The 56,600-nt window shown below is 47.3% G+C and carries 59 protein-coding genes and 1 riboswitch (2 of these 60 cut by a window edge); of the genes, 1 reads left to right on the top strand and 58 read right to left on the bottom strand.

Annotated elements, in window-relative coordinates; all coding sequences use genetic code 11:
- The 13 genes from J1C86_RS02630 to J1C86_RS02570 form a co-directional block, all read right to left on the bottom strand.
- A protein-coding gene (locus J1C86_RS02630; protein WP_125407368.1) for an ethanolamine ammonia-lyase subunit EutB crosses the window boundary here: on the bottom strand, positions 1–1,199 show its 5' portion. It extends 172 nt beyond the left edge of the window; the window shows 1,199 of its 1,371 coding nt (coding positions 1–1,199); it begins with the start codon at positions 1,197–1,199; its stop codon lies beyond the left edge, outside the window.
- A 31-nt stretch (positions 1,200–1,230) separates the two neighbouring features.
- Complete coding sequence (gene eutA / locus J1C86_RS02625) at positions 1,231–2,664, bottom strand: ethanolamine ammonia-lyase reactivating factor EutA (RefSeq protein ID WP_125407370.1); 1,434 nt, start codon at positions 2,662–2,664, stop codon at positions 1,231–1,233.
- A 112-nt stretch (positions 2,665–2,776) separates the two neighbouring features.
- Positions 2,777–4,213, bottom strand: coding sequence for a sensor histidine kinase (locus tag J1C86_RS02620; protein ID WP_125407373.1), 1,437 nt, complete (start codon positions 4,211–4,213; stop codon positions 2,777–2,779).
- A complete protein-coding gene (locus J1C86_RS02615) occupies positions 4,213–4,788 on the bottom strand; it encodes an ANTAR domain-containing response regulator (protein ID WP_002902510.1) in 576 nt (191 codons plus the stop codon). The genes J1C86_RS02620 and J1C86_RS02615 overlap by 1 nt, the downstream gene beginning before the upstream one ends.
- A gap of 24 nt (positions 4,789–4,812) precedes the next feature.
- Positions 4,813–5,157: a BMC domain-containing protein gene (locus J1C86_RS02610; protein WP_002898216.1), complete on the bottom strand. Its 345-nt coding sequence runs from the start codon at positions 5,155–5,157 to the stop codon at positions 4,813–4,815.
- A gap of 96 nt (positions 5,158–5,253) precedes the next feature.
- Positions 5,254–6,396, bottom strand: a complete 1,143-nt coding sequence (locus J1C86_RS02605) for a 1-propanol dehydrogenase PduQ (protein ID WP_125407376.1) — start codon at positions 6,394–6,396, stop codon at positions 5,254–5,256.
- Between the two features lie 310 nt (positions 6,397–6,706).
- A riboswitch (adenosylcobalamin (AdoCbl) riboswitch) is annotated at positions 6,707–6,855 on the top strand.
- 259 nt (positions 6,856–7,114) lie between these two features.
- On the bottom strand, positions 7,115–7,714 hold the full coding sequence (locus J1C86_RS02600; protein WP_125407378.1) for a cob(I)yrinic acid a,c-diamide adenosyltransferase: 600 nt from the start codon (positions 7,712–7,714) through the stop codon (positions 7,115–7,117).
- 12 nt (positions 7,715–7,726) lie between these two features.
- Positions 7,727–8,794, bottom strand: a complete 1,068-nt coding sequence (gene cobT / locus J1C86_RS02595; protein ID WP_185755786.1) for a nicotinate-nucleotide--dimethylbenzimidazole phosphoribosyltransferase — start codon at positions 8,792–8,794, stop codon at positions 7,727–7,729.
- A 1-nt stretch (position 8,795) separates the two neighbouring features.
- Positions 8,796–9,662: a kinase gene (locus J1C86_RS02590; protein WP_125407385.1), complete on the bottom strand. Its 867-nt coding sequence runs from the start codon at positions 9,660–9,662 to the stop codon at positions 8,796–8,798.
- Positions 9,655–10,749, bottom strand: coding sequence for a threonine-phosphate decarboxylase CobD (gene cobD / locus J1C86_RS02585; protein ID WP_125408812.1), 1,095 nt, complete (start codon positions 10,747–10,749; stop codon positions 9,655–9,657). Before cobD ends, J1C86_RS02590 begins: the two co-directional genes overlap by 8 nt.
- A 63-nt stretch (positions 10,750–10,812) precedes the next feature.
- Positions 10,813–11,247, bottom strand: a complete 435-nt coding sequence (locus tag J1C86_RS02580) for a EutP/PduV family microcompartment system protein (protein WP_080558718.1) — start codon at positions 11,245–11,247, stop codon at positions 10,813–10,815.
- Positions 11,248–11,286: 39 nt separating this feature from the next.
- On the bottom strand, positions 11,287–12,603 hold the full coding sequence (locus J1C86_RS02575; RefSeq protein ID WP_125407390.1) for a haloacid dehalogenase-like hydrolase: 1,317 nt from the start codon (positions 12,601–12,603) through the stop codon (positions 11,287–11,289).
- 306 nt (positions 12,604–12,909) lie between these two features.
- Complete coding sequence (locus tag J1C86_RS02570; RefSeq protein ID WP_185755787.1) at positions 12,910–13,566, bottom strand: lantibiotic ABC transporter permease; 657 nt, start codon at positions 13,564–13,566, stop codon at positions 12,910–12,912.
- Between the two features lie 183 nt (positions 13,567–13,749).
- Here J1C86_RS02570 and queG point away from each other — a divergent pair, with 183 nt between their 5' ends.
- Positions 13,750–14,892, top strand: a complete 1,143-nt coding sequence (queG, locus tag J1C86_RS02565) for a tRNA epoxyqueuosine(34) reductase QueG (RefSeq protein ID WP_185757493.1) — start codon at positions 13,750–13,752, stop codon at positions 14,890–14,892.
- Positions 14,893–14,924: 32 nt separating this feature from the next.
- Here the strand turns inward: queG and J1C86_RS02560 are convergent, their stop codons facing one another.
- The 45 genes from J1C86_RS02560 to J1C86_RS02340 form a co-directional block, all read right to left on the bottom strand.
- A complete protein-coding gene (locus J1C86_RS02560; RefSeq protein WP_002915845.1) occupies positions 14,925–15,500 on the bottom strand; it encodes a flavin reductase family protein in 576 nt (191 codons plus the stop codon).
- Between the two features lie 40 nt (positions 15,501–15,540).
- On the bottom strand, positions 15,541–16,263 hold the full coding sequence (locus J1C86_RS02555; RefSeq protein ID WP_125407400.1) for an ABC transporter ATP-binding protein: 723 nt from the start codon (positions 16,261–16,263) through the stop codon (positions 15,541–15,543).
- Positions 16,250–17,041 (bottom strand): ABC transporter ATP-binding protein, encoded by a 792-nt coding sequence (locus tag J1C86_RS02550; protein WP_125407403.1) that lies wholly within the window; start codon positions 17,039–17,041, stop codon positions 16,250–16,252. Before J1C86_RS02550 ends, J1C86_RS02555 begins: the two co-directional genes overlap by 14 nt.
- Positions 17,029–17,835, bottom strand: a complete 807-nt coding sequence (locus J1C86_RS02545) for an ABC transporter permease (protein WP_111676348.1) — start codon at positions 17,833–17,835, stop codon at positions 17,029–17,031. Before J1C86_RS02545 ends, J1C86_RS02550 begins: the two co-directional genes overlap by 13 nt.
- On the bottom strand, positions 17,828–18,769 hold the full coding sequence (locus tag J1C86_RS02540; protein WP_125408809.1) for an ABC transporter permease: 942 nt from the start codon (positions 18,767–18,769) through the stop codon (positions 17,828–17,830). Before J1C86_RS02540 ends, J1C86_RS02545 begins: the two co-directional genes overlap by 8 nt.
- A 91-nt stretch (positions 18,770–18,860) precedes the next feature.
- A complete protein-coding gene (gene nikA / locus J1C86_RS02535; RefSeq protein ID WP_125407406.1) occupies positions 18,861–20,468 on the bottom strand; it encodes a nickel ABC transporter substrate-binding protein in 1,608 nt (535 codons plus the stop codon).
- Between the two features lie 85 nt (positions 20,469–20,553).
- Positions 20,554–21,363, bottom strand: a complete 810-nt coding sequence (locus J1C86_RS02530) for an ABC transporter permease (protein WP_125407409.1) — start codon at positions 21,361–21,363, stop codon at positions 20,554–20,556.
- Positions 21,356–22,351, bottom strand: coding sequence for an ABC transporter permease (locus tag J1C86_RS02525; protein WP_125407411.1), 996 nt, complete (start codon positions 22,349–22,351; stop codon positions 21,356–21,358). The genes J1C86_RS02530 and J1C86_RS02525 overlap by 8 nt, the downstream gene beginning before the upstream one ends.
- Positions 22,344–23,327: a M14 family metallopeptidase gene (locus tag J1C86_RS02520; protein WP_125407414.1), complete on the bottom strand. Its 984-nt coding sequence runs from the start codon at positions 23,325–23,327 to the stop codon at positions 22,344–22,346. The genes J1C86_RS02525 and J1C86_RS02520 overlap by 8 nt, the downstream gene beginning before the upstream one ends.
- Positions 23,317–24,087: an ABC transporter ATP-binding protein gene (locus tag J1C86_RS02515; RefSeq protein ID WP_125408808.1), complete on the bottom strand. Its 771-nt coding sequence runs from the start codon at positions 24,085–24,087 to the stop codon at positions 23,317–23,319. The genes J1C86_RS02520 and J1C86_RS02515 overlap by 11 nt, the downstream gene beginning before the upstream one ends.
- Positions 24,084–24,866 (bottom strand): ABC transporter ATP-binding protein, encoded by a 783-nt coding sequence (locus J1C86_RS02510; protein WP_125408807.1) that lies wholly within the window; start codon positions 24,864–24,866, stop codon positions 24,084–24,086. The genes J1C86_RS02515 and J1C86_RS02510 overlap by 4 nt, the downstream gene beginning before the upstream one ends.
- Before the next feature lie 3 nt (positions 24,867–24,869).
- Complete coding sequence (locus J1C86_RS02505) at positions 24,870–26,465, bottom strand: ABC transporter substrate-binding protein (RefSeq protein WP_032905442.1); 1,596 nt, start codon at positions 26,463–26,465, stop codon at positions 24,870–24,872.
- Between the two features lie 116 nt (positions 26,466–26,581).
- Entirely contained in the window at positions 26,582–27,685 is a 1,104-nt protein-coding gene (locus J1C86_RS02500) for an NADH-dependent flavin oxidoreductase (protein WP_125407427.1), read from the bottom strand.
- A 55-nt stretch (positions 27,686–27,740) separates the two neighbouring features.
- The gene (locus J1C86_RS02495) at positions 27,741–28,313 is read right to left on the bottom strand and encodes a histidine phosphatase family protein (protein ID WP_125407430.1); all 573 of its coding nucleotides are present in this window, start codon (positions 28,311–28,313) and stop codon (positions 27,741–27,743) included.
- A complete protein-coding gene (cobS, locus tag J1C86_RS02490) occupies positions 28,310–29,038 on the bottom strand; it encodes an adenosylcobinamide-GDP ribazoletransferase (RefSeq protein ID WP_002922141.1) in 729 nt (242 codons plus the stop codon). Before cobS ends, J1C86_RS02495 begins: the two co-directional genes overlap by 4 nt.
- On the bottom strand, positions 29,035–29,619 hold the full coding sequence (cobU, locus tag J1C86_RS02485; protein ID WP_125408806.1) for a bifunctional adenosylcobinamide kinase/adenosylcobinamide-phosphate guanylyltransferase: 585 nt from the start codon (positions 29,617–29,619) through the stop codon (positions 29,035–29,037). The genes cobS and cobU overlap by 4 nt, the downstream gene beginning before the upstream one ends.
- Complete coding sequence (gene hemL / locus J1C86_RS02480) at positions 29,612–30,910, bottom strand: glutamate-1-semialdehyde 2,1-aminomutase (protein WP_125408805.1); 1,299 nt, start codon at positions 30,908–30,910, stop codon at positions 29,612–29,614. The genes cobU and hemL overlap by 8 nt, the downstream gene beginning before the upstream one ends.
- Before the next feature lie 42 nt (positions 30,911–30,952).
- Positions 30,953–31,924 (bottom strand): porphobilinogen synthase, encoded by a 972-nt coding sequence (hemB, locus tag J1C86_RS02475; RefSeq protein ID WP_125408804.1) that lies wholly within the window; start codon positions 31,922–31,924, stop codon positions 30,953–30,955.
- Entirely contained in the window at positions 31,911–32,636 is a 726-nt protein-coding gene (locus tag J1C86_RS02470; protein ID WP_125408803.1) for a uroporphyrinogen-III synthase, read from the bottom strand. Before J1C86_RS02470 ends, hemB begins: the two co-directional genes overlap by 14 nt.
- The gene (gene hemC, locus J1C86_RS02465; protein WP_125408802.1) at positions 32,621–33,541 is read right to left on the bottom strand and encodes a hydroxymethylbilane synthase; all 921 of its coding nucleotides are present in this window, start codon (positions 33,539–33,541) and stop codon (positions 32,621–32,623) included. Before hemC ends, J1C86_RS02470 begins: the two co-directional genes overlap by 16 nt.
- Complete coding sequence (hemA, locus tag J1C86_RS02460) at positions 33,528–34,781, bottom strand: glutamyl-tRNA reductase (protein ID WP_125408801.1); 1,254 nt, start codon at positions 34,779–34,781, stop codon at positions 33,528–33,530. Before hemA ends, hemC begins: the two co-directional genes overlap by 14 nt.
- A gap of 15 nt (positions 34,782–34,796) precedes the next feature.
- A complete protein-coding gene (locus J1C86_RS02455) occupies positions 34,797–35,228 on the bottom strand; it encodes a precorrin-2 dehydrogenase/sirohydrochlorin ferrochelatase family protein (RefSeq protein WP_002896443.1) in 432 nt (143 codons plus the stop codon).
- Positions 35,229–35,239: 11 nt separating this feature from the next.
- Positions 35,240–35,815, bottom strand: a complete 576-nt coding sequence (locus tag J1C86_RS02450; RefSeq protein WP_002896444.1) for a cob(I)yrinic acid a,c-diamide adenosyltransferase — start codon at positions 35,813–35,815, stop codon at positions 35,240–35,242.
- Complete coding sequence (locus tag J1C86_RS02445; RefSeq protein ID WP_125408800.1) at positions 35,812–37,311, bottom strand: cobyric acid synthase; 1,500 nt, start codon at positions 37,309–37,311, stop codon at positions 35,812–35,814. The genes J1C86_RS02450 and J1C86_RS02445 overlap by 4 nt, the downstream gene beginning before the upstream one ends.
- A complete protein-coding gene (locus J1C86_RS02440) occupies positions 37,296–38,111 on the bottom strand; it encodes an energy-coupling factor ABC transporter ATP-binding protein (RefSeq protein WP_125408799.1) in 816 nt (271 codons plus the stop codon). Before J1C86_RS02440 ends, J1C86_RS02445 begins: the two co-directional genes overlap by 16 nt.
- A 62-nt stretch (positions 38,112–38,173) precedes the next feature.
- On the bottom strand, positions 38,174–38,848 hold the full coding sequence (locus tag J1C86_RS02435) for a CbiQ family ECF transporter T component (protein ID WP_032908916.1): 675 nt from the start codon (positions 38,846–38,848) through the stop codon (positions 38,174–38,176).
- Between the two features lie 117 nt (positions 38,849–38,965).
- Positions 38,966–39,271 (bottom strand): energy-coupling factor ABC transporter substrate-binding protein, encoded by a 306-nt coding sequence (locus J1C86_RS02430; protein ID WP_125408798.1) that lies wholly within the window; start codon positions 39,269–39,271, stop codon positions 38,966–38,968.
- Positions 39,268–40,002, bottom strand: a complete 735-nt coding sequence (locus tag J1C86_RS02425; RefSeq protein WP_002901131.1) for an energy-coupling factor ABC transporter permease — start codon at positions 40,000–40,002, stop codon at positions 39,268–39,270. The genes J1C86_RS02430 and J1C86_RS02425 overlap by 4 nt, the downstream gene beginning before the upstream one ends.
- Positions 40,003–40,071: 69 nt before the next feature.
- On the bottom strand, positions 40,072–40,773 hold the full coding sequence (locus J1C86_RS02420) for a cobalt-factor II C(20)-methyltransferase (RefSeq protein ID WP_125408797.1): 702 nt from the start codon (positions 40,771–40,773) through the stop codon (positions 40,072–40,074).
- A 9-nt stretch (positions 40,774–40,782) separates the two neighbouring features.
- The gene (locus tag J1C86_RS02415; RefSeq protein ID WP_061592181.1) at positions 40,783–41,550 is read right to left on the bottom strand and encodes a sirohydrochlorin cobaltochelatase; all 768 of its coding nucleotides are present in this window, start codon (positions 41,548–41,550) and stop codon (positions 40,783–40,785) included.
- A gap of 13 nt (positions 41,551–41,563) precedes the next feature.
- Positions 41,564–43,003, bottom strand: a complete 1,440-nt coding sequence (cobA, locus tag J1C86_RS02410; protein ID WP_125408796.1) for a uroporphyrinogen-III C-methyltransferase — start codon at positions 43,001–43,003, stop codon at positions 41,564–41,566.
- 18 nt (positions 43,004–43,021) lie between these two features.
- A complete protein-coding gene (gene cobK, locus J1C86_RS02405) occupies positions 43,022–43,771 on the bottom strand; it encodes a precorrin-6A reductase (protein WP_125408795.1) in 750 nt (249 codons plus the stop codon).
- On the bottom strand, positions 43,768–44,493 hold the full coding sequence (gene cobJ / locus J1C86_RS02400; RefSeq protein WP_125356104.1) for a precorrin-3B C(17)-methyltransferase: 726 nt from the start codon (positions 44,491–44,493) through the stop codon (positions 43,768–43,770). The genes cobK and cobJ overlap by 4 nt, the downstream gene beginning before the upstream one ends.
- A 76-nt stretch (positions 44,494–44,569) precedes the next feature.
- Positions 44,570–45,631, bottom strand: coding sequence for a cobalt-precorrin 5A hydrolase (gene cbiG, locus J1C86_RS02395; RefSeq protein ID WP_185757492.1), 1,062 nt, complete (start codon positions 45,629–45,631; stop codon positions 44,570–44,572).
- Complete coding sequence (locus J1C86_RS02390; protein ID WP_125408793.1) at positions 45,621–46,394, bottom strand: cobalt-precorrin-4 methyltransferase; 774 nt, start codon at positions 46,392–46,394, stop codon at positions 45,621–45,623. The genes cbiG and J1C86_RS02390 overlap by 11 nt, the downstream gene beginning before the upstream one ends.
- A complete protein-coding gene (locus J1C86_RS02385; RefSeq protein WP_032905439.1) occupies positions 46,394–46,963 on the bottom strand; it encodes a decarboxylating cobalt-precorrin-6B (C(15))-methyltransferase in 570 nt (189 codons plus the stop codon). Before J1C86_RS02385 ends, J1C86_RS02390 begins: the two co-directional genes overlap by 1 nt.
- On the bottom strand, positions 46,935–47,567 hold the full coding sequence (locus J1C86_RS02380) for a cobalt-precorrin-7 (C(5))-methyltransferase (protein WP_002925791.1): 633 nt from the start codon (positions 47,565–47,567) through the stop codon (positions 46,935–46,937). The genes J1C86_RS02385 and J1C86_RS02380 overlap by 29 nt, the downstream gene beginning before the upstream one ends.
- A complete protein-coding gene (cbiD, locus tag J1C86_RS02375; RefSeq protein WP_002896466.1) occupies positions 47,558–48,685 on the bottom strand; it encodes a cobalt-precorrin-5B (C(1))-methyltransferase CbiD in 1,128 nt (375 codons plus the stop codon). Before cbiD ends, J1C86_RS02380 begins: the two co-directional genes overlap by 10 nt.
- Positions 48,685–49,389, bottom strand: coding sequence for a cobalt-precorrin-8 methylmutase (locus J1C86_RS02370; protein ID WP_125408792.1), 705 nt, complete (start codon positions 49,387–49,389; stop codon positions 48,685–48,687). The genes cbiD and J1C86_RS02370 overlap by 1 nt, the downstream gene beginning before the upstream one ends.
- On the bottom strand, positions 49,390–50,088 hold the full coding sequence (locus J1C86_RS02365) for a cobalt-precorrin-8 methylmutase (RefSeq protein WP_002901147.1): 699 nt from the start codon (positions 50,086–50,088) through the stop codon (positions 49,390–49,392).
- 9 nt (positions 50,089–50,097) lie between these two features.
- Complete coding sequence (gene cbiB, locus J1C86_RS02360) at positions 50,098–51,048, bottom strand: adenosylcobinamide-phosphate synthase CbiB (protein ID WP_125408791.1); 951 nt, start codon at positions 51,046–51,048, stop codon at positions 50,098–50,100.
- Between the two features lies 1 nt (position 51,049).
- A complete protein-coding gene (locus tag J1C86_RS02355) occupies positions 51,050–52,408 on the bottom strand; it encodes a cobyrinate a,c-diamide synthase (protein WP_125408790.1) in 1,359 nt (452 codons plus the stop codon).
- Positions 52,409–52,707: 299 nt separating this feature from the next.
- The gene (locus tag J1C86_RS02350; protein WP_125408789.1) at positions 52,708–54,465 is read right to left on the bottom strand and encodes an ABC transporter ATP-binding protein; all 1,758 of its coding nucleotides are present in this window, start codon (positions 54,463–54,465) and stop codon (positions 52,708–52,710) included.
- Positions 54,455–56,221: an ABC transporter ATP-binding protein gene (locus J1C86_RS02345; RefSeq protein ID WP_125407486.1), complete on the bottom strand. Its 1,767-nt coding sequence runs from the start codon at positions 56,219–56,221 to the stop codon at positions 54,455–54,457. The genes J1C86_RS02350 and J1C86_RS02345 overlap by 11 nt, the downstream gene beginning before the upstream one ends.
- Positions 56,214–56,600, bottom strand: the 3' portion of a protein-coding gene (locus J1C86_RS02340; RefSeq protein ID WP_125407489.1) for a MarR family winged helix-turn-helix transcriptional regulator. The gene runs 72 nt beyond the window's last position; the window shows 387 of its 459 coding nt (coding positions 73–459); its start codon lies off the right edge, out of view — the gene reads right to left on this strand; it ends in the stop codon at positions 56,214–56,216. The genes J1C86_RS02345 and J1C86_RS02340 overlap by 8 nt, the downstream gene beginning before the upstream one ends.

Raw genomic sequence — 56,600 nt, 5'->3', positions numbered from 1 at the left:
ATATCGTCACCATGAGGAATCGCCATGATGTAGTTAACATTGGCTGCTCCGAGAAGAACCAAGAGATTTTCAGCGTCGTTTTGGTCAGCCTTCATGTGATTAGTGTAGCAGATATCACAACCCATTGAGATACCAGTCAGTTTGCCCATGAAGTGGTCTTCCAAACCAGCACGGATAACCTGCTTAGAATCATAAAGATACTCAGGTCCGATGAATCCAACAACGGTATTTACCAAGAATGGATCGAAGCGTTTAGCAAAACCATAACAACGAGCTTCCATAGTCACTTGGTCTGCTCCATGGTGAGCATCAGATGAAAGTTCAGAACCTTGACCTGTTTCAAAGTACATGACATTCGGTCCAGCAGCTGTTCCCACTTTCAGAGCTGTATCCCAAGCTTCTTGAATGATTTTAGCATCAAAACCAAAGGCTTCATTTCCTTTTTCAGATCCAGCGATAGACTGGAAGACCAATCCTGTCGGAGCACCTTGATTCATGGCTTCTATCTGAGTAGTAACGTGAGCTAGCACACAGTGCTGAGTTGGAATATTGTACTCTTCGATGAAGTCGTTAAACTTATGCAAGACGCGTTTGGTACTTTCTACTGAGTCATCTACTGGGTTCAATCCTAAGAGAGCATCCCCACATCCATAAGCAAAACCTTCCATAGTAGAAGCCATGATACCGTCTGGATCATCTGTGGTATGGTTTGGTTGAAGACGAGAAGAGAATGTTCCCGGCATACCAATCGTTGTATTGGCATGTTTGGTAATGACAATCTTATTGGCAGCTACAATCAAGTCCAAGTTGGTCATCAACTTAGCAACCGCTGCTACCATTTCAGAAGTCAACCCACGAGACAGCCACTGAATATCTACGTTCTTAGTCTTGTTATCCAAGATCCATTCACGCAGCTCTTCTACTGTCCAATTCTTAATCTTTTCGTAAGTACGAAGATTGACGTCGTCGATGATAATCCGTGTTACCTCATCTTCTTCATAAGGCACTACCGGATTATTGAACAAATCAGACAGTTTTAGCTGAGCTAGTACAACCTTAGCAGCGACACGCTCTTCGGCAGATTCTGCTGCTACTCCGGCTAGCTGATCCCCGGATTTGTACTCATTGGCTTTGGCCAGCACTTCTTTTACGGATTTAAATTCGTAAAGCCGACCAAACAATTTTGTTTTCAAAATCATGGATTACTTCCTCCTTTGTGTAAATAAAAGTTTAATTAAACACCAATGTTTTCACGACAATCGGTAAGACCGATCCTTCAATGACTGGATTACCAATATCGATATAGTCGCCATTTTGAACATCCACTGAGTCAATGCAGACAAATGGATAATCCTTAGGCAATTGAGCAAAGAGACATTGGCCTAGAACCTTGGCCATATCTTCTCTGACCACCACTAGCAACGGAATGTTCTTTTCAATGCTTTCGCTCATTCCCTTGACAATAGCCTCTGCGTATTCCAAAACCCGGGCGAAGCTTGGGCTTTTTTCTCCATTGATAGCCAAAGCCACCTGCTGGACTTCATTTTCCAGTGTGAACCAGGCCACCTTGTCCCTGATAATCTGCTGCAGTCCCTCCTTATCCTCATGCTCATCAGAAGCAGCCAGTTTGAGAACTGGAATGTTTTTAATAGGAAGGATATCAGAGATGTAGGTAATGGTACTGCCGCTGACATCGGTCGTATGGCTGCCCGCTCCAACAACGGTTGCCCGGATGGTCTCAGCTGACTGGATGACTTTCTTTTGATCAAAAATCTTGGATTTGCTCAGCGCCCTGCCTAGCAAGATACCGATATCCCCATAGCGGAAATCATCCGCCGAGGTCGTTTCCAAGTATATTCCATCAGCTACACCACCAGAGAAAGATACGCAGTGGAGATCATAGTTCAACTTGAGACCGTGGTTGGTCTGTAGGAGATCATAGTAAGGACTGTGATTGTCAATTCCTACAGACTGTTCTAATACGGAGACCATTTCTTGAATCAGTCGATCCAAATCAGCTCGATGGACTGTTTCACCAACTGCCAGCTGAAGCCCCTGCTCTGCAATGATAGTCTGCAGTTTTGGAGCAATATAGCTAATCCGCTGGGTCTGCGGATCCATTTTTATCAGCCGACCTCCGATATCAAAACACCCTGTATCAATCACATCTCCTTCTCGGAAGACTGCCAGATTGGAAGTCCCCCCACCAATATCAATATTGACGACTGATGTATGATGCTCTTGGGAATACTGATGACTGCAGGCCCCTTTACCAGCGATGATACTCTCAAGGTCTGGCCCAGCCGTCGCAACAACAAAGTCACCAGCATAACCACTCAGGGCTTGGAGCACCTGACTGGCATTTTCCTTGCGAGCTGTCTCACCAGTAATGATGACTGCCCCCATCTGAATATCTTTTTTCTGAATGCCTGCTTTCGCATACTCATTCAGAACAAAGTTTTTGATCTTATCTACCTCGATCAAAAGTTGATCCGAAATTGGTGTGAAGATAATTTCACTTTTATAAAGAACTTTTTTATCTGTAATATAGACACGAGGAATAGTAAACACAGAAGCAATATTCTCGATGGTAAGCTCTGACAAGATCAGCTGTGTAGTGGCTGTCCCGATATCGAGCCCCACACTCAAAATTTTATCTGACATACTAAAAACCTCCAAAAAAGACGCTCAAAGCAATGCAAACAAACAGAGTTCATTTACATTCTTCAAGCGTCATTGCTTTTTTCGACTGACATCATTGTTAGTCTGGTAGTATTTATTTTTTAAAACGAATGGTCGTTGTTGTCCCCTCATGGTCTGAGTGGATAGACAAGGTTCCAAACAATTTTCCTTGGACAAAGCGCTCCACCAAGAGTAGACCCAGATGATTCTCAAAGGAATGCTCTTGATTGTAACCGCTACCATTATCCAGTGCTTTTAAAGTTATTATATCATTTTTAAGTCCAACCTGCAAATGGATTTGCGGTTTTTCTGGATTTTTTTTGTCCTTAAAAGCATGTTCATAGCTGTTTTGCAGTAATTCATTGACGATTAGTGCCAGTGAAGTGGCCCGGCTGCTATCGAGACAGAGTTCCGGTTCCAGGCTGTAGGTCAGGGTTATTTCCCTATGCCCGGAAAAACAACGCTGAACATTATCGATAACTCTCTTCAGCAGATGCTCAATCTGAATGCTGTCATCCTGCTGAGAAGACAGGAGTTCGTGGGTCGCCGCTATAGAGAGCACACGATTCATACTGTCATTAAGAGCTTTTTTGGTGTCTGCTCCTGGACTTTGCTGAGCCTGTAGTCGCAGCAAGGAAACAACGGTTTGCAAGTTATTCTTTACCCGATGGTTCATTTCACGAATGGTAGTTGTATGGGTTAAGAGCTGTGCTTCCTTTTCCTTGATGTCTGTAATATCCTTACAGATCATGACCACATTTTCACTCTCAGCCAGCAGATAGCGTTTGACCAAAAAGCAATAAGTGCCATAATGTACCTCAACTTGGTGAGGTTTTTCTTGAGGGGCTTGTGGTCCCAGTTGCTGGATTTCTTCAAAAGTCAGACTGTCTAAGACCAGATTGCTATAGTGCATTCCCTCAATCGAGTCCATATAGCCCAGCTTATGGCGATAAGAGTCGGCAGCTGCTTGATTGAAATATTTGAGATAGCCCTGCCGGTCAAAGACCAAACAAGCTTCGTCTATATGATCAAATAAAACAAACTGCTCTTGGGCTGAAATCTCAGGAGTGCTCCGCAACTCAAAACCGTCGTCCTCTTTATCTAAAGACAAGTGATCTGGTAAAGTCTGGGGAGCATTTCTTTCGATAATCAGCGTTCCAATGACGCGCTCTTCTCTCAAAATCGGAAAGACCGTCTGATGGATGGCTAAGCCCTCCTGCGATCTGGCCGAAAGCCCAATCGAGGGAGCGCCCGTCTCCAAGGTCCGGATAACACCTGGCTCATTTTCCAGATAGGCCATAGCACCTACGACCGAGTTTTCGTACAAGCTGAGCTTGCTTTCTGGTTTTTTGTGAAAGATGACAATGGCATGTTCCGAAAAGATGTTCTTTACGTCAATGAAGACATCTTCATTGGCATAAGCTGAGTTTTTCAATAATTCGTCAGCCTCTTGGACGAGATGCTCGATATCAGCCTCATCCAAATTTGTCTGTTCCTGACAAAGCTGCTTTATCTTATCTTTATAAATCATTACACATCATCTTGGAGCACCAGCAATTTAGCAATCTCAATCATCGGCACTCTCTTTTGCATACTAATTGTCCGAATGCGTTTGAAAGCTTCTGGCTCTGACAAATGATCACGAGCCATCAGTAAGCCTTTGGCCTTTTCAATCACAATCCGATCGTCTATCTTTTTAGACAGCTTGACCATTTCATTGGACATCTGCTGAAGCTGGCGCCCCTTCTCAATGCAGACCTCTACCATAGGAATCAAGGACTTGGCATCCAAAGGTTTAACCAAGTAAGCACTAATCCCATTGGTTTTAGCTTTTTGAACATAGTGTTCATCACTGTAGGCTGACAGTAGAATCACACTGTAGGCTAAAGCATCTTCGAGTATTTTCTTACCCGCTGTCAGGCCATCCAGAAGCGGAAGCTTGATGTCCATCATGACCAAGTCACAACGATATTTCTGACACAAATCAATAGCCTCAAAGCCATCGGATGCCTCAGCCACCACTTCATAATCAGCTGCCTCTAATATATTTCGGATATCTAATCTTACAATTGGATCATCATCAACAATTAGTATTCTGCCCTTCATACTTCCCCTCGACAGTTTGATTTTTTATGTCCGCGTTACAACAGTGCTGGAGAAGCCTAAAATCTCTTCCAGACCTTGTAAAACGGCAATGAGAGCTGCCTCAACAGAAGAAACGTCACCTGTCATCACGACAGAGCCGCTGAAACGATCCACAAAACCAACTTGAACATCCGCAGCCTTGGTCGCAATATCAACCGCAATGATAGCCGCTTCACTCGGAGTGATCGTCAAGATTCCAATCGCATCCTTGATTTCTGCCTGCAATCCCAATTTTTCAAAAATGACTTCATCAGGATTAGCGATAAGGTGCGCCAAGGTCACTTGTTTCCCAGGAACGTATTCCTGTATCATTCTTTGTTTTTCTTCCAATTTAGTAAACCTTCTTCATGATTTTAAACCTTCAGAAGTGTACTGCATGCTCTTAATCATTATACAATAATTTTGGCATAACAGCAATTCAGAGGATTAAAACGCTTTCTCTAATACTTTAAGCAGTTCTTCTGCCGTAGGGACACGAGGGTTAGTCGGAGTACAGCCATCATGCAGAGCAGCTTCTGAAATTTCTACCTTGTACTGAGCAAAGACATCTGTCTTCACACCGTATTCTCTCAGAGAAGTTGGCATCTCCAGCTTTCTTTGCAGCTTCTTGATGGCTTCAACCAGCTGTCTTACTCCTGACACAGGGCTTGAAGCACTGCATCCCAGTAGTTTGGCAATATCCTGATAGCGACTGGCTACAGTCTTGTCCGCTGCCTGCCGGTTCCGATTGTTGAATTCGATACCAGCATTATACTGAATGACATGGGGCATTAAAATACTGTTTAAACGACCATGAGGAACATGGAATTTGGCACCTGCCGCATGTGCCAGACTGTGATTGATACCCAAAGAAGCTGTGTTAAAGGCCATACCAGCCAGAGTGGATGCTGCATGCATCTTTTCACGCGCTTCTACATCCTGACCATTTTTGTAGGCTTTAGGCAGGTATTCAAAGACCAGCTTAATCGCCTTTTCAGCCAAGGCATCAGAGAAGTCCGTAGCCTTGGTCGATACATAAGCTTCAATGGCATGGGTCAATACATCCATTCCAGTGTCAGCCGTTATGTTACCAGGAAGTGACAGAACCAAATCCGCATCTAAGATAGCTACATCCGGAAGGATTTCTTTGGTCACTAAAGGATATTTGGTACCTCTCTCTGCATCCGTGATGACAGAAAAGGACGTTACTTCAGATCCAGTTCCGCTTGTCGTCGGAATGGCAATGAGAATAGCCTCTGAGAAGGCACCTTGCTTCTTGGCAAAATAATATATAGCCTTGGAAGCATCAATAGCAGAGCCGCCACCAATGGAAAGCACAATGCTGATTGGTCTGTCTCCTGCACTCTTGATACCAGCTACAACCGTTTCGATTGGCGGATCAGGCACAATATCTGTGAAAACAACAATGTCATTGCTGTCATCAAAGTTGGCTAAAATAGCATCCAACGTGCCAGATGTCTTCAAAAAAGGATCGGCAACGACTAGAATATGCTCGTTTTTATAATGGCTTAATTGCTGCAGAGCGCCCTTGCCCACATGCAATTCAGTCTTATAGGAAATCTTATACATCTTTTCTCCTTTCTGTTGTATCTGTTTTTAAACAAAAAGAAACTATATGAAAATAAGACTGCTCCCCTACACACGTCACAGCATTTTCATATAGCTTCATTGCTTATTTATCTTCAGTACCCCTTTGTACTATATTGAATTATAACACAAAAGCGCTTTCATGGCAATGAAAAAGTCATTAATATAAGAAATTTTTAGTGCCGCTTCTCCTTACAAAGCCAAGCTTATTTGAAGGATTAAATTTTTATTAAAATTTAGTTCATTTTCCTTGTAATTCCCTGTGAAAGGTGTTACAATCTAGTTACTAGGAAATTGATTTTAGTACTTTTAAGGATATGGAAGTCTGGTGCAAATCCAGCGCGGTCCCGCCACTGTGATAAGCTTTTCAGCTTTAAGTCAGGTCTTTATTCTTAAATTTTAGTAGATTTCATGCCTCGATGTAAGGTAGTGATGTCAGTTTGGAACAAACATTTTAGCTTAGTTTCCATTATTGACTCTACGTTTAAGTACGTTAATTTTCTAAAGATGAGGTTTCACTTGTCTTTCTGCAAAGGAGCAGAGTCAATAATTGGAAAGCTAGTGCTAATCAACGAAGCTTAGCATAAAGATACGAAGATGTATAGGCGGCTTTCTTTTTTAGAACATCAAAATAAGTTCTGTCCTTCCAAGACTTGGTAAAGTCAATTTGGAAAGACAGAACTTTTTCTGTTTCTTTTTATCACTGGCGTTTGCTTGCCCAACGCTCAACATCTGCCTTGGTGATATTGTGAAAGACCTTAGCACCTCTTTCATAGGCGATGTCTTCTTGATTTTTAGTAAAGTTGATTACTCGAGCCAAGGCAAAGAAGTAATCTGATAGACGGTTGACAAAAATCAGGACATTATTGTTAATTTCTGTAGTCCACATAGCCCCTACGATATGACGCTCTGCCCGTCTTGCAATGGTCCGAGCCACATGAATCATGGAAGCAATCTCGTCACCGCCCGGCAGGATAAACCTTTCCAAAGCTGGTGGAATTTCTGCGTAGGTATCAATCCTCTCCTCAATCCAGTCAATTAGCTGATGATCAACCTTATAGGGATAAACTCCCTTTGGTGTAGAGAGGTCTGAACCACAGTCAAAGAGATAATGCTGCAGCTGGAGCAGCTCATCTCTCAGCTTATCATCCTTATCCAGCTTGGTAATAGTATAACCAATCCAAGAGTTCAGCTCATCAATGGTTCCATAAGCATTCACTCGTTCTGCATCCTTGGCGACACTTTGGCCACCAACTAGCTTGGTCAAGCCCTTATCACCTGTTTTTGTATAGAGTTGCATATTTTTCCTCCTTTAAGTCACATTTTTGCGAATATCAACATAATCTTCTTCTTTCAAGCTGCCTTCAGCAAAGGTTGGCATATGCTCCATGGTATAGACAGCATTTTCCAGCAGAAAGAAAGCCAAAGGACAGCCCGAGCCTTCACCTAGCCGCATATCCAGCAAAAGCATAGGCTCCAGTCCTAGAAAGTCACTGACCAGTTTGTAAGCAGGCTCCGTCGAAGCATGGGAAGCAAAGGTATAGTCCAAGACATGAGGAGTCAGCTGATGGGCAATCAGCAGCCCCGTCAGAGAAATAAGACCGTCCACTACACATGGCAGCTGATAGCTGGCACAGGCGAGATGAGTGCCTGCCATAGCCAGCATATCTAGCCCACCAAGCTTAGCGGTCAGATCCAGAATATCTCCATAAGGAGCGTGACGATCCAAACACTGCTGGATAACGGCTGTTTTATGAGTCTTCATATCCTGAGTCAGACCAGCTCCATAGCCTGTGACGTCTTCTGCTTTGAGACCGAGAACTGCCGCAATGACAGCAGCCGAGGTAGTGGTGTTGCCAATCCCCATTTCTCCTGTTCCAAAGAGACGATAGCCGTCTTTAATCAAGGCCTCTGTCTTCTTGTAGCCGACTAGAATTGCCGTTATGGCCTGCTCGCGAGTCATGGCCTGCTCCTCAAGCATATTGCGCGTCCCATGACAGACCTTGTCCTTATTTTCCTCAAAGATATCCTTCTTGCAGCCAATGTCTACCAGGCAGATGTCTGAACCAGCATGTTTGGAAATAGCACACAAGCCTGATTTCCCTGCTAGAATATTGCGAGCAACAGTATAGGTCGTTTCCTGAGGATTGGCAGAAACGCCTTCAGCCACGATGCCATTATCCGCTACGTAGACAAGGACAATCTTCTTCTCCAAATCAATGGGACCAGAAAACATGGCATGCAAGCGAGCATAGATGGTCTCGAGCTTCCCTAAGGAGCCTGGCGGCTTTCCTAGCTGATCACAGTAGCGCTGGCCTTCTTGAAGCTTGTCTTTATCTATCGGAAGAATCTGCTCAATAATTTTTTCTAAGTCTTTCAAACTAGTCTGTCTCCTCCCTGACCGGCTGCACCCCTTCAAAAATAATCCTGCTCAAGGTCCGAGTCTGATAATAAGCCCCACTAGCTGAGCGAGCTAGTTCAGCCTCTAGCTTGGGCAAGACTGCTAGCTGTTCCCTGCTCAGCAGCAGACCAACTAATGTGCCACTATGGGCAACATTGAGCCCTAAGCATTGGTATTTTTTTACCAAATTCAGTAATTCTTCCAGATAGGGCTTAGGCAGCCGTTGGTTATTCAACAAAGCACTATAGCTAGCCAAATGGCCAAGTTTTGTCAGACTCTTCTCCTGACAAGCCGCCTGAAAGAGAGGAAGCAAACGCTTGGACTCCTCAGCCGGATAGCTAGGACTGGCCATCATCCGAACCAAGTCAAGAGTAGTCACCATCTCCACAGGCTCCAAGATATACACATAGAGTTCAGGCTTCCAGTCTGTCTGCCAGACCACTTGACCAGTCAGGGGATTAATGACCGTCCAGTCCGCAAAAGCCACCGAGTCAGTAGGCTCAATCATGGCACAGAGACGCGTCAAATCCGCTGCCTTCAGAGGCTGCTTCAGCCCCAGAGCAGCTGCCTGCAGGCAGCTAACCATATCTGCTGTGCTGCTAGAATAGCCCTTGCTGATGGGCAGGTCTGACTCCTGAACAAAAGAGAAAACATTGGGCTCAGGCAGGAGCTCCAAAGCTCGTCGTACCTTTTCACCTTGGGCTTGCCTTGCGAGAGACGAAGCCCCGTCCAATCTCACTCGACTGTACTTCTCAATCCCATAGGAGAGCAGAACCTCCTGCTCTCCTACTAAACCTTGGAATAATTCACCGCAGGAACCTGGACAGGAAACGATTCCCTTAGTCATAAGGAGCCTCTTTCGCCAATACCTCTGTCAGACAAGCCAGAAGCTGTTCATTTTCCTGATGGCTGCGGATGGCTATGCGGTAATGCCGGTCTGTCAGATCATGATAATTTTGACAGGAACGGATGAAAATCTTTCTCTGCCGAAGCTCCTGACGCAGGTCCTGCTGACCTAAATATTCAAAGAAGATATAGTTGACACTAGGCTTGACCGGCCGAATCTGTGAAAATGCAGTCAGTCCTTGAAAAAGGAAATCTCTTTCTACTCGAAGCCACTGCTTGGTAGCTTGCTGATAGGCCTGATCCTCCAAAAGGACAGGCAGGGCCTGGTCCGCCATAGCATTGACCGACCAAGGAGCGCGGCTCTCCTCTATCTCATCAAAGCAAGTCGGATGACAGCTGAGAGCATAGCCCAGTCTCAGACCGGGAATAGCATAAAACTTGGTCAGAGACCGCACCACTACTGCATTTGGATAGGTGGCCAGACGTGAGACGAAGCTATAGTCCTCCTCATCGTCCAGAAAGTCCATAAAAGCCTCATCCAGTATCAAAAAGATTTGCCGCTCCTGCAGGTCCTCAGCCAGCTTTTCTAACTCAGTACGCCGAATCAAGGTACCCGTCGGATTATTGGGATTGCAGATGAGTACAGCGTCTCCTGCAGTCAGTAAATCCAAGGCCGGCAACATGTCAGCTAGATTCCATTCATAGGATGGAGAAGGGAGGCTAAAGCGCTCCACCTTGGCCTGCACTTGCGAGAAAGCTTTCTCATATTCCATGAAAGTAGGGCTCAGAGTCAGGACCGTTTTTGGACGCAGGAAGCGGGCCAGCTCATAAAAGACTTCTACCGCACCATTTGCCAGCAGGACATTGTCCTTTTCTAGGCCATAATGATGTGCCAAAAGCTCTCTGGAGCGGCTGTAGCTGATGTCTGGATAATGAACCAGCCAATCAATGGACTCGGTCAGACAAGCCCTCAGCTTTTGAGAAATCCCCAGAGGATTGATATTGGCACTGAAATCCAGACAGTCTTCTAGAGAAAAACCCAATTCCTCAGCCAAAGCTGCCGCATTTCCCCCGTGCTCTACTTTCATAAATAGACATTCCTTCCTCGTTTCCTTGTTAGAATCTAGTATACCATATTCGGCTTTTCGTCCCTAGTCTGACTCCAGATAAGCCTGGAGACGGTCAATTCCTTCATTTTCCGTCGCTGATATTTCAAAAATTTCCTTGGCTCCAGCCGCTTTCAGCTGCCGCCGTGCTTTTTCGATTTGCTCCGGCTGTTCAGCCATATCAATCTTGGTGACAATACCAATCACTTCTTTATTGAAGAGGGAAGAAAAGCCTTGAGGAAAGGTCTGCATCTGATTGGAAGCCGCCACCAATAGACCAATCACATCAGCTTCTGTTGCTGTCACGTTCAGAGCATTATAATACTTACGATGCTGGAGAAATTCTCCAGGCGTGTCAATGATGGCATCATAGAACTCAATAGCCTGAGTCTTAAAGTAGCTTAGCTCCAAGCCTTTCAGTCGCTGGGTCAGAGTAGTCTTACCCACTCCGACTGGACCGACAAACATGATTTTTTTCATATCTTGCATCCATTCCTCTCTATGACAGGGAACTGCCCGCTATTTGCTGAGCTGGGCTTCCTTACTATCTAGTTTGATAGTTTCCCTGCCGTTGAGCAGTACACCTTTATTTTCATCGCGGCCTTGCAGGTAGTAAAGTGCATCTTCCTGGCCGTAAGTTTCAATTGCCTTAGTTTGCAAAAGACCGATTCCCTTGCTAGGATCTCTCAAAAGATTGAAGATAATACCCATTTGCAGTTTAGGGAAGTCCTTGAGCATAGCATAGTCGCCATTACTATCGCCGGCAATCAGGATTGGTTCTTGATTGTCATGATTGACAGCAATCAGCTTCTTAATAGTCTCTGTCTTGCCCTCACCCTGAGTCTGAGCATAGTTGGTATCGTATTCTGGCTGAATCACGCCCTTGTCATCCTTTTTCAGGCGCATAGCTGTGACATTTTCTTTAGGAATATTGTAGCCATACTTAGAATTGCTAGCATAAGGGATAATCACATCAATATAAGACGCTGAGCAGATATAGACATCAATGCCGTTGGCCATCAGAGTCTTGTAGAGATTTTGCATTTCCTTGACTGAGCGAACACCCCGCTTGAAGGTTACAGTGACTTGGCCTGACTCACCTTTCAAGCCTTCAGGACTTTCCCAAGTTTCAGAAGTCAGCTTGTCCTCAAGAGCCTGGTCAATAGACTTTTCAGATAGGGCTTGAACTTCTTCAGAAGTCATACCTGCATAGAGGTAAGTCACCCATGGATAGCTGATGTCAGAGCTGAAGGTATCACCAATCGCTTCGTAAAGATAGCGGAGTTTAGCAGCAAAGTCTTGGTATTCATCGGTCTTTTTGACTTCTTCCAGAGACTTGTCTCCCTTCATTTCCTTATAGCTATTGTAAATAACCGTGTAGTCAGAAAGCAAGTCGGCCGCAATCTTGTCAATGTTCACTGGTTCACCATCTTTGTTATGGAAATCTTCAACAAAATCGTCGCTCGGTATATTGGTCCGTACTGCTTGGTCAAATTCTTCCGGCGTCATCTTAAAGGCCAGATTTTCAATTTGATAGGTAAAGGTTGCTTCGCCAATGTCATTAATGACTGTCGTATTGTCCCAGTCAAAGACGGCATAAGGTTTTTTATTTTTATCATAGCTAGAGCTGGTGTTCCCATTCTCCTTGATGAGCTTAGTCAGGCGGGCATAAAGCTTGTCTTCCCAAACTCCCTTATCCAAAGTCTTAGCCTTGTCCTTATCCGTTGTCTCTGTCTTAGCCGAGGATGACTCCGTCGTCGTCTTATTATTCCCCGCTTGACAAGCTCCCAGAAGCAAAGCCAAACTACAAAGCAGCACAATTCCTTTTGTCCGCATAGAAACAATCCTCCATAAAAAATAATAGTGCGCAAAAAAATGGCATAGAAAACCCCTTTGATTCTGAAACACTCGCTTCATTGCGATCAAATCAGGCTTCCTTGCCATTTTCTATACTGTTATTATATTATAAACTATCTGGCAGACTTTGTCAATGAAGCGCTTTCAGATTTGTAAAAAAATAAAGGCAGAGAAAAATTATTTCTCTGCCTTACTGATTAAAATGCATATACTCTAATCTTCTCAATCAATGTGTTAGAGGAAACCTAACGTATTCAAGACTAGACAGACAATCCCCCTTTAATTCTACAATTTTTCAGGTACTTGATTTCTCCAGCCAGTGAAAACTTGTGCATAGCCCAATAGATACAAGGGCGTCAATGCGATGCTCAAGCCTACCAAGGCAATAATCATATAGATTCCTGACAGCATAAACAGGCGAGTGATGACTGCTACTGCTGCTGACAAGCAGCACAGGACGATGGCGTGAATCTGCAAAATATTGATTTTTTGTTTCTGTTCAAAATATCTCAATTTTGAAACGATCACCATCTGATAGAGCAAATTAATCAACTGATAAGACAAGCTGAGTATGATAAAAATCATAAAAAATGCTAAGTGGTTCTCACCAAAAAAGATGGAGCCCCAAAACAGCAACTCAAAATGAAGAAATAGGTAAGAGCTGGTCGGAATGAGCTGCAAGGCTTTGGTATCAAAAAACTTTTGGAACAATAAGAAGGCTAGCAACAAGATAGCGATGTGCCCAATAGTAAACTGCATGACCATCATGCTCCGCTCATGCATCTCACCGCGTAAGAAAATCGAAACGATAGATACCAGTGAGATAAAAAACAACTCAATTAAACCAGCCTTATAAAAATCTAAGTTTCTGATTGGATTACAATCCGTAACAAGAACATTCAAAAATTCATAATATCTCTTTTTCATTTTGTAAACTCCCATTGTTTAACTTTATAAAATTTCCCCTAAACTTCGCGAAATTTTCTATAAAAAAATTCCACATTTCATTATATCATACAGTATATAGGCTAAGGAAGTCTTATAAAACTATAGGTATATCTCTATAGGATAGTTCCCTTTCTCAATCATTCGCCAAGTTGGCATTTTTCCGCTATAATAATAAGGATGAAGATCAAAGAAGAAATTATTAACTTAGCAAAAGACATTGGGATTTCTAAGATTGGCTTTACGACAGCGGATGATTTCGACTATCTGGAGAAGTCGCTGCGCTTGGCTGTAGACGAAGGGCGAAATTCAGGATTTGAACATAAAAACATCGAGGAGCGGATCAAGCCCAAGCTGAGCCTGGCTTCGGCTAAGACCATCATCTCTATAGCAGTCGCCTACCCCCACAAGCTCAAGCAGCAGCCTCAGAAAACAGTCTACAAGCGGGGCAAATTCACCCCCAACAGCTGGGGATTAGACTACCACTATGTCCTGCAGGACAAGCTGGACCGGCTTGCCAAGGGAATCGAAGAGCTGACCGCTGACTTTGAATACAAGGGCATGGTGGACACGGGCGCCTTGGTCGATACCGCCGTAGCCCAGAGAGCAGGAATCGGCTTTATCGGCAAGAACGGCTTGGTCATCTCTAAGGAATTTGGCTCCTATATGTTCTTAGGAGAGCTCATCACCAATCTGGACATCGAGCCTGATCAGCCTGTCGACTACGGCTGCGGAGACTGCAACCGCTGCGTGACAGCCTGCCCTACTTCCTGCCTGATTGGTGATGGCAGCATGAATGCCAAGCGTTGTCTATCCTTTCAGACTCAGGACAAGGGCGTCATGGATCTGGAATTTCGCAAGAAGATTAAAACAGTCATCTATGGCTGTGATATCTGCCAAATCTGCTGTCCTTATAATAAAGGCTTGGACAATCCGCTCGCAACAGAAATTGACCCCGACCTTTCTCATCCCGAGCTCCTGCCTTTCTTGGAGCTTTCCAACGGTCAGTTTAAGGAGAAATTCGGTCATGTAGCCGGCAGCTGGCGGGGGAAAAACATCCTGCAGCGCAATGCCATTATCGCTCTCGCAAATGCAAATGATCGCTCTGCTATTCCTAAAATGCTAGAAATTATCGACAAGGGGCAAAATCCGATTCATGTCGCTACAGCTATCTGGGCTCTGGGTCAGCTGGTGCGTGAGGTCCATCCAGAAATGATAGAACTAGTCATGGGCATCAAAACTCCAACACCGCAAATCCAAGAAGAGCAAGGCCGTTTTCTAGAGAAATTTGGCCTAGAAGAAAAGCTTGTGATAGAAAACTAAACCGCTGAGACCTAAATATCTCAGCGGTTTCTTTATTTTTCTTCTTGTTTTCGGATTTCTTTGATAATAGAGCCCATCTTGACTGACTCGTCGCTGAAATAGCGGTAAAGCCGTCCATCACCATCTCCCATGTAGCTGATAGGGGAAAAGCGGTCGCTGCGGAAAGCATCATTCTCATCAATCAACTCCTCATCTACCACGCGCCGAGTGACACGGGCGATGACATTGGTCAAGGCACCGCATTCGACCATATCCAGCACCTGACACTCAATGGATACAGGGCATTGGTCTACCAGCGGAGCATCCACAGTCTCGCCGATTGTGTAGCTGAGACCGGTCAGGGCAAACTTATCCTTACGACTGTTGAAGCCAGCAATTTCAGACTCTTTGGTCAGATCCTTCTCTGGGACATTGACTGTGAATTGCTGGTGCTTGGTAATCTCTGTAATGGCATTTCCCTTGGTACGCATGGCAATAACCATCATACTGCCCAAGGAATAAACCGAGCTTGAAGTCGAAATATTATAGCCGTGCACATCGTCCTTATAGCCTAAAAAGAAGACTGGAAAGCCGAAGTAAAGTTTTCTTGTTTCAAAAGTACGTTTCATATATATTCCTTTATTTTTAATTTTAAAATAGATCAGCTAATTAAGATATTCGTGAGCTGAAATGGCTCTTGTCACCTATCAACTTTTTTGTCACGGGGTGATGAGCTTGGATAGGAAGCTCAAAGTCCTTTATCTCATCAACGATTCCTCCGTCTGCCATGACCAAAATCCGATGGCAGAGAGCGTAGCTCAGCTTGAAATCATGCGAGATGAAAAGATAGGTCAGCTGGTATTTCTCCCACAAATCATATAGGAGGCGTAATAGCCTTCCCTGAACAATGGGATCCAAACCGCTCAGAGCCTCATCAAAGATGAGAATATCTGGCTTTAAGAGCAGGCCGCGGGCGATGCAAATCCGCTGAAGCTGGCCGCCACTGAGCTGGCGCGCAGGCTGATTTAGATAGCTTTTATCCAAACCGACGTCTTCTAGAATGGCTTCTATCTCTTCTCTAGCCACATCTTTTGGCAGGGCCTCTGTCAAGACCTGATCGACTGTAAAGTTAGGATTTACTGAATGGAGCGAGTCTTGAAAGACCAGCAGAATTCTCACCCCAGACTTTTTGACTGAATAGGGCTGGCCATCCAGTAAGACCTGGCCTTGACTGGGCTTTTCTAGACCAATCAGCAATTTAGCCAGCGTGCTCTTGCCACTGCCGCTCTCGCCCATCAGACCGATCATTTCACCTTTCTGGACGGAGAAGTTACAGTCTTTGACAACCATTTTGCCATCAAATTTTTTAAATACATGTCTACATTCCAGCATCTTGTCTCACCAACCGTTCGTATGGATTTCCTAAGATAAGGTCTTGGCTATAGGCCTGCGAAGGACTTTCGAGGATCTTAGCAACCGGCCCTTCCTCCATGATAGCCCCCTGATACATGACAAGCATCTTGCCTCCAAGCTCCTGCGCCAAATGATAATCATGGGTCACCGTGATGAGTGTCTTGCCTTTAGCCAACTGCTCCTTTAAGATGAGGATAATCTGCTCGCGATTGTGGATATCCAGCGCCGAAGTAGGCTCATCCAAAATGATGGTCTCTGGCTCTAGGCAAAGCAAGATAGCCAACATGACCCGCTGCAGCATACCGCCGCTGAGCTCAAAAGGATATTTCTTCAAAAGCTCTTCCGGCTCTCCTAGTCTGACCTCTTTCATAGAGGCTAGGGCCATAGCCAGACAAGCGCTTTTTGAAATCTTGCTATGGCTGCGCAGGGTTTCCCAAAAATGGCTTTGAATGGTCTGAAAGGGATTAAACATAGCCATCGGATTTTGAGACATATAGGCGACTTGGCTCCCCCGCAGCTTCTGCCAGTCCTTAATAGAGTTGCGCTCCAGAGACATAGAGCCATAGTGAACTTCACCTTGCATGCTCAAGGATGAAGGCAGTTGGCCAATCAATATCTTGGTTAAGAGGGTTTTACCAGAACCACTCTCCCCAATGATGACCAGAGACTGACCTGCCTCCACTTCAAAGCTGATGTTCTGCAGAATGGTCTTTCCCTCAATCTGGGCTGTCAGTTTCTTTACTGCTATTTTTTCCATATCTGTTTCCAGCCTTTCTCTTCAAAGCATTCGGCAAATAGATTAAAGGCGACCACAGTCAGAAAGATAGCCAGTCCGGGCGCCAGCATCATCCAAGTTGCCGTTTGAAAATGGCTTCTAGCATCATGCAGCATCATACCCCACTCGGTAATGTTGGGCTGGACACCGATTCCCAGAAAGGAAAAGCCAGAAATCATGAGAATGATATTCCCGATATTCATCAGCACAATAATCAGAATAGGCTTGTAGATAAAGGGCAGAATATGGGTTTTGAGGATATGAATCTGGGAGAGTCCCATGGTCTGGGCAGAAATGACATAAGCTTCCTCTTTGGCACTCTTGACTAGATTGGCTGTCACCCTTGCATAGTAGACCCACTCTATGATGACAATAGCTAAAATCATATTGGTCATTCCCTGTCCTAATATCCCAACAGTAGCTAGCGATAGCAGGAAGCTAGGAAAGGCGGAAATAACATTTGCAAACCATAAGAAGGTGGCTTCCGCCTTTCCCTGGTACCATCCGATCAGCAAGCCAACTGTGACACCGATGACCACTTCCAGCAGACTGATGGTCAGGGATAAAAAGAGAGAATAACGAGCCCCATGCAACAGACGAGACAAAACGTCTCTGCCTAACTGATCGGTTCCCAATAGATGAACAGCGTCAGGTGCCATTAGTTTATTTGAAATCTCCACGTGCTGGGGGTCGAAACTCGATAGATAGGGAGCAAAGAGAGCACAGATGAAGAGGGCCAGCAAAATGACACTTGAAAAAATAAATCGTTTAGACATTGCTCCTCCTTTTTCTGACTCTAGGGTCTATCCAGAGCGGCAGCTGCTGGGTTAGAATATTATTTCCCAAGAATAATAGGCCAAATAAAAGCATACAGCACTGGATAATGGGCAGATCCACAGACTGGAGCGCATCTACAAAGAGGGAACCGACACCATTCCAGGAAAAGACTTCTTCGACAATCAAGGAGCCTGTCAGGAGATAGACCAAGGTCAGGCTCAGGCCTGTCGCAATGGCTGGCAGGGAATTTCTCAAAAGATGATTCTTAACCAGGAAGAACTTGCTGACTCCACGCAGGAGGGCATTTTCAACGTGGACACTGTTCATCTGCTCCAGCACAGCCTTGCGGATCAAAGCGGTATATTGGCCAATCAATGACATGCTAAGGGTCAGACTAGGAAGAATCAAGCTGCTAAAATCCTGCTTGCCCGAAACTGGCAGCCATCTGAGCTGAACAGCAAAAATCACAATCAGCATGTAGCCTAGCCAAAAGCTGGGCATGGAAACGCTGGAAAAGGATAAAAAGCGAGTGACCTTATCAAAGAGAGAACCCTTGTAGACTGCACTAAAAATTCCCAAAGGAATGGACGTAAGCAAAATGAGAGCAAAGGATGTCAAGCCCAGAGAAAGAGTCGACTGGAAACGCTCCAGCACCAAGGGCAGGACAGGAACCTTTAATAGATAAGATGTTCCAAAATCTCCACGAAGGGCCTTAGTCAGCCAAGCTAGATATTGCTGGGGCCAAGGTTGATTGAGACCCAGATATTCTCTGGCTTTTTCCAAGGATTGAGGGGTTACTTGAATCTTAGATACCCTTAAATAGTTTTCTGCTTGATCAGCCGAGGATAGCTTGGCCAAGAGAAAGGTCAATACTGATATCATCAATAGAGCAGCTAAGAAAGAAACTATTTTTTTAAATAAATCTTTTTTCATAGTCCTTAAAAGAAAAGGGGCGGCTGATAAGCTTTTCAACTTAGCAGCACTACTCCCTTTATATTAAAATTTGCAGTTATGAAGTCAGCTTTTATTTTTTCTCAATATAGCGCAGTGGGAAAGCATTTTCTTCTGGGGCAAAGCGCATGCCATCGAGTTCTCCCTTGCGGTAGACGGAAACAACAGATTGGTAAGTGATTGGAATATAGATAGCTTCATCGTGGAGCATAGTGAGGACTTTCTTGTAGCCTTCATCGACTTTTGCCTCATCTGGTTCGACCAGAGTCGCCTTGATAATTTTATCAATTTCTGGCTTAGATGGCAAAGCTTCTAGGGAAACATTTTCTGGGTGACCGTGGTCTGCTGGTGAAGTCAGGGCAGTCATCCAAGCATGTGGATCCCAAGGTGCTCCCCAAGAGAAGGTTAGCATCAAATCAAAGTCGCCAGTCTTAATATTTTCCCAATAGTCATCTTCTTCCATCGCTTTAAGCTGAACGTCAATTCCGATTTTCTTCCATTCGCCTTGGAAGTACTCAACCAAGTCCTTGTCTGTCGCCTTAGACGAGATATAAGGAACATTTAGGCTCAATTTCTTGCCGTCTTTTTCACGAATACCGTCAGAACCTTTCTTCCAGCCTGCTTGATCCAGCATCTTTTCAGCCAGCTCGATATCGTATTCATAGGGAGTCAGATTGGCGTCAGAGTGAGGGGTAGATTTAGAGAAGATGGTATCAGCTGGTGTTTCTGTTCCGCGGAAAATGTCTTTCGCGATAGACTTCTTATCAACCGCATGGTTCATCGCCTGACGGACAGTCTTGTCTTTGAAGATTTCCTGCTTGGCATTTAAGAGCATGAGGCGGCTGGACATTGGCTGAGATACGTCTGTCGTGTACTTATCATCCTTGGCATACTTAGCAAAGTTATCCAAACCGATAACGCCATTTCCATAGATCAAGTCAACATTGCCAGACTCAAACTCAAGAGCACGGGTTTGTGGGTCTGGGATAATCTTGACAGTTACTTCTTTCAGTTTAGGCTTTTCACCCCAGTACTTTTCGTTACGGGTAAAGGTGATGTACTCGTTTGGCTTCTTGTCTTTGACAACCCATTGACCGGTTCCGATTGGCTTCTTGAGGTTGTCCTTGGTCGTATCATCTCCATCAGGGAAGGCAGCATCAGCTATGAAGCGGATTGGACGAATCATTGATAAATCATAGAGAGTCGCACTGTAGGCTTGTTTGAGCTTAATTTCAAAGGTATGCTCATCTACAACTCGATAGCTTTCCAGCTGGTTGGTAAAGTCAAACCAAGTGTGGTTTTTCTTATTTTCCTCTGAAAAGACGGTATCGAAATTCCGTTTGACATTCTCAGCATTAAAGTCAGAGTCGTCTGAGAATTTTGCCTTTCTCAACTTGAAGGTATAGGTTTTACCATCTTCGCTGATATCCCAGCTTTCAGCCAAGGCTGGCTCGATCTTACCATTGTCACCGTAGCGGACTAGGCCTTCATAGACCATATCTTGAATGACAAATTGGTCTGGATTGTAGCGGTGAGGATTGACATCCCCAAAGTCCTCTCCCCAGACCATGGTGAGTTTGTCTTTCTCACCGACCTGTTTGGATGAGTTTGAGTTTTGCTGGCAGGCTACCAAGAATAAGGGCAGCAAGAGGACAACTAATAAAAATAGTTTTTTTCTCATTTTTATTGAATCACTTTCTTGTATTCATATTTTTATGATCGCAGTCCCAAGAGATAGGGGGCTATAGTTTATGTTTTTTTTATGATCAATTCATGCGGTTGTACTTGCTGTTGAGAGCATCTCCGAACTTGGTAAAGAGGAGAATGGTCAGAATCAGTAAGATACAAGGGAAGACCACAATCCAGGGAGCTTCCTGGATGTAAATCCGGCCGTCATTGATCATGGCTCCCCACTCAGGCGACGGTGCCTGAGCTCCCAATCCGACAAAGCTGAGACCAGCGATTTCCATGATAATGGTGCTGATGTCAAAGCTCATGGTCGTCAGAATCTGAGGAAAAAGACTGGGGAAATAATAGTTTTTCAGAGTCGTCCAAAAACTATTGCCATACATTTTCGAGGACTGGATATAGGGTTCATTTTTCAGCTGTAGGGTCATGGAGCGCATCAGGTAGGCATACTTGGTCCAGGCCGTCAGGCAGATAGCGATGAGGGTTTGCTGGAGACCGATGCCCAAGATACTGACGATGGCAATAACCAAAATGATAGAGGGGAAAGACTGAAAAGCCGTGATAACCAGCAAGATGAGCTGGTCGAATTTTCCGCCGATGAAGGCACTGATCACCCCTATAAAGGAGCCCACTGCCGCAATCAGCATTAGAATCATCAGGGCTGGCAGAACTGTTTCCGCACCTCCGCTTACTGCACGCGCAAAGACAGACCGGCCTAGAGCGTCTGTTCCGAACCACTCACTGCTGCTCGGTCCTTGCAGGGCTTGTCCCAGATTGACCTTGGTCAAACTGTCACCCAAGAGACGAGGAGCCAAGGAGGATAGGACCAGGGCCAGGATGATAAGGCCGCCCAAGACTAAGAGTTTTCGATTGATTTTCTTATCCATACGAGCCCTCCTTGCTTGTTTTTAGTCTCTTCATGCGCGGCAGCAGTTTGGGATTTTCCTGAGCCAGTCGGACGCGAGGATTGAGCCAAACCGTAAGCAGCTGAAAGACTAGATTTACAGTCAAGACCCCAGCTGTAATAAAGAGGATCGCCCCCTGAATGAGGGGATAATCCCGCTTGGCAACTACTCCAATCAGCATCTTACCGATACCCGGCCAGGAAAAGAGATGCTCGATAATAGCTACACCACCCAAGAGCGAGCCCAGAGAAAGGCTGACCAAGGTCAGAAGAAAGGGCAGAACATTGTAAATCACATCATGCAGCAGGATATGTCCCTCTCGAATCCCCCGACCTCGCGCACCTTCGACTTCTGGTGAATGCAGTATTTCTATCAAAGCGGTCCGCAGCTGCGGGATATAGCGAGTGGACATAATCATGGCCAGTGTCATGACTGGCAAGACTAGACCCAGCTCATTAGCCGTTGCCTGAATGGGAAACCAGTGCAACTGAACGGAAAAAATCAGAATCAAGATAATCCCCATAACAAAGCTAGGAATGGCATTTAGGAAGGCCAGACCTGCCATCAGGAAGCGATCAACTGGCTTTCCAGCATGGTAGGATGTGTAGAGAGCCGTCGGCAGGGAAATTCCCAGAGTCGCTAGCAGGGTATAGAAAGCTAGGTAGACTGTATTGGGAAAATAGAAAACCAGCTGCTCCCAGACCGAAGCTCCAGAATTATAGGTCACACCAAAGTCACCATGGACAATCCTGCCCAGCCAGGCCAGATATTGCTCCATAAAGCTGCCATTCAGTCCCATCTCTGCCCGCTTGATTTCCAGCAGTTCCTTGGTAAAAGGAATGCCCTGAGCATTGAGGATGCTCTCAGCCGGATCTCCCGGTGCTAGATAAACCAGTAAAAAGGAGATGAAGCTGACGCAGAGCAGGATGAGGACGAATTGCAGAATAGTTTTGATAATAAATTTAATCATGCGCCTCCCTTTCAGATGTCTGGTAGCTTTCAGTCTTCTTGCTGGCAACGGCCAGCAGCACTTCGCCTTGGTGGACGACCAAGGTCGCTTTCTGGTAGAGGACCAGACCGTCTTCCTTGGCAGTCACCTTTTCTAAAATATTGCCATAAATATCACAGATTTCGCCAATGACCTGACCAGCCTGTACTGTTTGATTGGGCCGAACAAAGCACATCCAGCAGCCCGACCTCTGACAGGTCAGATAATAACTGTCGTCAAAGATCAGCGGCGCCTGCTTATAATAGGGCATAGTCCCTTCAAAAAGATAGCGGGCGACTTGCTTGACTGACTCTTTCATGGCCAGTACATCCTCTGGCAGACAGGTGCCGTTTTCTCCCTGCTCCAGCAGGATGCTAGGCAAACCATAGTCCACCGAGGCAGCGTGATAAAGATTGCCACGGTCCTGAGATTGGTAGATTATCGGTGTCCCAGAAGCCTGCAGCATCTGATAGGACTTCTCCATTACCTCTGGATTTGCCCGCAGAGAATAGTAACCATGTGGTGTCAGCAGTTCTTCCCGATTACCACTGTGCAGGTCAATGAGGAAGTCACTGACACTAAAGACCTGGCTCTCAATCACAGACCGAATCTGATAGCTGAGGCTGGAAACCGGCTCTTGATCCTGAAAAATCCTGTTCAGATCGAGGCCGTCCTCAGGTACAAGTGTCGTCTCCCGAGCCCAGAAGCCGCTGACATTGACTGCATGCAGGAGGAGGACAGAGCCCTGAAAGTTAAAGTCCCATTCATGCGCTAAGTCCATCAGCGCCTTAACCCCGACATACTCACAGCCATGAACCGCCGCACTGATGGTCAGCAAGGGCTGGGTAGCCTGTCCTTTGAGCAGGGTGTACTGGATAGCCAGCTCATCCGTGATGGGCAGACTGCCTTGATAGCTGCTGCAAGGAGCCATAGAGTCTAGTTCTTGCTTAATCCTCATCTTTATCCTCCCTGTACTGACTGAGCAAGAGCTTGGTATAGTCACTCTTGGGAGCAGAGACGACCTCTCGCATGCTGCCCTTTTCCTGCACGATTCCGTCCTTGAGGACGACCAAATCTTCCGCAAAATTGCTGACCAGAGCGATGTCATGAGAGATGAAGAGAAAGGATGTCTGCGAGCGCTCCTTGATATCTGCCAGCAGCTGCATGACTTCATACTGAACAGTCACATCAAGGGCACTGGTGATTTCATCGCAGATGAGCACATCGGGATTAATCAGCAGGGCACGGGCAATGGCCGCCCGCTGGCATTCTCCTCCGCTCAGCTGATACGGCAGCCGCTGGGCAAGCTCAGCTGTCAGACCAACTGAGGTCAGCAAGTCATGGATGGCCTGCTTTCTATCTAACTGCTGCTGATAGAGAGAGAAGTTACGACAGACCTCTTCCAGGCTCTGCTGAATGCTGCGCTTGGGATGAAAAGTCGACTGGGGCTGCTGGGCAATATACTGGACCCGAGCATAGTATTCCCTATCCTTGTAGTCATAGACTGGTTTGCCCAGTAGGGTCAGCTTCCCTTGGTCCGGCTTTAAAAAGCGACAGATGAGTTTAGCAATGGTACTCTTACCAGAGCCTGACTCTCCGACCAGCCCTAAAGCCTGTCCCTTTTCCAAGCTAATATCAATATCAAAGACACCAATTCTCCGATTATCAATCTGACCATACTCGTAGGTCAACTGGCGACCGACCAATATTTGATTCATAGCTGCCCCCCTTCTCTAAATGCTGCTAGCTTAGGCACGGCCTTCAGCAATTTCTGGGTGTAGGCCTGCTCAGGACGGCGGAGAATTTGATGGGCTGGACCACTTTCGACAATCTGCCCTTCTTTCATGACGACTACCTTTTGCGCTAGATGCTCAGCTACACTGATATCATGTGTGACAAAGAGAATGGCCATGTTTTCCTCCTGATGAAGCTTGCTCAAGAGATCCAGCAGCTTCATTTTCGACAGGACATCCAGAGCGCTAGTCGGCTCATCAGCCAGCAATAGTTTGGGTCTGCTAGCTAGAGCTAGCGCCACACCGACTAGCTGCATCATACCGCCACTAAGTTCGAAAGGATACTTATTGACGACTTTTTCAGGCAGCAGTCCCACCATTTCTAGACATTCTTCCAAGGGACGGAGATTTGCTGCCTGCTGGCCCTGATTTTTCACCAAGTCCTGATAATGCTTTTTGATCTTACGACGGTTATTGAAGCTGAGACTGGCATGCTGACTAATCCAAGCCACTTCTCGGCCTACAAAAGGCAGATAAATGCGGTGGTCCTGGGGCTGAATTTCCTGCCCCTCAAAGGTAATACTGCCCTCTGTCACTGTCAGCCCCCTAAGAGGGAGGCCCAGCAGCATCTTGAGCAGGGTGGACTTGCCACTGCCACTCTCGCCCACAATCGAAAGGGACTCCCCCTCTGCAAGAGAGAGGGAGACCCGATCGAGAATGACTTTATCTGCTGACTGCACCAGCAGATCTTTCATTTCCAGCATGTTTTATTCCTTTGATAGTTTGTTGCTGACGTGATAGTAGTCTGTTGGATGGGATTCCAAACCAGAGACGGACTTGTCCATTACCAGAGCGACCTTGAAGAAGCCGATAATGGTAAAGCCATAGTCTTTGTCCATGATTTCTTGAATTTCCTTGCTGAGCTGATTGCGCTTAGCTGGATCTGTTTCAGTCGCCAGCTCTTCGATTTTCTTATCCGCTTCTGGGTTGCTGTAGTGACCAATATTAGCTGCACCGTTTGTCTTAACAGCACTGTTGAAGAAGGCATACGGATCACCAATCGGAGCTGCTACCACCGCATAAGGTGTGAAGGCATAGTCCTTTTCACTGGCAACGGCACTGACTTCAACTTTCTTAATAGTCGCTTCGATTCCGACTTCCTTGAGCTGTTGTTGGCTTGCTTCTACAGCCAGCGGCATTTCAGGCAGACGGGTAAAGGACAGCAGCTCAATGCTGACTTTTTGACCGTCTTTTTCACGATAACCATCGCCGTCAGTATCCTTGTAGCCAGCTTCATCCAAGAGTTTCTTAGCTTTTTCTACATCAAATTCATGGACACTCTTTTGTAGGGCAAATGCAAAGCCAGTAGGGAAAGGTCCAACAGCTGGCACAGCTGAGCCTTTAAAGAGAGATTCTGAGTAGGTCTTCTTGTCTACCAAGGTATCTAAAGCCTGGCGGAACTTGTCATCTGCTACGTAAGGATTTTCAAAGTTATAGTAGTAAGCTAGGTAGCGAGAACCTTCTACTTCAGAAATTTTGTAGTTCTTATCGGAAGTATAGGTACTTAGATTTGCATAAGGCAGACCATAGACGGCATCGACTTCCTTAGACTTGAGGGCTGCAGAAATAGCTGTCGGATCAGAGAAGTATTTAATCTTCAGATTAGCAACTTTTGGCTTACCATCCCAGTAGTCGTCATAAGCCTTGAGCTCTGCTCCGCTCTCAGGAGTGTACTTGGTCACCATGTAAGGTCCAGTTCCGACAGGAGCCTTATCAGATGCGCTCTTGCCAGTCGTATCGACAATGGCGGAGTAGGGCTCTGCCAAGAGATTAGCCATGATAGGCTGAACAGCCTTTGTCTTAATGGTCACAGTTTGACCCTCTGCAGAAATGCTGTCAATGCCCAGATCAGCAGCTGCCCGCTCACTCTTCTCAACCAGACGTTCTAGAGAAGCTTTGACCTTTTCACCGGTCATTTTTTCACCATTTTGGAAGACAACCTTATCCTTGAGGGTAATTTTCCACTCTAGGTCTGATACTGCTTCGATTTTCTCAGCCAACCAAGGTTTCACCTCAAGTTTGTCGTCCATCTTAAAGAGGGTTTCTCCCACTCCGTAACGGACCGTGAACCAGCCATTGTATTCCGCTGCTGGGTCAATATTTTCTGGAAATTGTGTATAGCCAATAGTCACAGTCTTGCTGTCACCATCGCCAGCAGGCTCGCTGGTTTTGCTAGGGTTTACACAGGAAGCTAGGGCTAGGCCTGCCAAGGTTAAAACCATTATTTTTTTTAAATATTTCATAAAATATTCAAATTCCTTTTCTATTTTGTAAACTACTTTTAGACGTTCTGTCCTAGTCAAATCTAAATACGCTTCGCTCTCTGTCTAAGGTGGTTCTATGTCCTGAAGATGAGAGAGCAGACGAGTGAAAAACAAATGATTGCTCATCCTCTTTCCTCCTTGGGGATGTGCTTGTCTTAATCTTTTCCTTCCAGATAGCTTCTAGCATCTTCGACAAAGGCAGTTGGCAAAGCCAGGTCAGCCTGCAACTCATCGCGATAAGTTCGGATGACTTCTTCCTCTCGGCCGGAGACAACCTTTTCAGCCCAGTCTGGGTCTAGGAGCAGGGCCTTGCCGAGGGCAAGGAGCGGAATCCCCGCATCCAATACTCGCTGGGCATCCTGCTTGGTCTTTATCTGACCGACACCAATAAGGGGTACTCTACCATTAATTTTTTTGATAATTTTCTGAATCACTGGCTCTGAGTCCTGAGAATCTCTGATAGACGAGCGCCAGACATCAGAGGTCGAAATATGTAGATAGTCCACTTGATGATAGATGAGCTGCTCCAGCAACTGCAGGATGTCATAAAGCTGGATACCTGGCTCTTCAATCTCTTCTGGAGAAAAGCGGTAGCCAATCAGGAAGGGGCGGTCGGCCTCTTCTTTGACTAGTTGCTTGGCTCTTTTCAGCAAGGTCTTTGGAAAGCGCAGGCGGTTGTTAAGGCTGCCGCCCCACTTGTCCTGACGGACATTTGAATGAGGAGAGACAAACTGCTGGATCAGATAGGTATTGGCTCCATGAAGCTCGACTCCGTCAAAGCCAGCCTGAATGGCCCGTCTGATAGCTGACAGAAAGTCCTCTATCACCTGCTCCACTTCAGAATTCTTGAGCGCTCTCGGCTCTGCCAGATAATCGCGCGGGGCCTTGACAGCGCTGGGTGCTACTGGCTGACCGTCAATCAAATCAGGCAGAACCATACGACCACCATGATAAAGCTGCACAATAGCCAGAGCCCCTTGGTCCTTGATGGCCTTGGCTAGACGGCTAAGCCCCTCAATCTTATCGTCCTCGGCGCCGCTGAAGCTCTCTGCAAAGGACTTGCCCAGAGGATGGACATAGGTACTGCCAGTAATGACCATGCCAACCGATCTCGACCGGCGGGTAAAAAAGTCAATATCTGCCTGAGATACATAGCCACCCGGCTCACTAGCGCAGATAGTCATGGGCGCCAAGACAACGCGATTGCGCATGGTCTGACCATTTTTAAAAGTAAATTTATCCTGAATCTGTGTATTCATCTAGTCACCTCTTTCCCAAGATAAATCATGTCGTTTGTTTTTAAATAATAGAGCCTTAGAGTAAGGTCGCCTGCCAAGTCTGGTTCCGCTCTTCCAAGAGCAGCACTCGTCCTTGGGGGACATCAATGTTCCAAAAAACAGCCTCTCGGTCAACCAAATGCTGGTAAATTAAGCGAAGGACTCCCAAATGAGCTACTAGAGCCATTGATTCCTCAGCACTATCTAGCAGGCGGTCTGTTGCTGTCCAGACTCTGGTCTGAAAAGCTGAGAAAACTTCTGCCTCAGGAGGCGTGATCTCAAAGGGGGCTTCCAGCCAAGCCTGCCAGACTTCTGGAAAAGCCGCTTCAATCTCATCAGCTGTCAAGCCTTCCCATTGCCCAAAGCCCCGCTCGTCAAAGTCGCCTATGGGCTGGACTTGCCTGTCTGGAAAAGCCAGCTGGGCTGTTTCCTGCGTCCGCTTAAGACTACTAGTGTAGATTGCATCAACCGCATGCTTCTGCATCAGCAGCGCCAGCTGCTTGGCATCTTTTTGGCCTTGCTCGTTGATAGAGACATCATGGCTGCCGTAGAAACAGCGCCTACGGTTGTAGTCTGTCTGACCATGCCGCATCAGATACCATCTTTTCATCCTAGCACCACCAATCCCAAGAGATAGAGGAGCTGGGCGATTTCGACATAGGCCCCTAGCGTATCGCCTGTGTGGCCGTCAATTTTATTATAAACGAACCGGCGATAGCCGATTGCTCCCAGAAATACCAAGCCATAAGCCAAGAGGCCTCTCCAGCTGAAAACCAGCAGAGATAAGAGTAAGGGGAGAAGCTGGGCAAGCAGGATATGACTCGTCTTGCTGCCACTGAAGAAATTTCCCGAGCCGCCGCCTTCTCTGGCATAGGTCATCCGGTAAAGCTGTAGGCTCAAACCGGCCTTGCCAATCATGGTCAGACTGGCCACGATAAACCAGCGAGGCTCTGGCAGATAAGGATAGAGAACCAGCATCAAAGCATAGTAGAGAATGAGCGCCAGAACGCCATTGCTGCCAATCCGGCTGTCCTTCATAATCTCCAGCATCCGCTCCTTCTTACGAGAGGAGAAGAGCCCATCCGCCGTATCCGCTAAAGCGTCCAAGTGAAAGCCACCTGTCAGCAGAACATCGAAAGCAAGGGTCAGAACCCAAGCAACCATTCCTGGTAAGACTAGACTCATTAGGAAATAAAATCCACCTGAAATCAAACCCAGCAAGAGACCAAAGAGGGTCAGAAAAGGAAGTCCCCGTCGCAGATAGGAAATATCCACTGCCTTTGGAATCACAATCCGGCTAAAAAATTGGGTATAGATAATCAATGCCTTTATCATTTCAACTGCTGAGCGAGGCCGCAAATGACTAGATAAACCTCACTCGCCTCCTTTGCAATCAGTTGGTTAATCTTGCCCTGCACATCACGGAAAAAGCGTCCTAGTCTGGTCTCTGGGACAATGCCCAGTCCAACCTCGTCCGTTACAATCCAGCACTCAGCATCAGTCTGATGGATTGCAGATAGGAGCTCTTGCCATTCTTCTTCCAAGAGCTGCAGCAGAAAAGACTGCTCCTGACGGCTGAGAAAGTTTTCTTCCGTCAGCTCCAGCTTATCCGGAAAATGCTGGGCAATCAAATCAAAGAGGCGATTGCTGGTCAGAAGCGTGGCACAGTCCAGCAGGTAAACTGGATGTGATTGCTCTCGCAGCCAGTCCGCAAGCCCTGCATACTGCTCCTGAGTCGTCCAGGAAGCCGGCCGCCGTTCTTGGTGCAGCCGAATCCGCTCCTGCCATTCTGGATCTTCTCCTCGGGGCAGGCCGGTCGCAATATAGCAAACTCGCTCTCGGTCCGCTAGTCGTTCCTCCGCAAATGCAGACTTGCCACTTCTGGCACCGCCTGTCACTAACACAATCTTAGCCATTTGCTTCTTCTTTCATTACTTGAAATGCCTGCTCAAAGGCTGCCAAGGTCTGGTCTAGGTCCGCTCTAGTATGGGCACTGGACATAAAGTTGGTTTCGTACTGAGATGGCGCCAGATAAATGCCCTGTTCCAGCAATAGTCCATGCAGTCGTGCAAACTGAGCATGGTCAGCCGCCTTAGAATCCTCAAAGTTACGGACTGGCTTCTGACTGAAGAAGAAGCCAAACATGGTACCTTTTGATACGACTTGCAGATCAATACTGTACTTATCGGCTAGACTTCGCAAGCCATCACAGAGGTAGCTTGTTTTCTCTTCAATCTCAGCAAAGAGCTCCGGTGTTAGCTGTTTCAGGGTTTCATAACCGGCCGTCATGGCGACTGGATTGCCCGACAAAGTGCCGGCCTGATAGATGCTGCCTAGAGGCGCTACCTGATCCATATAGACGGCCTTGCCGCCAAATGCTGCGACTGGGAAGCCGCCACCGATAACCTTGCCCAAACAGACCAGATCTGGCTCTGTCTGATAGAGGCCGACTGCCCCCTGATAATGAGCTCGGAAACCACTCATGACCTCGTCCACGATGAAGAGAGAGCCGTATTCATGAGTGAGGGAGCGAATAGTACTGATAAAGTCCGCATCCGCTGGAATCAAGCCCATATTGCCCGCAACGGCTTCTAAAATGACACAGGCGATGTCATCTCCATGCTTTTCAAAGCAAGCCTTGAGAGCATCTGTATCATTGTAAGGCAAAGCCAGAGTTTCCCCAGCTACCTGAGCAATGACTCCGGCAGAATCAGCAATCCCAAAGCTGGCCAAGCCTGAACCAGCCTGAACCAAAAAGGAATCGCTGTGGCCGTGATAGCAGCCGATAAATTTGACAATTTTAGAGCGCTTGGTCACTCCACGCGCTACCCGAATGGCGCTCATGGTCGCTTCCGTTCCCGAATTGACCATCCGCATTCTTTCCATGAAAGGCAGACGCTCCTGCACCAGCTGGCCGAGGGCAATCTCTCTGGGGCTCGGAGCACCAAAGCTGGTTCCCTCCCAAATAGCTTCCTCAACTGCTGGTAACACATCCTTAGGAGCATGCCCCAAAATCATAGGTCCCCAAGACAGGACGTAGTCAATATAACGGTTGCCATCAACATCATGCAGATAGGCTCCGCTGGCTTTTTCGATAAAAAGCGGGTGACCGCCCACAGCTTTAAAAGCTCGGACAGGACTGTTGACCCCGCCTGGAAAGAGCTTTTGAGCCTCTGCGAAATATTGGTTGGAATGTTCTCTCTTCAAGTTCGTCCTCCTTATCTAGAAAACTGCTGTTTTCCGCAGTCTCTATCCTTCTCTCAGATAGCCAGCCGCATCCTTGGCAAAATAAGTGATAATCAAGTCTGCACCAGCCCGCTTCATACTGATCAAGGTTTCCATGACAATAGCTTTTTCATTGATCCAGCCCTGCTGGGCTGCTGCCTTGACCATAGCGTATTCTCCACTGACATTATAGGTCACCAGAGGCAGCCGGGTTTCCTGCCGCAGCTCTCTGAGGATATCCAGAAAGGCTAGAGCTGGCTTAACCATGAGAAAGTCTGCTCCCTGCTCCTCATCGCTCTTGGCTTCTCTCAAAGCCTCCAAGCGATTGGCGGGATCCATCTGATAGGTCTTGCGGTCACCAAAGGCCGGAGCACTCTCACCTGCATCTCGGAAAGGTCCATAAAAACTAGAGGCAAACTTAATCGCATAGGACATGATGGGAATGTCTTCAAAGCCAGCCGCATCAAGCCCCTGACGAATAGCCGCCACAAAACCGTCCATGGCATTGGAGGGCGCAATGACATCTGCTCCAGCCCTGGCTTGGCTGACAGCGACTTCTGTCAGTCTAGTCAGAGACAGATCATTGTCCACTTCTTCCCCTCGCAAAATACCGCAATGGCCGTGACTGGTAAACTCACAGAGACAGGTATCTGCAATGACGACTGTCTCAGGGAAATGCTTCTTGATTAGACGGATAGCTTCCTGCACAATGCCATTTTCAGCTGAAGCCTGACTGCCAGTTTCATCCTTTTCTGATGGAATGCCAAAGACGATAAAAGCCCGAATGCCCAAGTCCACACATTCCTGAACTTCTGGCAGCAAATCCTCGAGGGAGAACTGATAAACTCCCGGCATGGAGGCTACTTCTTGCTTTTCAGTCAAGCCTTCCTTAACAAACAAGGGTTGGATAAAATCATCCACAGACAGCTTGGTTTCTCGAACCAGCTGCCGCAGACCGCTGCTTCTCCTCAGCCTGCGATGTCTATAAAATTCCATGCTTCTTCTCTTCTTTCTTGATTATTTCCTTGACCATTTCCTCAACAGAAGGACTCTGGGGCTGGTAGTCTACCCCATAGCCGGACTCCTTGACTGCCTGAGCCGTTGTCTGGCCAATCACTGCAATCTGATGGCTGGATGCTAGATGGGGCTTAATAGCACAAAAACTCTGCCAAGCCGATGGACTGGCAAAGGTCCAAATCACATCCTCTTGGGACAGATAGGTCTCAAGCTGGTCCTGACCAGCAGGATTTGAGGTCGTTTCGTACATAGGCCAAGCCCAGACCTCATGACCTGCTTCTTTTAACTTCTCAGCCAGACTGGGATTGGAGAGGCTGCTCTGAGGCAGCAAGATCTTTTGTGTCGGCAGAGCCAAATCCAGCCACTCCTGAATAAAGTCAAGACCATAGTGGCTACTGGCCTGAAAATCACAGGCTCGGCCTAGCTTATCCAGCGCCTGACTGGTCTGCGGCCCAATGGTCGCAATCTGGAAGTCCGCTTTCAGATAGGGACTGAAAGCCTCTACTGCGACAGCGCTGGTAAAAAAGACCCAGTCGACTTCTGGCAGTGCTGCTTGGACATCTTCTGGCAAGGGCAGGGACTGACAGCGAATGAGAGGAACATGGTGCGTCTCAAATCCAGCCCGTCTGATTTCTTCTAGCCAAGCAGAGTCTGGCGCCTGCTCTCTGGTAAAGATTATTTTTTTAACCATGGCATTCCTACTGCTCCCTTATCGGCTAACTGGCGTACAGCCTGCTCTGCCAATACCTGACCATCCTGCCCTTGAAGGCTGACAAAGATGCATTGACCGTCCTCCTTGGCCAGCATGGCCTCTAGCTGGTAGTCCTGACCGTTTTTCTGGGCAAAAGCAGCGATAGGGAAGGTGCAGTCCGCATTCATCTGAGCCAAAACTGCCCTCTCAACTGCCACTTCAGCAGCTGTCTTCTCATCCTGAACAGTTGCCAAGAGACTCCGTAGCTCCTCATCCTCTTCCCGGCATTCCACTGCCAAAGCTCCCTGAGAAATAGCTGGCAGGCAAAGACTGGTCTCTAAAGGCTGAATGTGAAGACGGCTTTGGTCCAACCAGCCCAAACGTTTAAGTCCAGCCATAGCCAAGACAATCGCATCGTATTCACCCTCTTCCAGCTTCTTGATGCGGGTATCAATGTTGCCTCGAAGTGGCTTAAACGTCAAATCCGGTCTCTGAGCCTGCAGCTGAACCTGCCGGCGAATGCTGCTGGTTCCTATCAGAGCGCCCTTAGGCAGGTCAGCCAATGTCTGGCCAGCTTGACGGAAAATCAAGCAATCCCGGACATCTTCTCGCTGACTAATCGCACCGAGCGCACAGCCCTCAGCTAGTTTAGCCGGCATGTCCTTGAGACTATGGACTGCCATATCAATCTCACCAGCCAAGAGGGCTCGTTCGATTTCCTTGACAAAGACTCCCTTGCCCCCAATTTCCTGGAGGCTGACATGGGTCAAGCGATCTCCTTTTGTGGTATAGGGAACGAGGACAAAATCCCGCTCTGGATGGATCGCCTTGAGCTGGTCCACTAACTGCTGGGTCTGGGTCATGGCCAGCTTACTCTTGCGGGTTCCTACCTTAATGACCTTCATCTTTTCCCCTTTCTCTGTGCAAGCCAAATATCTTGGCAATCAAGGCAATGTCATAGTCTGAATGCTCTCCGACTGACAGCTCTTTGAGCTGCAAGATTGGCTCCTTCAAGACTTGGTTGATAATACTCTTCATGTGCTTGGAAATCTGCTTCTGCTCCCGCTCGGTCAAATCCGGAAACTTACGATTAAGGCTTTCCATGGCCGAAGCTTGAGCTTCCAAAGCCTTATCCCTGATTTCCTGAATCAGAGGAATAATGCCCAGTTGCTGACGCCAGTCAGCAAACTTGACCAGCTCCTCATCAATCTCCAAAGCAATCCGACCGGCAATCTCCTGCCGTTCCGCTTTGTATTGCTCCAGTTGATTGGTCAGATTTTCGATATTATAGAGCTTCAGAGATGAGCCTGGATGGCAGGAACGAGGCAGACAGAGGTCAAACACGACCGCATCCGCCTTAAGCATGGAGGGAAAGATAATATATTCTTCCGTTTTAACAGCTGAAAAGACCACATCCGCATCCGCCAGCACTGCCTCCAACTCATCCCAGCCATGGGCAGATACCCTGTCCTCTGTCAGAAAAGGCTGGGCCTTGCTGACTGTCCGATTGAGCAGCATGACGGATTCGAATGAACGCTGGAGTGCATACTTAGTCACCAACTGACCAATCTCTCCCAGACCGATCACAGCTACCTTTTTAGTGCTGTAATCCAGCCCCAGTCGGTCCAATTCTTGGATGGCGGTCAGACCGATAGAAATGGGCCGGTCATTGATTCGATAAGTATCATGCATGCGCTTGGCAAAGGTCAGCGCCTGCTTGAAAGCCTGATTGAGGACAATTCCAGTCGTACCAGCATCTTGCGCTGTCAGGAAAGCCTGCTTGAGCTGGCCCAAGACCTGACTTTCACCGACAATCTTGGATTCCAATCCGATAGAGACCCGCAGCAGATGCCGCAAGGCCTCATCCCCCTCACGAAAGACTAAATACTCTTCCAGCTCCTTGACAGGAATCTGAAACCAGTCAGCCAAAAAATGCTTGGAATAGTAGCGGCCAGTGTGCAGCTGGTCCACCACCAGATAGAGCTCAGTCCGATTGCAGGTGGACAGGATGATATTTTCCAAGATACTTTTTTCTCTTTTCAGGAGCTTCAGAGCTTTCAGCCCCTCCTGATCTGAAAAATGTGCTTTTTCCAAAATTGACAGCGGCGTTTCCCGATGGGTCAAACCCACGTATAATAGGTGCATGCTTCTTTCCTTCTTTTAAAGTTGGTCTAAAATCGCTTCTATCTTCTTGCGAATCTCCTTGGAACGGCTGGGCGAGAGACCGTTGGTCGAGATCATGACAGATACGTCCTTCTTTCTCGCAATGGCTACATTGTAGAAGTCAGAAAAGGTCTTGTCGCCCGTATTGTTTACCAGCTGACTGGGTGCAGCATCCTCCATAATCTGACGGTTGACCTCAGCCTGATCTGTACAGGCAAAGACCAGCTTAGCGCCTTCCAAATCGCCTGTCTGGTAGGGTCTAGCTAGCCACTGGATCTCCGCCTGTGGAATATCAGCATGCAGAGTCGGACTGACCACCGTCACAGCAGCCTGCTCAGCCAGCAGGGTCTTAATCTTCCGCGCTGCGACCTTGCCGCCTCCCACTACCACGACTTTCTTCTCTCTGATATTAATCATGACTGGATACATGCTGGCTTCTCCTATTTCTTTTCCCGAAAGATTTTCGCGCTGCGTTTGTAGATTGTATCTGGCTCCTCGAGCCGGTCATTGACCAATCGAGCCAGCACAAAAAAGTAATCCGACAGGCGGTTGATATAGATCAAGCCTATCTCATTGACCGCTTCATCTGCCTCTATAACAGCCACCATGCGTCGCTCCAGACGTCTGGTCATGGTGCGGGCCACATGCAGGAGACTGGCAATCCGATGGCCGCCCGGAATGATAAAGCGGTCGATTTTCGGAGGGATATGCATATACTCATCCATCCGCTCCTCCAGCCAGCTGACATTGGCTGGTTCTTGCTTGTAGGGGCGTAACTCCCGCGGCGTAGCCAAGTCGCTGCCGCAGTCAAAGAGATGCTGCTGGATTTCCTCGCATTCCAGACGCAGGTCATCCAAGATAGGATAGTCACGCATCTCAGATACGACATAGCCAAGATGAGAGCATAGCTCATCCATCGTTCCATAAGCTTCGACCCGAATATGAGTCTTGGATACTCGGTCCCCACCGTAGAGCCGTGTAAAGCCCTTGTCACCGTATTTCGTATAAATTCTCATTTTTCTTCTCTGTTGATGATTTGATAAATCTGCTCCATGTCCAAAGACTGGCGCAGGACGTCTGCTAACTTATCATACTCTCTGTCTTTAAAGTCTTTGATACTGACAAGCTGGTCCTCTAGCGGCTCTAAGCCCTTAGCCAGCCGAAGTTCATTCAGGTACTGACGAGTCCATTCTAGATTGTCAAAGACCCCATGAAGGTAGGTTCCTTGCACCTGACCGCCATAAGCCACTGCTCCATCCAGACGCTCGGTCGCCTCACCATTTTGCTCCTTGATGATGGAAAATGGCTCAAGGCTATCCGCCAGCTGGGTTTCCCCCATGTGAATCTCGTAGCCCTCTAGCTCTTGCCCCTCATGCAGGGCTCTGACCTGAGTCGTCCGCTTGACCGGCTGAAGCACTGTCTCGGTCTCTAAAATACCTAGACCGCTAATCTCTTCTAAGTCAGACTCTAGGTGCAGCGGGTCGCTAATCTTCTGCCCCAGCAGCTGATAGCCGCCACAGATTCCAAAGATTCGCACGCCCTGCTCCAGACACTCGAGAATCTCGGATTCAAGTCCGGACTCTCTCAGATAGTTCATGTCTTCAATGGTATTTTTGCTGCCTGGCAGAATCAAGAGATCCGGCCGACCGATTGCATCACCAGGCTGGACATAGCGGACAGAAACATCCGGCTGGATTTCCAGACTGTGAAAATCCGTAAAGTTGGACAGGCGCTTGAGGCTGACAACTGCGATATCCAGACTCTTTCTGCTATCAAAGCGCCGACTTTTCTGTACCAATGCCACACTGTCTTCGCTGTCAATATCCAGCTGGGCATAAGGCACGACTCCGATAACCGGCACCTGGGTCAGCTCCTCAATCATATCAATACCGGACTGCAGCAGGGCCACATCGCCACGGAATTTATTGATAATAACACCCTTGATCCGCTTGCGGTCCTCAGGAGGCATGAGCTCAATCGTTCCGTAGATAGAGGCAAAGACTCCTCCCTTATCAATATCCGCCACTAAAATCACTGGCGCATCGACCAGCTTGGCCATGCCCATATTGACAATGTCTCGGTCATTGAGATTGATTTCAGCTGGACTGCCTGCTCCCTCAATAATGATAATATCATTCTCAGCGCCCAGCTCCTCATAGACTTCCTTAATCTTAGGCAGGAGCTGCTGCTTGTATTCATGGTATTCGACGGCATCCATATCCCGCAGTACACGGCCTAAAAAGACGACCTGGGACTTGCGGTCAGACGTGGGCTTGAGCAGAACTGGATTCATGCGGACATCCGGCTCTTTACCAGCTGCCTCAGCCTGAACAACCTGAGCCCGGCCCATTTCATCTCCTTTTTTGGTAATAAAGGAATTAAGCGCCATATTCTGCGACTTAAAAGGCACCACTTCTAGGCCATCCTGCTTAAAAATCCGACAGAGGCCCGCCGCAATAATGCTTTTTCCAGCATCTGAGGCAGTCCCCTGTACCATCAATGATTTGACCATGTTCCATTTCCTCCTAGCTGCTCAAAGAAAGCAGCTTCATTTTCTGCCAGTGGCGTCTGGATAGTCTGATGAAGCTTGACAATCCAAGGTACAGCCAAGCCTGCCTCTACTAGCAGATCTCCCTGCTGGAAGAAATCAAACTTGCTGCCCTGTGCGATCAAATGCCCCTTCTCCAGTAGGTAGGCATAGTCACAGCAGTCATACATCAGATCCATGTCATGGCTGGATACGATAATGTTGGTTCCAGCCTGGACCAGCTTTTTCATGGTCGCTGCCATCTGGTCCCGCCCTTTTGGATCCAGTCCTGCCGTAGGCTCATCCAGCAGCAGATACTTGGGCTGCAGGGCCAGCATGCCAGCAATAGCCACCCGCTTTTTCTGGCCGTAGCTCAAATACTGCAAGGGTCTGTCCTGCAGATGAGAAATGTCCATCATCTCTAAAGCCGTCGCCACTCTGCTGGTTATCTCGTCTTCTTCATAGCCCAAGTTTTCCAAGGCCATGCCAATATCGTCCTTCACAATGGTATAAAAGAGCTGCTGCTCTGGATTCTGAAAGACCATATTGACATGCTGCCGATACTGGAACAAGGCCTTCTTAGAGTCGCCTACAGGCTGACCATCATATAAAACACTGCCCTTCTGCGGTTGGAGCAGTCGGGTGATGATTTTCATGATGGTAGACTTACCTGAACCGTTGACTCCCAGAATGCCAGTAATCCGGCCCTCTTCGAAGTCCATAGAAATATCGTGCAGCGTTGGATTTTCGTCATACGAAAAAGAAATATTCTTTACTTGTAACATCTATGTTTCCTATCTACTTTCCATTATAGTATAAAAGCAGTCTTATTGTAAATGCGCTTTCATTATTCACTGTGCTCAGCATCAAATCTTAGCGTCAGTACTTCATTTAAATGCTGATTATCATCCAGCAATTTAACAAAAAGAGTATTGGCTAATCTGCCCCAAGCTTGGTGCTGCTTCCTTTTATTGTAAAAGGAGAATTTCAAGTCCAAGGTATCTCGAATGGTCACAAACTCATAGAAGACCAGGAAAATGAAGCGATACATGAGGACAATCAAGTCTAGCAGTACCCGCGGGACGTGCATGGCTTTAAAAAGCCGCAGCATCTGCGCAAAAGGCACTGTCAGGACAAAGAAATAAGTCGAAACCAAGGATGAATAGATGCGCAAAAGGATAAAAATGGTCTGTTGAACAGAGGATTGGCTGATGCCCAGATAACCCTGACCTAAAGGCAAGGCCAGCAAGAGCTGTTCCTGATTATTCTGATAGGTCAAGACAAAGGTCAAGAGACTAATCAGGATAAAGATACTAGCATGAAGATACCACTTTAGATAGCGCAACCACGGAAGCCGAGCTAGATAGCAAGTCAGAGGCGCCACCAAGACAATGAGCCCTAGCTGCAGACTCCTGACACCAGAAAAACTGACAGCTAACAAGAGTACATAGATGACAAATTTATAAGCAACCGGCAGATTTTTCAACCGGTTTTGATAGGCGTATTTATCAATCGCAAACATGAGGTAGCTCTCCTTTCTAGCTATGTTTTGCAATACCTCCCAGAACAGAGCAACTCCAGTCCCAGACAGGCTTAATCGCTATCAAGAACCAGAGCTCGCTCTTACTGTTGAAGGCTTTTATTTATGTTCAGAAACTTTCTTTTGTTGGCCTTGTTTTTTCCCTTTGTGGTAACCAATGACATAGAAGATGATCCCCGCTCCGATACTGCCTTGCAGGGTAAAGAGCAGACTCTCTACTTCCGGACCTGCTGGCTCAAAAATCGGTGAAAACCAAGGCTCGTAGTCTTTTTGGATAGTGCTAATGGTTTTTTCAGCAGCGTCATCTGTTCCACTGTATTCCACACCCTTAGGGGCAAAGATAAAGGCAGCTAGAGTGACTGCTACTGCAGCCAAGATCAAGATGAGATTCTTATATTTTTTCATTTGAACAGACCTGCTCTTTCTTTGACATTTTCTGAGATTAAGTTATAGAGGACAACTGTCAGCAATCCTTCTACGATAGCAATCGGGATTTGAGTGGTCAAGAAGACACCCATGAATTTCAATGCAGAACCAACAAAACCGCTGTTAGCATCTGGGAAGACTAAACCGAGCTGGATAGAAGTTGTCGCATAAGTCGCCAAGTCCGCAATCACCGCACAGATAAAGATAGATACCGGTGTAGACAGCTTGATGGATTTAGCAAACTTATAGACAAAATAACCAACAAATGGACCAACCACTGCCATTGAGAATGCATTGGCACCCAGAGTAGTCAAGCCGCCGTGAGCCAAGAGGAGGGCTTGGAAGAGCAAGCAGATGGTTCCCAAAACGCTGATAACGGACGGACCAAACATAGCTGTCCCCAGACCAACCCCAGTCGGATGCGAACTGGATCCTGTAACAGACGGAATCTTCAAAGAAGACAGGATAAAGATAAAGGCACCGGACAAGGCTAGCATGGTCTTGGAATTTGGATCCTCTGCAACGATTTTCTTGATGCGCATCAAGCCGACCACAAAGAAAGGCAGGAATACGGCGAACCAGAAGATACACCAAAAGAGTGGAAGATAGCCTTCCATGATATGCATAGCTGACACAGACTGGGTACTCAGTACCGCCAAAATAGCCAACAAGGCCACAAAAGTTACTTTTTTATTTTTCAATAGTTTCATATTTTTTTCCTTTACTAAGAACCTAAGCTCAAAAGGATGAATGTTTATCCATGAACATGGGTTCTGATATTAAAAAATCTTCTTTTTCACGAGGAAGGTAGTAAAATAAGGCAGCTTGGTTTCTGGTGTGATTCCCTCGAGGCCCAGCAGGGTCTGCTGCTTATCCGTCGAAGAATTGCTAACCATAAAAGTCTGCTGCAAGAGATCGAGCTTTTCTAGCAGGGGCAGGACAGTATCTAGGTGATTGGCCACCTTCATGATCACAATCGAGTCATGCAGCTCAAGCGCTGCCTCAATCTTCTCAGCAGAAGCCGTAGCCGGCATGACCGCCAGAGATTCCTCATCCATAGTCAGGGGCTGACCTAGCTCAGAAGCCATGCTGCAGAAAGAGGTGATACCAGGGATGGTCTGACAGTCGATTTCCTTTTCCAGCAGGGCCAGCAGATAGCTGTATGTGCTGTAGACCATGGGGTCACCCAGTGTGATAAAGCCGACATTCTTGCCAGACTTGACATCCTCTGCGATTTCAGCAGAGATGGCCTGCCACTGGACTTCTTTGGTCGAATTGGAACGGACCATAGGGAAATGCCGCTGCTTGATTTCCAGTTGCTCTTTCAGGTAGGGCTCTGCAATGCCTAATGCAAAGCTCTTACTCCCTTTCTTAGCCTCAGGTGTATAGAGAATATCTAAGTCTTCCAAAAGCCGACTGGCCTTGATAGTCACTAGCTCGCTATCACCCGGTCCCACACCAATTCCGTAAAATTTTGCCATTCCTTCCTCCTATTCGATGATTTCTTCTAAATGCTGGATGTAGAGCTGCTGAACTTCAGGGTATTCGCCCAGACCAACTAGATGGGCCTTAACCTCATATCCTCGCTCCTTGAAGAAGTGATACCAAGAACCTTCCTCATCTGAGCTCATATCATTGGTCGCATGGTCGCCCGCTACCAGCATGAAAGGTGCCAGGTGAACTTCTCGGACACCCTCTTGCTTCAGTTCCTGCTCAATCAGCTCAACCGGAGGATAGCTTTCTACACATCCGATATAGACTGAGCTTCCCTTCATCATATGATCCAAGGCCGCATAAGCTGTAAAGGCATAATGCTGACTGCCATGGCCCATCAAAACTGTTGCTGCACCCTGACCCTCATGGCCATACCGTTCCAGCAGAATATCCTTGACGGCCTCATAGTCTTCCTGACTGTTGAGCAGAGGCTTGGCAACGACCAGCTTTTTAAAAGCTGATTCAAACTCTTTGGCTTGGGCAAGAATCTTTTCATACTCGCTGCCCAAAATGACATGGAGAGGTTGGATATAGACCTCTTCAGTGCCCGCTTCCAAGAGCTGTTCCAAAACCTCTTTGACCGTAGGAATATCTAGACCTTCCTGCTTCTTAATCCGCCGTCTAACGACATTTGAGGTAAAAGCTCGGTGGACTGGATAGTCTGGAAAATGTTCCTGAATAGCCTGCTCACAAGCCTCAATTGTTTTACGTCTGGTCTCGGGATAGGTTGTTCCGAAACTGACTACTACTATAGCTTTACTCATGACCCGTATCCTTTCAGAGAATTTCCCGACATTTGTCAATGATGGAAGCAATAGTCGCTTCATCTGTCTCAACAATCTTGCTAAAGCCTGCTTCTTCTAAAACAGCCCGTGTGCTGGCACCCATGACAACGATTGGAACATCCTTCCAGTCATATCCAGCTTCTTGACTGGCTGCCACAAAGTTCATGGCCGCAGCAGAGTTCGGAAGACAGACCACTTCAATCTCTGACCAATTGTCACTGCTAATCTGACTGTCAAAGGCCAGCCTGTGGCTAGCAATAATCGGCAATGAATAGAGTTCTGCCAGACTGGCTTTCTTATGCTCAGCTGTCAGAATATACCAGTTGCCGCCTTCTTTTTCAAGAGCAGCAGCGAAATCCGCATCCGACTGCTGAGGCGTCATCCGATCTAGAACAATGCCGCTCGCTTCGATAGACTTAGCCGTATGATGACCGATAGCCGCAAAGCGGATGTGCGGCAGACTGCGCAAGTCTTTGCCTGCCTTGCGGAGGGCTTTCAAGAAGAGAGGCCAGCTCTGCATATCTGCAAAGAGGAGACCATCTACCTGCTCCAAGTCCGGCAGCTGCAATTCTAACTCTTCAACCAAATCTCGAGATGGGAAAGTGGTCAGCGCAGCTCCAGCATCCTTGAGCAAGCGAGGAAGTCTGCCCGTCTCTGACTGCTGGATGAAGATTTTACGGCCGAAAAGCGGCAGATTCTCATGGAAATTCAGCTGCTGTCTATAGGCCACGACATCACCTACCACAATGACACTGGGTGCCTTAAAATCCTCAGCTTCTGCTAGTTCTACTATGTTCCCCAAGGTTCCGTCCACTGAGCGCTGCTGAGGATGGGTTCCCCATTCAACGATGGCGGCTGGCTTGTCCTTGCCATAGCCTCTAGCCGTTAGCTCTTGGACGATGGAAGGCAGATTTTTCATGCCCATGAGGAAGACCAAGGTTCCTTTGAGCTCAGAAATTGCTTCCCAATTGAGCATCTCTGTCTCATCCTTAAGATGGGCTGTAAAAACATGAAAGCTAGTTGCTACATCCCGATAAGTCATAGGAATCCCTGCATAGGTCAGACCAGCCACAGCAGAGGTGATACCTGGCACCACTTCAAAGTCCACACCGGCTTCCACCAGCTTGACTCCTTCTTCTCCGCCTCGACCAAAGATATAGGGATCACCGCTCTTGAGGCGGACTACCCGCTTGCCCTGACGGGCTTTTTCGATGAGAATCTTTTCAATTTCTTCCTGTCGGATACAGGGCTGGCCTGGCTTTTTACCGACATCTATCTTTTCGCAGCCAGACTTTAGATGCTGAAAGAGCTCCTGATTGACCAAGCGGTCAAAGACCAAGACATCTGCTTCTTGAAGCCGTCTCTTTCCTTTGAGGGTCAACAACTCCGCATCACCTGGACCTGCTCCCAGTAATGTTACTAAACCGGACATTTTTTCTCCTTTTATTAGCTATTTTGTCAGATAAACCTCTAGCTCTTCTAAGCTAGAAACCATCTGCGGATAGGCCACAATTGGCCGAGAGATGATAATGCAGTCCATCCCCAGCTCTTGACAGCCGTCAATCTTTTCACGAATACCACCGACGGTACCGCTCTCCTTGGAAACAAAGACATCTGCCCCCGAGCGCAGCAAGAGCTCTTTATTGCACTCTTTGGAAAATGGAGCCTTAATCGCATCAATCTGATCCGCTACCAGTCCCAGCCGCTCACAAGCCAGAAGCACTTCCGAAGTCGGCAGAACGCGAACAACAATCCGCTGCTCTGGCAGCCCCTTGACAAAGAGAGGCAAGGTCTTGCTGCCCGTTCCCAGGTAGACTGTCTTGTAGCCACGCTTAGCAATCTCTTCAATCGCTTCTTGGGTCGAGTGCACTACGATGGCCCCGCTCAAATCCAAGGTCGCCTGACGCTCAAAGCGCAGGTAAGATACACCGGCCATCTCTGCCGCCCGGATGGCTTCCTTGGACACAATGTCCGCAAAAGGATGGGTCGCATCAATGATTTCATCCACATCATTCTCTTTGATAAAGGCAACCATATCCTCGGCTGTCAGCCGGCCCTGAATGACCGGCTGGCCGAATTTGGAAGCCAAGTGCCGGCCGTAGTCTGTGACAACAGAGCTGGTCACATCGATTTTCAAGCGGTCAAGCACTTCTAAAATAGCGGTGCTGTCGGATGTCCCTCCCAGCAGTAATTTCATCATAAAGTATATCCTCGAGGTGTAATCATGCGTCCGTTTTTAACATAAGTTTCTTTGTTACCAACGATAACGATTGTCGTCATATCTACCAAAGTTTCATCCAAGTCTTTGATAGTCGTCAAGATGATTTCCTCATCCTTACGGCCAATGTCCTTACCGATACCGACAATAGTATCCTCTGATTTGTACTCAGACATGATAGAAAGTGCCTTGGCCAGATGGTCTGGGCGTCCCTTACTCCGAGGGTTATAGAGGCAGACTACAAAGTCACCTTGAGCTGCGGCATGCAGACGCTTCTCAATCATTTCCCAAGGCGTCATCAAGTCACTCAGACTGATGTGACAGAAGTCGTTCATGAGGGGAGCTCCCATAGCTGCAGCGGCACCCAGACTAGCTGTAATACCTGGAACCACTTTAACTTCTACATCACTGGCATCTCCCAGCAATTCTAAAATCAAGCCAGCCATCCCATAGACTCCGGCATCTCCACTGGAAACAACTCCGACATTTTTGCCAGTCTCTCTAGCCAAATCAATTGCCTTTTGACAACGGTCGATTTCCTGGCGCATGCCATTCGCTACGAGCTCCTTGTCCTTGACCAAATCAAGAATCAATCGCATATAAGTCGAGTAGCCAACGATAATCTCACAATCGGCTATAGCAGCCAATGCTTCTTGTGACATCAATTCTTTTTTACCTGGGCCTAATCCGATAACGTATAACATATATTTTTTCTCCTTTATGGGTATGATAAAATTCTATAATGGCAGTTGGTTCATAAGACCGTCTGCTCTTTTTGATTTACTTTTTGGTTATTGCTTTTGCAAGCGCATAGGTACAGCCGCTCTTGGCAAAGCGCTCTGTCAGGACTTGACCTTGACTGGCCAGATCTGCGCTGGCCAAGGCGACACTGCCGACTCCGACTGTCTTTTTGACAAATTCTGACTGAGGATAGCGGTCTGCTACGACAGACAGCTCTTCCTTACTAAAGGTCTCAAAGGGACAGCCCAATTCCTCGGCCAAGGCTAGAATAGCTGCTTCATCCTTCTTGACATCAATGCTGACGATTTTGGAAATCTCGCTGGCAGAAATTCCCTCCTGCTGACAAAATTCCTCAAAGCCTTCGCGGAAGACAGCGGGAGCCACATCCTTTCTGGCGCCAACTCCTAAAATATAGGGTTGAGGATAGATGAGAGCCAGATTTTCTCTTTGAATGTCCTTTTTTTCTGCAGTCAGCAGAATCAGCGGTTCCGTTCCCTTGAGAACAGCCGCAAGTCCTTCCTCATCCACCAGAGTCAGACCGCGAAGGTCCGTAACCCAGTCCTTTTCCTGATAGAAATAGACGGTTCGGCCGCTACCTAGATAGCTGTTGAAAGGTTTGATGAATTCTCTCAATTCCGGCTGCCAGCCATTGACTGACTGGGCCAGATTGTCCAAAGCTGTCACATTCTGCACATCTGTCGCTGTCGTGATAACAGGATTGGAACCGAGCAATTCTGCGATGTCTAGCGTCACTTGATTGGCTCCGCCTAGATGTCCGCTCAGCAGGCTGATGACATTGGTCGCTTTCTCATCCATGACAACCACTGCTGGGTCAGTTGCCTTGTCTTTCAAGACTGGTGCAATAGCTCGCACAACTGCACCAATAGCCATAATACAAATGAGAACATCCACTTCCTGAAAGAGCTGCCCAAGCGCCTCAATCACACGTCCTTCGATGGCAATGACCCTGTCATCTGCCAAGCGAGGAGTCGTATAGATAGGAATTTCCTTGCCTAGCTTCTCCCGCAGAGTCAGAGCCAAGTCCTTGCCGACCGCTGTCACTGTTGCGATTGCGTAGCGAGGTTGAGAATTACTTAGCATGGCTGCTCTTCCCCCGTCTAAACTCATGCTGGAAATCCGCATGGTAGAGCTTGGAATAGTAAAATTCCTGACCTAAAAAGTCACCGACCAAAATCAAAGCTGTCTTTCTAATCTTAGCTTCCTTGACCTTCTCAGCAATATTTGTCAAATCGCCAAAGACCTTCTTTTCATCCGGCCAAGTAGCCTTGTAAATAACAGCCACAGGCGTTTCTGGAGGATAGCCACCCTCGATCAGCTCGCTGACGACCTTTTCAATGCCTTGAACGGACAGGAAGATAGCCATAGATGTCCGGTGCTGAGCATAGCTTTTCAGGGATTCCCGATCTGGCACAGGCGTCCGGCCAGCCATCCGAGTAATGATGAGGCTTTGAGAAACCTCTGGTACGGTATACTCTGCCCCGATACTGGAAGCAGCTCCCAGAAAAGAGCTGACGCCCGGCGTGCAGTCAAACTCTATGTCCCGCTTCTTCATCTCTTCGATCTGCTCTCGAATGGAGCCATAAATGGAGAAATCTCCCGTCTGCAGGCGAACCACATCTTTACCAGCCTTGACTCCAGCCTCCATGACATCGATGATTTCCATCAAGTGCATGCTGGCGCTGTCGTGAATCTCAGCTCCTTCTTTACAGAAGTTCAGCAGATCTGGATTGACCAAGGAGCCTGCGTAAATGACCACATCAGCCTCAGACAGCTGCTTGTAACCTTTGAGCGTAATCAGCTCGACATCACCTGGGCCTGCTCCAACAAAATGTACTTTGGACATCAATTAGCCTCTCTTTCTTTTTTCTTACAGGAAACGATAATGGTCGGATTCTGAGGTTTGAAGTAGTGCCCCTTGCCTATAGCTGTCCAGCGACTAGCCTGAACCGAGACAATCTCTAAATCCTCCCAGTCCATCTGCTCCGCTATTTGAGCTGCTTCCAGAGCATTCTCCAGCAGGATAAAGTTCAAGACCAGCCGACCGCCCGGCTCCATGAGCTGGGCACACCAGTCGAAAATCTCCTGCATATTGCCCCCGGTCCCTCCGACAAAAATGGCATCAAAGCTGCCATCCAGCTCAATCGGAGCCAGTCCTTGATGGAGACGGACATTGTGGCAGCCAAAGTGCTGGATATTCTCCTGCGTCAAGGCCACCGCGTCTTCATTTCGCTCCACCGCCACCACTTCCAGTTCTGGATAGGTTCGGGCTGCCTGAATCGTGACACTACCAGTGCCAGAACCGACATCCAGCATGCGCTTGGCTCGATGCAGCTCCAACTTATCCAAACTGATGGCTCTGACTTCTTCCTTAGTCATAGGGACTTTAGCCCTGATAAATTCCGAATCCCTCATCTAACACCACCACTACATTCATTTCATATTCTCTATCTTCTACCTCACTCGCAGGCAGAATGGTAATACGCTCGTCTTCATAACTCAGCTGCTCACCGATGACCAGCACCTTATCTAAGCCTCTTTTAACAGCCTCTTGAGCAATCTCATAGGGGCCAACTTTCTGATCGGTCACCATAAAGACTTTTGACAGACTCATAATCAGGTCAAAATTAGGCTCCTTAGCATGGCTGCTCGTCAGATAAGCATCGTTCATGGGCAGGGCAATTCTACTAGCCAGATACTGCATGGCGCTGATACCCGGCGAGATGACCACGCGCCCCTTGAACTTCTCTGATAGCCATTTGCCCAAACCGTAAATCAGAGGGTCGCCTGAGGCCAGATATAAAATTTCTTCATCCTCACCAAAGCTTTCCAGCAATTCTGCTAACGCAGCCAATTTTTTAGGAGGGACCAGGCCCTTGTCCCGATAAGCCGGCGGTAAAATTTCCAGATGGCGTTCACTGCCCAAAATGCGGTCAGCCTTTTCAAAATAGGCTTCCTGTCCCAGAAGACCATAGCTAGGATCTCCCGGACCAATTCCGATAACATAAATCATGTCCATTCCTCCTTTATCTGCTCCAAAGGCTGGGTTGAGGCCAAATAGCCTTCCTCAGTCCCAAAGACGACCACTTCAATATTGACTTCTGGCTTACGATAGCGGAGCAGGCGCTCACTTCTAGCCTTGATCTTATCCGCCAAGACCTGATAGACACCCTCATAAGAAAATTCTTTAATGGCTGTTCCAGCTGCCTCGGTCGTCAAGCACTTGTCAACCTTTTCCAGCAGCTCAATAGGCGCCCCCATCAGGGCTAGATTAGCCACCAGCGTTTCCATACGAGCATCCGAGTCCTTGCTGTGAGTAGAGAAAATACCAGCCGCCACTTTGACAAACTTGCCCATGTGGCCAATCATCAAAACCTTGGTAAAGCCAATCCGCTGGACTTCTTTGAGGACATGTCCGACAAAGTTACTCATATTGACGATGCGCCCAGCTGGAATCCCCACAGTATTAGTCGCAAAATCTTCACCGTAGTTCCCCGGTACCAAGACGACTGAGCGATGTCCTTGATTGTAGAGCATGGTCAGCTCAATCGTGATGGACGCTTTCCAACTATCTTCAGACATTGGATTGACAATCCCTGTCGTTCCCAAGATTGAAATGCCACCGACAATACCTAGTCTGGAATTGTAGGTCAGCTTGGCCGTTTCTTCTCCTCCGGGAACGGAAATGATAACCCGTGCTCCACAGTTGGGACCGATAATCTCACGGACATGCTGCTCAATCATCCGTCTAGGAGTCGGATTGATGGCTGCCATGCCAACATCGCAGGCCAGTCCCTTTTCGGTCACGCGCCCCACTCCCTGACCACCGTCAATCTCGATTTCCGTCTGATCTGGTAAAAGAGTCACGGTCGAATAAATCAAGAGGCCATGCGTCGCATCCGCATCATCGCCGCCATCTTTTTCAATGGCCGCTGTCGCCTCTTCTGGCCCAAAGGAAGGATTGTGAACATCCATGGTCACTTCCACACCTGAAGCCGTATGAACAGTGACCTTTTCTTCTCTTTCCTGATTTAAGATCATGCTCAAGGCTGCAACAGTCGCTGCCGTTGCACAAGTGCCAGTTGTAAAACCTTTTCTTAATTTTTTTCCATTGACATAAGCGTATTCATCCATCATCAGCCCTCTCCTTTCTCCGGAGCCTGCTTTTTATCTGAAACACTGTAACGCTCATAGTCTGTAGTGTCGAGCTTGAGCTGGTAGAGAATGGCATTGACCACAGCTGCTGCGATGGTACTGCCGCCTTTTTGCCCCAGTGCCGCGATAGAAGGTACCGAACTTTCATGCAGTTTGAGCTTGGATTCTGCCGCTCCGACAAAGCCAACTGGAACTCCGACAACTGCATCCGGCTGCAAGTTTCCCTCTTCAACCATATCCAAAACCTTAAATATGGACGTTGGAGCATTCCCGAAGACAAATAGTTTTGGACCGTCCACTTTAGCTGCATATTCTACAGCGGCCATGGAGCGAGTAATTCCTTTTTCCTTAGCTTCCTGAAAGACTGCTGGCTCATTGACCAGACAACGGTAGGAAACACCTAGATCATCTAGCAATTTCTTATTAAAACCGCCCAAGACCATGGTTGTATCTGTAAAAATGGTACCCTTGTTTCGGAGGACGTAGAGGATTTTCTCAATAACCTGATTGGAAAACTTGATATTGTAGAGGTAGTCAAAGTCTGCACTGGTAAAGACAACCCGCTTGAGCACTGCCTCTTCAAAAGGATCCGAAAAATGAATATCTGGATGCTCTTGGTCAATAATTTCCTGAATCTTGCTGAAACTAGCTTCTTCAATCTTGTGCGCTGCTTTTAGATAGGACATCTAGTTCTTTCCTCCTTCTTTACTGGATGGTGTAGAGTAGCGGACATAGTCATCCGTCACCACTTCTCTCAGTTGGTAGATAATGGCATTGATAATGGCTACTACAATCGTGCTGCCGCCTTTTCTGCCGAGATTGACAAGGGCCGGAAGACCTGACTGAAGCAGTTCTTCTTTTGACTCTTCGACATTGATAAAGCCGACTGGAACCCCAATCACTGCATCCGCTTCTACCAGTCCCTGCTCTGCCAGCTCAATCAGATAAGACAGAGCCGTAGGAGCACCACCGAAGGCAAACACTTTAGGTCCTTCAATCTTAGCTGCTATCTCAACAGCTGCCATAGCTCTGGTAATCTGCTTTTCCTTGGCCAGCGCAACCACTTCTTCATCACTAATTAAACAGCGATAGCTCACACCCAGCTGGTCAAGCACGCGTTTATTAATCCCATTGAGAGAAATATTAGAGTCCAGCAGGATGGTACCCTTAGCTCTGATTACCTCTTCAATTTTTTTAAGGACATCGTGCTCAAAGCGCATGGTATAGAGATAATCAAAATCTCCCGTCGTATGGATAGCCCTCTTGATGATGGATTCTTCCATTTCCGAATGGAAGACATAATCAGGATCTTTTTCAGTAATCATAGACTGAATAATTTGAAAGCTCTTTTCCTCAATAGAGGAAGGATTTTGGATATATGTCATAGTATACTCCTAGAAATATGCTTGCATTACTAAATAAGAAAGAGTGAACAAGATTAAACCTGTCATGGTGCTTGTATAAAGCAGAGAGATAGCCGTCTGAATATCATCCGCCTCAACCGGTCTGAAAGCCTCTCCAATGGTCGGTTTTTCAATCAGCTCTCCGTGATAGACGTGCGGTCCGCCCAGCTGAATGCCCAGAGCACCAGCTACAACTGCCTCTGAAAAAGCACTGTTGGGACTAGCATGCTGATAGCGATCCCGCCAGCCGATCCGCAGGGCTCCTTTGACATCCAGCAGTAAAATCTGACTGCTGAGAATCAAGAACAGCCAAGTCAAACGCGCAGGAATCAGATTAGCCAGATCATCCATCTTGGCGGATATCAAGCCGATTTTGCGGTATTTTTCCGTCTTATAGCCTACCATGGAGTCCAAGGTATTGATGGCCTTATAGGTCATGGCTAGAATGGGGCCACCTAGAAAAAGGCAGAGCAGAGGGCCGATAACCCCGTCACTAGTATTTTCAGCCACCGTCTCAATCGTCGCCTTGCTGATTTCCTCTGGTGTCAGCTGGGAAGTTTCACGACCGACAATCATGCCAACTTGTTTTCTAGCTTCTTCCAAAGTTCCAAACTTGAGCGTATGGTAAACTTTTTGGGCCTCAAAAGCCAGACTTTTAGCTGCCAGACTGGCATAGGCCAGATAGATCCAGACGATCCAGTAGAGGACGGGATGAACCAGACCAGCCAGCCAGAGCAACCCGTAGCTCACTCCCAGCGCCAGTCCTACTGTTGTCAGCCAGAGGAAGAAGCCAAATAGATAGGGCGAAAACTGCCTTTTCTCCTGCAAACGCATACATAAATAAATATAGGAACCCATCCACTTGACTGGATGAGGCCAGCTATAGGGGTCGCCAATGAGCCAGTCCAGTAAGACGGCCAAAAAAATTGCAATGAGTGTCATATCAGTTCGCCTCTTTGATATAGTTCAGCCAGTTGGCCAGCAGCTGCTCATCCTGATAAAAATGAACATGCAGGTAGCTAGCAAAGGTCCGGCCCTTTTGATAACCGCCTGTCCAGGCAGCTACGACCTGACCGTCTCTGACCTTCTCTAGCTTGAGGACTGTATCTTCCTCCGTCTCAAAGACCGAATGGTGAAACTCATGTCCCCTGACCGCTGTACCTTTAGGGCCAAAAAGACTGTCTATCTGCGTTTCTGCTTGGCAGTAGCCAAAGCTTTTCAGGCCAGGTGTCATCAGGCTCTTGCCCTTGAAAATACCGACCATTTCATAGACCTGCCCCTCTACTTCCAGCAACTCTCCCAGATACATGAGTCCGCCACATTCTGCGTAGATTGGCCGGCCCTGCTCGTGAGCTTTCTTAACCGAAGCCCGAAAGTCAGCATTTGCCATCAGCTCCTGAGCGTAGACTTCTGGAAAACCGCCGCCAAAATAATAAGCATCTGCAACTGGCAGTTCCTTATCTTTCAGGGGGCTGAAAGGCACTAGCTGGACATTGAGCTCTCTTAAAAAGTCCAGATTATCTTCATAGTAAAAGTGGAAAGCATCGTCCAAGGCATAGGCCAAAGTCAAGGGCTGATTGTTGCGGATATGAAAAGGATTGGCCATCTGCTTATCGGGAAGTTCTGCCTTTTCCAGCAGCCTGTCTAGATTTATATGCTTGGCTGCTGCTGCTCCCAACTCCTCAAATCGACGGTCCAAATCATCCATTTCTACGTCTGGGATTAGACCCAGATGGCGCGATGGCAGCTCTGCTGTTGCATTTTTAGGAAGATAACCCAGAACTTCCACATCTGTATAACGCTCAATGGCGCCCTTGATGAGTTCAAAGTGAGTCTGCGAAGCCACCCGATTGATAATGACCCCAGCAATATCCAAATCCGGATCAAAAGTCGCAAAACCATGGACCATGGCTGCCGCCGAGGTGGATGTCGCCTTTCCATCGATAATCAAGACAACCGGAATTTCCAACTTCTTAGCAACAGAAGCAGAGGACGCACAGTCCTTGTCTGTTCCCAGACCATCAAAGAGCCCCATGACTCCTTCGACCACTGCCACATCAGCATCTCCATGCCATTTGTAGTAGGACCAAGCCAGACTCTGATCGTCCGGTATCATAAAGCTGTCCACATTCCGCGACGGTCGCTTGGTAATCCGACTATGATAAGCTGTATCAATATAATCAGGTCCTACCTTATAAGGCTGGACCTGATAACCTCTGTCTGCCAGAGCTTTCAAAATCCCTAGGGTAACTGTAGTCTTTCCAACACCGCTGGAAACACCAGCTAGCATAAATTGCTTCATCGCTTTACTCCAGATTCGCTGATAAAAAAAGTACTACAAAAAAATAAGGAATCTTTATTTTTTTTGTAGCACCGTTGCTCACTTATATGTAGAACAAACACCCCGTTGTGTTCGCTTTCAGTTCTTATATTAAATTTATTTTAATATAAACGACAAAAGCTGTCAAGTTTTTCCTAGAGCATCTGCGAAAAAAGTCAGGATTTTAGAGCGTCTTCACTGAAAACTGAGCATTTTTTACAATTCTGTTAAATTTAAAAAAACATCAGGAAAAGGAACATTCCTGATGTTTTATTTGAGCATCAACCTGCATCTTCCTCTACAAACTGACTATTATAGAGATCCGCATAGAAGCCATTCTGATTCATGAGTTCATCATGGTTGCCCTGCTCGATGATATTTCCATCGCGCATGACCAAGATAAGATCCGCATTACGGATAGTAGATAAGCGGTGGGCAATGACAAAGGAAGTCCGGCCCTCCATGAGTTTGTCCATAGCCTTTTGAATGAGTTCCTCCGTCCGCGTATCGACTGACGAAGTTGCTTCATCTAAAATCAAGAGCGGCGCATCTTTCAGCAGAGCACGAGCGATGGTCAGCAGCTGCTTCTGACCGACCGATAAGTTGACCGTGTCATCCAGCACCGTATCATAGCCCTGCGGCAGAGTCATGATAAAGTGATGAACACCGACCGCCTTCGCTGCAGCGATAACTGCTTCATCTGTCACATGCTCCTGATTGTAAATCAAGTTCTCCCGAATCGTCCCCTCAAAGAGCCAGGTATCCTGCAAGACCATTGAAAAGGCATCGTGAACCTCAGAGCGTTTCATATCCTTAATATCTATACCATCAATGCTGATACGCCCTTTATTAATTTCATAGAACTTCATGAGCAGATTCACGATGGTTGTCTTACCAGCACCCGTTGGGCCGACAATGGCTATCTTCTGTCCGGCTTTGGCCTGGGCTGAGAAATCATGAATAATCGTCTGGTCTGGCTTGTAGCCAAAGAAGACATCTTCAAAGGCAACATCTCCCTTGACAGCAGTAAGCTGCTGCTCTTTATGCTGGTCGTCTTCCATCTCAGGCTCAGCCAGAAAGTCAAGGACACGAACCAGTGCTGCACCAGCCTGCTGCAAGACAGTGATACCTTGGGCAATCTGTGACAAAGGCTGAGAGAAGGTCCGCACATAAACCATAAAGGCGACGATAATTCCGATGCTAATAGAGCCATTAATCGCCAGAGCAGCACCGACCAAAATAACCAGCACATAAGCAAAATTCCCCGTAAAGAACATGAGCGGCATCATCATGCCAGAGATAAATTGAGACTTCCAAATACTGTTATAGAGATTATGATTGAGAACCGCAAAGCGCTCCTTAGACTGCTCAATGGCATTATAGCTGGTAACAACATTATGACCGGAGTACATCTCCTCCACATAACCGTTTACCGCAGCCAGATCGTTTTGCTGGGCAGTGAAATAACCCTGGGACTTGCCCATGATGAGACCAACAAAGACAAAACCTAATACAGTAGCCAAGATAGTTACCATGGCCAAGATCCAGTTCATGAAGAACATGGTCAAAACCACAGCAACCAAGAGCAGGCTGGCAGAGATGACGTTACCCAAACTCTGGTTGAGGGATTGGCCGACCGTATCCACGTCATTGGTCACGCGCGACAGAGTATCCCCCTGAGAATGACCATCGAAATAGCCCAACGGCAGCTTGTTTATCTTCTCTGCAATGGCCGTCCGCAGCCGCTTGGAAAAATACTGGATAACCGTACTGATGATAAAGGACTGGCCATAGTTGAGCAGGGCTCCGACTGCATAGAGCACGGTCAGCAGAAGGGCAATCTGAGACACAGCTTTCAAATCAATGCTGGTAGCCAGACCATCAGAAATGAGATTGGTAATTTCTTTTAATTTATTTGGCCCATAGACCGTAATAATGTTTGACAAGACAGCTCCCACAAATGCCAAAGCAAGAGGAAGCTGGAAGCCTTTGAGATAAGGCCGTATCTGGCTAAATAATGAAGGCTTCTTATTTTCCATTTTCTAATTCCTCCTTGGATAGTTGTGAGTAAGCAATTTCTTGATAGACTTCGTTGCTGGCCAAAAGTTCTCGGTGAGTACCTTGACCGACTACCTTACCAGCATCCAAGACCAAGATTTGATCCGCATCCATGATAGTAGAAATCCGCTGCGCCACGATCAGCTTGGTCATATCCTGCGTCCGCTCAGCCAGTTCCTTGCGCAAAATGCGGTCTGTCTTATAGTCTAGTGCTGAGAAGGAGTCGTCAAAGATGAGGATTTCTGGCTTACGAGCCAAGGCTCTGGCAATGGCCAAACGCTGACGCTGGCCACCAGAGAAGTTGGTTCCGCTTTGAGCTACTTCTGCTTTCAGCCCCTTTTCCTTCTCTTGGACAAAGGGCTTAGCCTGTGCTAGGTCAAGAGCCTCCCACATTTTCTGCTCATCCAGCGGGCTTTCTTGGCTTTGACCGAAGTCCAGATTGCTCTCAACATCGCCAGAGAAAAGCACCGCCTTTTGCGGGATGTAGCCGACCTTATTATGCAAGTCTTCCAGCTGGTAATCCTGAACATTGACACCATCTACCAGAATCTCTCCTTCAGTCACATCATAGAAACGAGGAATGAGATTGACTAACGTGGATTTCCCTGAACCGGTTGAACCGATAAAGGCCACGGTATCACCAGCCTGCGCTGTAAAGCTGACATGCTCAATGACCGCTTCTGAATTCTTGGAATAGCGGAAGGACACGTCTCGAAAGACCACCTCTCCCTTGCTATCCGCTGCTGCCTTAGGCTGTTCCGGACTGGTGATAGAAGAATGCAGATCCAGTACTTCATTAATCCGGCTAGCGGATACAATGGTCCGAGGCAGGACGATGAAGAGGGCACCCATGAGCAAGAATCCAATCACAATCTGCATAGCATAGGACATAAAGACAACCATATCACTGAAGAGCGGGAGACGCTCCTGCAGCCCAGCCTCCTGGATCAAATAAGCACCAATCCAGTAAATAGCCAGTGTCAAACCGCTGGAAATCCCCATCATAACTGGATTCATCATAGCCATCAGACGACCGATAAAAAGATTGAGTCTGGTTACTTCATCATTGGCCGCCGCAAACTTCTTATCCTGATAATCCTCAGCATTGTAAGCCCGGACCACGCGAATCCCAGTCAGACTCTCTCTAGTGACGCTGTTTAGCTTATCGACCAAGCGCTGCGCTACTGACTGCTTGGGAAAGGCCAGTGTAACCAAAACTACTGTCAGCAGGATATTAACAAGAACGGCAATGAGAACAGCTGTCAGCCAGTTCTCAGACTTACCGATAATCTTGGTCATGGCCCAAATCGCCATAATCGGTCCTCTGGTCACGACCTGCAGTCCCATGGTAATTAAAGTTTGCACCTGAGTAATGTCATTCGTTGTCCGAGTTAGCAAACTAGGAATCGAAAATTTCTTAATCTCCGTCTGTGAATAATCTAGCACACGGTTGAAAATATCGCTCCGCAAGCTCTGGGTAAAACTGGCAGCTAGACGAGCGGCAAAAAAGCCAACCACAATAGCTGACAGCAAGCTAGCAAAAGACAGGCCAATCATTTTCAGACCTGGCTCCCACAGATCTGCCAAACCAGTCCCCGGTGTTTGCAATAGCTCTGTAATCGTCGAAATATAGGTTGGAACTTCTAATTCCAAATATACCGTTAGGAAGGTGAAGAGCACACTGAGAACAATCATGCTCACTTCCCTTACCGTCAGCCGTTTAAATAACTTAAACATCTTTTCCTCCATTTTCTAAACTTTCGATATTCTGATAAAACTTGGCCATGACTTGAAAAAAAATCAGCAGTTCCTGCTCAGAAACACCATTCAAAATAGAACGGTTCATTTCATCAAAAAAGTCACGGATTTTCTTCATTCTTTCCTGCGACTGCGGAGTAAGGCGGATATACTTGGCCCGCTTGTCCGTCTTGCTCGTTTCCAGCTGAATAAAGCCATTCTTCTCCATCCTTTTCATTAAGTTAGAGGCCACCGATTTGGAAATATCCAACTTCTGCTCAATATCCTTGATAAGAGTATCCTTCCCCTCTTCCGTACGACAGGCAACAATATGCAAGACCTGCCCCTGCGGGCCAGCCATGGATTCAATACCTTGCTC

It is taken from the genome of Streptococcus sanguinis (genome assembly GCF_050220005.1).
In the GTDB taxonomy this organism is placed as follows: Bacteria; Bacillota; Bacilli; order Lactobacillales; family Streptococcaceae; genus Streptococcus; species Streptococcus sanguinis_Z.
This window is presented reverse-complemented; position numbering and strand designations above follow the sequence as displayed.

What these genes read in the sequence shown, in the direction of transcription:
- J1C86_RS02470 (WP_125408803.1), bottom strand. Translation starts at nt 32,636, where the DNA reads ATGGTTAAAAAAATAATCTTTACCAGAGAGCAGGCGCCAGACTCTGCT.
- J1C86_RS02525 (WP_125407411.1), bottom strand. Translation starts at nt 22,351, where the DNA reads ATGATTAAATTTATTATCAAAACTATTCTGCAATTCGTCCTCATCCTG.
- J1C86_RS02435 (WP_032908916.1), bottom strand. Translation starts at nt 38,848, where the DNA reads ATGTTTGCGATTGATAAATACGCCTATCAAAACCGGTTGAAAAATCTG.
- J1C86_RS02370 (WP_125408792.1), bottom strand. Translation starts at nt 49,389, where the DNA reads ATGTCCTATCTAAAAGCAGCGCACAAGATTGAAGAAGCTAGTTTCAGC.
- J1C86_RS02515 (WP_125408808.1), bottom strand. Translation starts at nt 24,087, where the DNA reads ATGAATCAAATATTGGTCGGTCGCCAGTTGACCTACGAGTATGGTCAG.
- J1C86_RS02450 (WP_002896444.1), bottom strand. Translation starts at nt 35,815, where the DNA reads ATGAGAATTTATACGAAATACGGTGACAAGGGCTTTACACGGCTCTAC.
- J1C86_RS02425 (WP_002901131.1), bottom strand. Translation starts at nt 40,002, where the DNA reads ATGAAACTATTGAAAAATAAAAAAGTAACTTTTGTGGCCTTGTTGGCT.
- hemB (WP_125408804.1), bottom strand. Translation starts at nt 31,924, where the DNA reads ATGGAATTTTATAGACATCGCAGGCTGAGGAGAAGCAGCGGTCTGCGG.
- J1C86_RS02590 (WP_125407385.1), bottom strand. Translation starts at nt 9,662, where the DNA reads ATGACTAAGGGAATCGTTTCCTGTCCAGGTTCCTGCGGTGAATTATTC.
- J1C86_RS02455 (WP_002896443.1), bottom strand. Translation starts at nt 35,228, where the DNA reads ATGTATCCAGTCATGATTAATATCAGAGAGAAGAAAGTCGTGGTAGTG.
- J1C86_RS02380 (WP_002925791.1), bottom strand. Translation starts at nt 47,567, where the DNA reads ATGGACATGATTTATGTTATCGGAATTGGTCCGGGAGATCCTAGCTAT.
- cobJ (WP_125356104.1), bottom strand. Translation starts at nt 44,493, where the DNA reads ATGTTATACGTTATCGGATTAGGCCCAGGTAAAAAAGAATTGATGTCA.
- hemA (WP_125408801.1), bottom strand. Translation starts at nt 34,781, where the DNA reads ATGCACCTATTATACGTGGGTTTGACCCATCGGGAAACGCCGCTGTCA.
- J1C86_RS02345 (WP_125407486.1), bottom strand. Translation starts at nt 56,221, where the DNA reads ATGTTTAAGTTATTTAAACGGCTGACGGTAAGGGAAGTGAGCATGATT.
- J1C86_RS02540 (WP_125408809.1), bottom strand. Translation starts at nt 18,769, where the DNA reads ATGAAAAAAGATTTATTTAAAAAAATAGTTTCTTTCTTAGCTGCTCTA.
- nikA (WP_125407406.1), bottom strand. Translation starts at nt 20,468, where the DNA reads ATGAGAAAAAAACTATTTTTATTAGTTGTCCTCTTGCTGCCCTTATTC.
- J1C86_RS02430 (WP_125408798.1), bottom strand. Translation starts at nt 39,271, where the DNA reads ATGAAAAAATATAAGAATCTCATCTTGATCTTGGCTGCAGTAGCAGTC.
- J1C86_RS02415 (WP_061592181.1), bottom strand. Translation starts at nt 41,550, where the DNA reads ATGAGTAAAGCTATAGTAGTAGTCAGTTTCGGAACAACCTATCCCGAG.
- J1C86_RS02550 (WP_125407403.1), bottom strand. Translation starts at nt 17,041, where the DNA reads ATGGAAAAAATAGCAGTAAAGAAACTGACAGCCCAGATTGAGGGAAAG.
- J1C86_RS02570 (WP_185755787.1), bottom strand. Translation starts at nt 13,566, where the DNA reads ATGGGAGTTTACAAAATGAAAAAGAGATATTATGAATTTTTGAATGTT.
- J1C86_RS02385 (WP_032905439.1), bottom strand. Translation starts at nt 46,963, where the DNA reads ATGAGGGATTCGGAATTTATCAGGGCTAAAGTCCCTATGACTAAGGAA.
- queG (WP_185757493.1), top strand. Translation starts at nt 13,750, where the DNA reads ATGAAGATCAAAGAAGAAATTATTAACTTAGCAAAAGACATTGGGATT.
- J1C86_RS02520 (WP_125407414.1), bottom strand. Translation starts at nt 23,327, where the DNA reads ATGAGGATTAAGCAAGAACTAGACTCTATGGCTCCTTGCAGCAGCTAT.
- J1C86_RS02355 (WP_125408790.1), bottom strand. Translation starts at nt 52,408, where the DNA reads ATGAAGCAATTTATGCTAGCTGGTGTTTCCAGCGGTGTTGGAAAGACT.
- J1C86_RS02390 (WP_125408793.1), bottom strand. Translation starts at nt 46,394, where the DNA reads ATGTCCAAAGTACATTTTGTTGGAGCAGGCCCAGGTGATGTCGAGCTG.
- hemC (WP_125408802.1), bottom strand. Translation starts at nt 33,541, where the DNA reads ATGAAGGTCATTAAGGTAGGAACCCGCAAGAGTAAGCTGGCCATGACC.
- J1C86_RS02365 (WP_002901147.1), bottom strand. Translation starts at nt 50,088, where the DNA reads ATGACATATATCCAAAATCCTTCCTCTATTGAGGAAAAGAGCTTTCAA.
- J1C86_RS02500 (WP_125407427.1), bottom strand. Translation starts at nt 27,685, where the DNA reads ATGAATACACAGATTCAGGATAAATTTACTTTTAAAAATGGTCAGACC.
- cobS (WP_002922141.1), bottom strand. Translation starts at nt 29,038, where the DNA reads ATGATAAAGGCATTGATTATCTATACCCAATTTTTTAGCCGGATTGTG.
- cobK (WP_125408795.1), bottom strand. Translation starts at nt 43,771, where the DNA reads ATGATGAAATTACTGCTGGGAGGGACATCCGACAGCACCGCTATTTTA.
- eutA (WP_125407370.1), bottom strand. Translation starts at nt 2,664, where the DNA reads ATGTCAGATAAAATTTTGAGTGTGGGGCTCGATATCGGGACAGCCACT.
- cobD (WP_125408812.1), bottom strand. Translation starts at nt 10,749, where the DNA reads ATGAAAGTAGAGCACGGGGGAAATGCGGCAGCTTTGGCTGAGGAATTG.
- J1C86_RS02420 (WP_125408797.1), bottom strand. Translation starts at nt 40,773, where the DNA reads ATGGCAAAATTTTACGGAATTGGTGTGGGACCGGGTGATAGCGAGCTA.
- J1C86_RS02555 (WP_125407400.1), bottom strand. Translation starts at nt 16,263, where the DNA reads ATGCTGGAATGTAGACATGTATTTAAAAAATTTGATGGCAAAATGGTT.
- cbiB (WP_125408791.1), bottom strand. Translation starts at nt 51,048, where the DNA reads ATGACACTCATTGCAATTTTTTTGGCCGTCTTACTGGACTGGCTCATT.
- J1C86_RS02615 (WP_002902510.1), bottom strand. Translation starts at nt 4,788, where the DNA reads ATGAAGGGCAGAATACTAATTGTTGATGATGATCCAATTGTAAGATTA.
- J1C86_RS02580 (WP_080558718.1), bottom strand. Translation starts at nt 11,247, where the DNA reads ATGAAAAAAATCATGTTTGTCGGTCCAGTCGGAGTGGGTAAGACTACT.
- J1C86_RS02440 (WP_125408799.1), bottom strand. Translation starts at nt 38,111, where the DNA reads ATGTTACAAGTAAAGAATATTTCTTTTTCGTATGACGAAAATCCAACG.
- J1C86_RS02545 (WP_111676348.1), bottom strand. Translation starts at nt 17,835, where the DNA reads ATGTCTAAACGATTTATTTTTTCAAGTGTCATTTTGCTGGCCCTCTTC.
- J1C86_RS02350 (WP_125408789.1), bottom strand. Translation starts at nt 54,465, where the DNA reads ATGGAAAATAAGAAGCCTTCATTATTTAGCCAGATACGGCCTTATCTC.
- J1C86_RS02560 (WP_002915845.1), bottom strand. Translation starts at nt 15,500, where the DNA reads ATGAAACGTACTTTTGAAACAAGAAAACTTTACTTCGGCTTTCCAGTC.
- J1C86_RS02575 (WP_125407390.1), bottom strand. Translation starts at nt 12,603, where the DNA reads ATGCGGACAAAAGGAATTGTGCTGCTTTGTAGTTTGGCTTTGCTTCTG.
- cbiG (WP_185757492.1), bottom strand. Translation starts at nt 45,631, where the DNA reads ATGCTAAGTAATTCTCAACCTCGCTACGCAATCGCAACAGTGACAGCG.
- J1C86_RS02530 (WP_125407409.1), bottom strand. Translation starts at nt 21,363, where the DNA reads ATGGATAAGAAAATCAATCGAAAACTCTTAGTCTTGGGCGGCCTTATC.
- J1C86_RS02605 (WP_125407376.1), bottom strand. Translation starts at nt 6,396, where the DNA reads ATGTATAAGATTTCCTATAAGACTGAATTGCATGTGGGCAAGGGCGCT.
- cobU (WP_125408806.1), bottom strand. Translation starts at nt 29,619, where the DNA reads ATGGCTAAGATTGTGTTAGTGACAGGCGGTGCCAGAAGTGGCAAGTCT.
- J1C86_RS02600 (WP_125407378.1), bottom strand. Translation starts at nt 7,714, where the DNA reads ATGCAACTCTATACAAAAACAGGTGATAAGGGCTTGACCAAGCTAGTT.
- cbiD (WP_002896466.1), bottom strand. Translation starts at nt 48,685, where the DNA reads ATGATGGATGAATACGCTTATGTCAATGGAAAAAAATTAAGAAAAGGT.
- J1C86_RS02445 (WP_125408800.1), bottom strand. Translation starts at nt 37,311, where the DNA reads ATGGTCAAATCATTGATGGTACAGGGGACTGCCTCAGATGCTGGAAAA.
- J1C86_RS02495 (WP_125407430.1), bottom strand. Translation starts at nt 28,313, where the DNA reads ATGAAAAGATGGTATCTGATGCGGCATGGTCAGACAGACTACAACCGT.
- cobA (WP_125408796.1), bottom strand. Translation starts at nt 43,003, where the DNA reads ATGTCCGGTTTAGTAACATTACTGGGAGCAGGTCCAGGTGATGCGGAG.
- J1C86_RS02510 (WP_125408807.1), bottom strand. Translation starts at nt 24,866, where the DNA reads ATGCTGGAAATGAAAGATCTGCTGGTGCAGTCAGCAGATAAAGTCATT.
- J1C86_RS02620 (WP_125407373.1), bottom strand. Translation starts at nt 4,213, where the DNA reads ATGATTTATAAAGATAAGATAAAGCAGCTTTGTCAGGAACAGACAAAT.